Origin of the sequence: Burkholderia aenigmatica, assembly GCF_902499175.1 — a bacterium.
In the GTDB taxonomy this organism is placed as follows: Bacteria; Pseudomonadota; Gammaproteobacteria; order Burkholderiales; family Burkholderiaceae; genus Burkholderia; species Burkholderia aenigmatica.
The window spans coordinates 1-44,973 of sequence record NZ_CABVQC010000073.1 but is presented as its reverse complement, the minus strand read 5'-3'; the positions used below and the strand labels follow the sequence as shown (position 1 = coordinate 44,973).

General features: G+C 67.5%; 44 protein-coding genes and 1 pseudogene. 23 read left to right on the top strand and 22 right to left on the bottom strand.

Going from position 1 to position 44,973, the window contains the following annotated elements; translation table 11 throughout:
• A pseudogene (locus BDO18943_RS42840) lies at positions 1-480 on the bottom strand (flagellar basal body P-ring formation chaperone FlgA); the annotation flags it as partial.
• 204 nt (positions 481-684) lie between these two features.
• On the opposite strand from BDO18943_RS42840, the gene BDO18943_RS35415 reads away from it, so the two are divergent.
• From BDO18943_RS35415 to BDO18943_RS35355, 13 genes are all read left to right on the top strand, one after another.
• Positions 685-1,173, top strand: coding sequence for a flagellar basal body rod protein FlgB (locus tag BDO18943_RS35415; protein WP_043184647.1), 489 nt, complete (start codon positions 685-687; stop codon positions 1,171-1,173).
• 40 nt (positions 1,174-1,213) lie between these two features.
• On the top strand, positions 1,214-1,639 hold the full coding sequence (gene flgC, locus BDO18943_RS35410) for a flagellar basal body rod protein FlgC (RefSeq protein WP_021164156.1): 426 nt from the start codon (positions 1,214-1,216) through the stop codon (positions 1,637-1,639).
• Positions 1,640-1,694: 55 nt separating this feature from the next.
• Positions 1,695-2,456, top strand: coding sequence for a flagellar hook assembly protein FlgD (locus BDO18943_RS35405; protein WP_175025886.1), 762 nt, complete (start codon positions 1,695-1,697; stop codon positions 2,454-2,456).
• A gap of 33 nt (positions 2,457-2,489) precedes the next feature.
• The gene (flgE, locus tag BDO18943_RS35400; protein WP_175025885.1) at positions 2,490-3,734 is read left to right on the top strand and encodes a flagellar hook protein FlgE; all 1,245 of its coding nucleotides are present in this window, start codon (positions 2,490-2,492) and stop codon (positions 3,732-3,734) included.
• A 19-nt stretch (positions 3,735-3,753) separates the two neighbouring features.
• Positions 3,754-4,512, top strand: coding sequence for a flagellar basal-body rod protein FlgF (flgF, locus tag BDO18943_RS35395; protein ID WP_089451402.1), 759 nt, complete (start codon positions 3,754-3,756; stop codon positions 4,510-4,512).
• Between the two features lie 34 nt (positions 4,513-4,546).
• A complete protein-coding gene (flgG, locus tag BDO18943_RS35390; protein ID WP_043184643.1) occupies positions 4,547-5,335 on the top strand; it encodes a flagellar basal-body rod protein FlgG in 789 nt (262 codons plus the stop codon).
• 20 nt (positions 5,336-5,355) lie between these two features.
• Positions 5,356-6,048: a flagellar basal body L-ring protein FlgH gene (gene flgH / locus BDO18943_RS35385; RefSeq protein ID WP_043184642.1), complete on the top strand. Its 693-nt coding sequence runs from the start codon at positions 5,356-5,358 to the stop codon at positions 6,046-6,048.
• A 5-nt stretch (positions 6,049-6,053) separates the two neighbouring features.
• On the top strand, positions 6,054-7,238 hold the full coding sequence (locus tag BDO18943_RS35380) for a flagellar basal body P-ring protein FlgI (RefSeq protein ID WP_175025884.1): 1,185 nt from the start codon (positions 6,054-6,056) through the stop codon (positions 7,236-7,238).
• Entirely contained in the window at positions 7,239-8,222 is a 984-nt protein-coding gene (gene flgJ / locus BDO18943_RS35375; RefSeq protein WP_043184641.1) for a flagellar assembly peptidoglycan hydrolase FlgJ, read from the top strand.
• 219 nt (positions 8,223-8,441) lie between these two features.
• Positions 8,442-9,197, top strand: coding sequence for a flagellar brake protein (locus BDO18943_RS35370; protein WP_043184640.1), 756 nt, complete (start codon positions 8,442-8,444; stop codon positions 9,195-9,197).
• A 195-nt stretch (positions 9,198-9,392) separates the two neighbouring features.
• On the top strand, positions 9,393-11,330 hold the full coding sequence (flgK, locus tag BDO18943_RS35365) for a flagellar hook-associated protein FlgK (protein ID WP_175025883.1): 1,938 nt from the start codon (positions 9,393-9,395) through the stop codon (positions 11,328-11,330).
• A 17-nt stretch (positions 11,331-11,347) separates the two neighbouring features.
• Positions 11,348-12,583, top strand: a complete 1,236-nt coding sequence (gene flgL, locus BDO18943_RS35360) for a flagellar hook-associated protein FlgL (protein ID WP_175025882.1) — start codon at positions 11,348-11,350, stop codon at positions 12,581-12,583.
• 267 nt (positions 12,584-12,850) lie between these two features.
• Entirely contained in the window at positions 12,851-14,158 is a 1,308-nt protein-coding gene (locus BDO18943_RS35355) for a solute carrier family 23 protein (RefSeq protein WP_043184635.1), read from the top strand.
• 54 nt (positions 14,159-14,212) lie between these two features.
• Here the strand turns inward: BDO18943_RS35355 and BDO18943_RS35350 are convergent, their stop codons facing one another.
• Positions 14,213-15,097: a transcriptional regulator GcvA gene (locus tag BDO18943_RS35350; RefSeq protein ID WP_175025881.1), complete on the bottom strand. Its 885-nt coding sequence runs from the start codon at positions 15,095-15,097 to the stop codon at positions 14,213-14,215.
• Positions 15,098-15,193: 96 nt separating this feature from the next.
• On the opposite strand from BDO18943_RS35350, the gene BDO18943_RS35345 reads away from it, so the two are divergent.
• A complete protein-coding gene (locus BDO18943_RS35345) occupies positions 15,194-15,850 on the top strand; it encodes a chromate transporter (RefSeq protein ID WP_175025880.1) in 657 nt (218 codons plus the stop codon).
• Positions 15,847-16,374, top strand: coding sequence for a chromate transporter (locus BDO18943_RS35340; RefSeq protein WP_175025879.1), 528 nt, complete (start codon positions 15,847-15,849; stop codon positions 16,372-16,374). Before BDO18943_RS35345 ends, BDO18943_RS35340 begins: the two co-directional genes overlap by 4 nt.
• 43 nt (positions 16,375-16,417) lie before the next feature.
• On the opposite strand, the gene BDO18943_RS35335 is transcribed toward BDO18943_RS35340, so the two are convergent.
• Positions 16,418-16,756 carry a hypothetical protein gene (locus BDO18943_RS35335; protein ID WP_175025878.1) on the bottom strand — a complete coding sequence of 113 codons (339 nt, stop codon included), beginning with the start codon at positions 16,754-16,756 and terminating at the stop codon, positions 16,418-16,420.
• A 282-nt stretch (positions 16,757-17,038) separates the two neighbouring features.
• Here BDO18943_RS35335 and BDO18943_RS35330 point away from each other — a divergent pair, with 282 nt between their 5' ends.
• From BDO18943_RS35330 to gor, 4 genes are all read left to right on the top strand, one after another.
• Positions 17,039-17,740 carry a YoaK family protein gene (locus BDO18943_RS35330; protein WP_175025877.1) on the top strand — a complete coding sequence of 234 codons (702 nt, stop codon included), beginning with the start codon at positions 17,039-17,041 and terminating at the stop codon, positions 17,738-17,740.
• A 322-nt stretch (positions 17,741-18,062) separates the two neighbouring features.
• Positions 18,063-19,184, top strand: a complete 1,122-nt coding sequence (locus BDO18943_RS35325) for a porin (RefSeq protein WP_175025876.1) — start codon at positions 18,063-18,065, stop codon at positions 19,182-19,184.
• Positions 19,185-19,559: 375 nt separating this feature from the next.
• Positions 19,560-19,784, top strand: a complete 225-nt coding sequence (locus BDO18943_RS35320) for a hypothetical protein (RefSeq protein ID WP_043185162.1) — start codon at positions 19,560-19,562, stop codon at positions 19,782-19,784.
• Between the two features lie 244 nt (positions 19,785-20,028).
• Positions 20,029-21,387 carry a glutathione-disulfide reductase gene (gor, locus tag BDO18943_RS35315; protein WP_175025875.1) on the top strand — a complete coding sequence of 453 codons (1,359 nt, stop codon included), beginning with the start codon at positions 20,029-20,031 and terminating at the stop codon, positions 21,385-21,387.
• Positions 21,388-21,492: 105 nt separating this feature from the next.
• On the opposite strand, the gene BDO18943_RS35310 is transcribed toward gor, so the two are convergent.
• The 11 genes from BDO18943_RS35310 to BDO18943_RS42835 form a co-directional block, all read right to left on the bottom strand.
• Positions 21,493-22,794, bottom strand: a complete 1,302-nt coding sequence (locus BDO18943_RS35310) for an NAD(P)/FAD-dependent oxidoreductase (RefSeq protein WP_175025874.1) — start codon at positions 22,792-22,794, stop codon at positions 21,493-21,495.
• A 25-nt stretch (positions 22,795-22,819) separates the two neighbouring features.
• Positions 22,820-24,124, bottom strand: a complete 1,305-nt coding sequence (locus BDO18943_RS35305; RefSeq protein ID WP_175025873.1) for an NAD(P)/FAD-dependent oxidoreductase — start codon at positions 24,122-24,124, stop codon at positions 22,820-22,822.
• 110 nt (positions 24,125-24,234) lie between these two features.
• Positions 24,235-25,812 (bottom strand): DUF3138 family protein, encoded by a 1,578-nt coding sequence (locus BDO18943_RS35300; RefSeq protein WP_043184618.1) that lies wholly within the window; start codon positions 25,810-25,812, stop codon positions 24,235-24,237.
• 116 nt (positions 25,813-25,928) lie between these two features.
• The gene (locus tag BDO18943_RS35295) at positions 25,929-26,768 is read right to left on the bottom strand and encodes an ABC transporter permease subunit (protein WP_175025872.1); all 840 of its coding nucleotides are present in this window, start codon (positions 26,766-26,768) and stop codon (positions 25,929-25,931) included.
• Positions 26,765-27,751, bottom strand: coding sequence for an ABC transporter permease subunit (locus BDO18943_RS35290; RefSeq protein WP_175025871.1), 987 nt, complete (start codon positions 27,749-27,751; stop codon positions 26,765-26,767). Before BDO18943_RS35290 ends, BDO18943_RS35295 begins: the two co-directional genes overlap by 4 nt.
• Before the next feature lie 10 nt (positions 27,752-27,761).
• On the bottom strand, positions 27,762-28,916 hold the full coding sequence (locus BDO18943_RS35285; RefSeq protein WP_175025870.1) for an ABC transporter ATP-binding protein: 1,155 nt from the start codon (positions 28,914-28,916) through the stop codon (positions 27,762-27,764).
• 188 nt (positions 28,917-29,104) lie between these two features.
• Positions 29,105-30,223 carry a polyamine ABC transporter substrate-binding protein gene (locus BDO18943_RS35280; protein ID WP_175025869.1) on the bottom strand — a complete coding sequence of 373 codons (1,119 nt, stop codon included), beginning with the start codon at positions 30,221-30,223 and terminating at the stop codon, positions 29,105-29,107.
• A 61-nt stretch (positions 30,224-30,284) separates the two neighbouring features.
• Positions 30,285-31,727 carry an aspartate aminotransferase family protein gene (locus tag BDO18943_RS35275; protein WP_175025868.1) on the bottom strand — a complete coding sequence of 481 codons (1,443 nt, stop codon included), beginning with the start codon at positions 31,725-31,727 and terminating at the stop codon, positions 30,285-30,287.
• Between the two features lie 37 nt (positions 31,728-31,764).
• Positions 31,765-33,102 carry a glutamine synthetase family protein gene (locus tag BDO18943_RS35270; RefSeq protein WP_043184609.1) on the bottom strand — a complete coding sequence of 446 codons (1,338 nt, stop codon included), beginning with the start codon at positions 33,100-33,102 and terminating at the stop codon, positions 31,765-31,767.
• 30 nt (positions 33,103-33,132) lie between these two features.
• On the bottom strand, positions 33,133-33,921 hold the full coding sequence (locus tag BDO18943_RS35265) for a gamma-glutamyl-gamma-aminobutyrate hydrolase family protein (protein WP_175025867.1): 789 nt from the start codon (positions 33,919-33,921) through the stop codon (positions 33,133-33,135).
• 283 nt (positions 33,922-34,204) lie between these two features.
• Positions 34,205-34,390, bottom strand: a complete 186-nt coding sequence (locus BDO18943_RS42835) for a hypothetical protein (protein WP_043184603.1) — start codon at positions 34,388-34,390, stop codon at positions 34,205-34,207.
• A gap of 454 nt (positions 34,391-34,844) precedes the next feature.
• Between BDO18943_RS42835 and BDO18943_RS35260 the strand changes: the two genes are divergently transcribed.
• The gene (locus BDO18943_RS35260; RefSeq protein WP_043185160.1) at positions 34,845-35,396 is read left to right on the top strand and encodes a cupin domain-containing protein; all 552 of its coding nucleotides are present in this window, start codon (positions 34,845-34,847) and stop codon (positions 35,394-35,396) included.
• Between the two features lie 97 nt (positions 35,397-35,493).
• Positions 35,494-36,984: an aldehyde dehydrogenase gene (locus tag BDO18943_RS35255; protein WP_175025866.1), complete on the top strand. Its 1,491-nt coding sequence runs from the start codon at positions 35,494-35,496 to the stop codon at positions 36,982-36,984.
• Between the two features lie 64 nt (positions 36,985-37,048).
• Here the strand turns inward: BDO18943_RS35255 and BDO18943_RS35250 are convergent, their stop codons facing one another.
• On the bottom strand, positions 37,049-37,249 hold the full coding sequence (locus BDO18943_RS35250; RefSeq protein WP_011353438.1) for a heavy-metal-associated domain-containing protein: 201 nt from the start codon (positions 37,247-37,249) through the stop codon (positions 37,049-37,051).
• Positions 37,250-37,597: 348 nt separating this feature from the next.
• Between BDO18943_RS35250 and BDO18943_RS35245 the strand changes: the two genes are divergently transcribed.
• Positions 37,598-37,930 carry a cupredoxin domain-containing protein gene (locus tag BDO18943_RS35245; protein WP_011353437.1) on the top strand — a complete coding sequence of 111 codons (333 nt, stop codon included), beginning with the start codon at positions 37,598-37,600 and terminating at the stop codon, positions 37,928-37,930.
• 12 nt (positions 37,931-37,942) lie between these two features.
• Positions 37,943-38,779, top strand: coding sequence for an FTR1 family iron permease (locus BDO18943_RS35240; protein ID WP_043184596.1), 837 nt, complete (start codon positions 37,943-37,945; stop codon positions 38,777-38,779).
• Positions 38,780-38,897: 118 nt separating this feature from the next.
• On the opposite strand, the gene BDO18943_RS35235 is transcribed toward BDO18943_RS35240, so the two are convergent.
• The 7 genes from BDO18943_RS35235 to BDO18943_RS35205 form a co-directional block, all read right to left on the bottom strand.
• A complete protein-coding gene (locus BDO18943_RS35235) occupies positions 38,898-39,116 on the bottom strand; it encodes a hypothetical protein (RefSeq protein ID WP_122946430.1) in 219 nt (72 codons plus the stop codon).
• Entirely contained in the window at positions 39,116-39,577 is a 462-nt protein-coding gene (locus tag BDO18943_RS35230) for a hypothetical protein (RefSeq protein WP_175025865.1), read from the bottom strand. The genes BDO18943_RS35235 and BDO18943_RS35230 overlap by 1 nt, the downstream gene beginning before the upstream one ends.
• Before the next feature lie 37 nt (positions 39,578-39,614).
• On the bottom strand, positions 39,615-41,432 hold the full coding sequence (gene glmS, locus BDO18943_RS35225; protein ID WP_175025864.1) for a glutamine--fructose-6-phosphate transaminase (isomerizing): 1,818 nt from the start codon (positions 41,430-41,432) through the stop codon (positions 39,615-39,617).
• Positions 41,433-41,482: 50 nt separating this feature from the next.
• Positions 41,483-42,844: a bifunctional UDP-N-acetylglucosamine diphosphorylase/glucosamine-1-phosphate N-acetyltransferase GlmU gene (gene glmU, locus BDO18943_RS35220; RefSeq protein WP_175025863.1), complete on the bottom strand. Its 1,362-nt coding sequence runs from the start codon at positions 42,842-42,844 to the stop codon at positions 41,483-41,485.
• Between the two features lie 135 nt (positions 42,845-42,979).
• The gene (ttcA, locus tag BDO18943_RS35215; RefSeq protein WP_175025862.1) at positions 42,980-43,975 is read right to left on the bottom strand and encodes a tRNA 2-thiocytidine(32) synthetase TtcA; all 996 of its coding nucleotides are present in this window, start codon (positions 43,973-43,975) and stop codon (positions 42,980-42,982) included.
• Positions 43,972-44,376, bottom strand: coding sequence for a dihydroneopterin aldolase (locus tag BDO18943_RS35210; protein WP_043186999.1), 405 nt, complete (start codon positions 44,374-44,376; stop codon positions 43,972-43,974). The genes ttcA and BDO18943_RS35210 overlap by 4 nt, the downstream gene beginning before the upstream one ends.
• 78 nt (positions 44,377-44,454) lie before the next feature.
• Positions 44,455-44,973 (bottom strand): Rossmann fold domain-containing protein (locus BDO18943_RS35205; RefSeq protein ID WP_407649962.1); only part of this gene is annotated, 519 nt, incomplete at its 5' end.

Sequence of the window (44,973 nt, the reverse complement as noted above, 5' to 3'; positions counted from 1 at the left end):
CTGCGAGGCCGGCCGTACGGGATTCGACGCGGGCTCGGCCGTGCCGGCGACGACCGTCGCGATCGCGTTCGGATCGGCCGCGCGCGGCGCGCCGTATCCGGCGTTCGCGCGGGCAGCTGCGTAGACGGGGCGGGGCGCAGGGGCCGGCGCGAGAGCCGGCGGCGGGACGGTCGTCACGACCATCGTGCCGGCCGGTTGCGGCGCGTAGCCGGTGCCGGCCGCGGCGGCGCTTGTGCCGCTCGCCGTGCGGCCCGCGTCCGGCGCCAGGCCCGAACCCGGCGCGATCGCCGCATTCCCGCCGCTCGCCGCATTGGCGTGCGCGAGCGCGGTTTCCGCCGTCTCGCCGCGTCCCGGAATCACGATCATCCCGTCGTCCGCATGTGCGGCCGGGGCGGCGATCCACAGCGCCGCGGCGAGCGCAAACGCACGCCGGACGTGCGTGAGCCGCCCGTTCCTTCCGCGAAATGCGCTGCCAGTCATCGCCGTATCCCCGATTCGTTGCTCCGCTTCGCATTCTAGGGAGCGGGGCCGTCGCGCAAACGATGAATAGAGGGGGCCTTTGCCGCGTTATTCGCCCGATTGCCGGTTGCGTCCGACGCCTACCATCGCTGTCATGGAAAAAAGCCTCTTGGGTCGCCATCCGGCGCGAGGGGCGTGCAGCGCTTCATACGGAGAGACGCACACATGCTGGACAAACTCGATGCGGAATTCGCGTTCGGCCGACAGGCGCTGGACGTGCGCGCCTACCGGCAGGAACTGCTGTCGTCGAACATCGCGAACTCCGACACGCCCGGCTACCAGGCCCGTGACGTCGATTTCGCGTCGACGCTCGCGCGCTCGCTGAAGCAGGCGGGCGGCGGCCTTGCGCCGAGCAACGCCGCGCAACTGCCGATGACGCAGCCGGCCGGCGTGACGAGCGGCATGTCGATGGTGTCGACGGCGGCGGGCCACATGGCCGGCACCGCGAAGCTGATCCCGACGGGCGGCCCGTCGGACGACTACGGCCGCGCGCAGTACCGGATGCCGCTGCAGCCGTCGCTCGACGGCAACACGGTCGATCTCGACGTCGAGCGCGTGCAGTTCGCGAACAACGCGCTGCACTACCAGACCGGGATGACCGTGATGACCCAGCAGATCAAGGCGATGATCGCCGCGATCACGACGAACCAGTGACGGCGCGCACCGCCTCCGAATCCGAGCAAAAGGAGCTTCCATGCCCTCGTTGATGAACATCTTCGGCGTCGCCGGCTCGGCGCTGTCCGCGCAGTCGCAGCGCCTGAACGTCACCGCGTCGAACCTCGCGAACGCCGACAGCGCGACCGGCCCCGACGGCAAGCCGTACAAGGCCAAGCAGGTCGTGTTCGCGACCGACCCGATCGGCGGCGCGCGCACCGCGTCCGGCCAGGGCGTGGGCGGCGTGCGCGTGACGAAGGTGATGGACGACCCGTCGCCGATGAAGTCGACCTACGACCCGTCGAACCCGGCCGCCGACGCGAACGGCTACGTGCAGATGCCGAACGTCGATCCGGTGCAGGAGATGGTGAACATGATCTCGGCGTCGCGCTCGTACCAGGCCAACGTCGAGACGCTGAACACCGCGAAGACACTGATGCTCAAGACGCTGACGATCGGCTCGTGAGCCGCGCGCCGACCGACCTTACAGATCCGACAGTTCCGACAGAAGGCCACCCAGGATGACTTCCTCCAGCACGACGATCGGCAGCAACGGCACGAACGTGTCGAACCTGCCGACCGACACGATGAACACCAACAACGTGTCGTCGACCAACGGCACGTCGGCGAGCGACCTGCAGGCGACGTTCCTGAAGCTGCTCGTCACGCAGCTGCAGAACCAGGATCCGACCAGCCCGGTCGACAGCTCGCAGATGACGTCGCAGCTCGCGCAGATCAACACGGTGAGCGGCATTGCGCAGCTGAACACGTCGCTCACGTCGCTGTCGTCGCAGCTCACGGCCGGCCAGCAGACGCAGGCCGCGCTGCTGATCGGCACCAACGTGCTCGCGCCGGGCAACGCGGTCGCGGTGAAGAGCGGCGCGGCATCGCCGTTCGGCGTGTCGCTGTCGAGCTCGGTGTCGAACCTGACGATCACCGTGAAGAACGCGGCGGGCACCGTGGTGAACACGATCAACGCGGGCGCGCAGTCGGCCGGCACCGTGCCGTTCAACTGGACCCCGACCGACTCGGCAGGCAATGCGCTGCCGGACGGCAAGTACACGGTCAGCGCGTCGTACACCGACGCCAACGGCACGCCGCAGCCGGCCACGACGCTCGCGGCATCGACGGTGCAGAGCGTGATCAAGCAGGCGGACGGCACGGCGGGGCTCGTGCTGTCGAACGGCACGACGGTGGGGCTGACCCAGGTCGCGTCGATCTTCCCGAACACCACGTCGTCCGCGTCGGCTTCGTCCTCGTCCGGCGGCACCACCTCCAACTGATACTGATCGAGCAATCTCGAAACGGAGACCGAAATGGGTTATCAACAGGGTCTGAGCGGCCTCTCGGGTGCATCGAACGCGCTCGACGTGATCGGCAACAACATCGCGAACGCGAACACGGTCGGCTTCAAGTCGAGCACCGCGCAGTTCTCCGACATGTACGCGAACTCGGTCGCGACGTCGGTCAACTCGCAGATCGGCATCGGCACGTCGCTGAACTCGGTGGAGCAGCAGTTCGGCCAGGGCACGATCAACACGACGAACTCGTCGCTCGACGTCGCGATCAACGGCAACGGCTTCTTCCAGATGTCGAACAACGGCGTGAAGACGTACTCGCGCGACGGCACGTTCCAGCGCGACAAGAACGGCTACATCATCAACGCGCAGGGCATGAACCTGATGGGTTACATGGCCGACAAGAACGGCGTGATCAACACCGCGCAGACCGTGCCGCTGCAGGCGCCGACGACCAACATCGCGCCGACCGCGACGACCAAGATTACCGCCCAGTTCAACCTGAACTCGCAGGACGCGGTGCCGGCCAAGACGCCGTTCGACGCGACCGACAACACGACGTACAACTACTCGACGTCGATCCAGGTGTACGACTCGCTCGGCGGCTCGCAGCCGGTCAACATGTACTTCGTGAAGTCGGCGACGGCGCCGGGCGTCTGGGAAGCGTACGCGGGCGTCCAGGGTGCCACGAAGGATCTCGGCACGGTCACGTTCGACCAGTCGGGCGCGATCAAGAGCACGACGACGGGCACGCCGGCCACGCCGACCACGTCGCTTGGCCAGTTCCAGTTCTCGGTACTGAACACCGACGGCTCGGGGTCGCCGCAAAACCTCACGCTCGACCTGACCGGCACGACGCAGTACGGCGGCAAGGACGGCGTGAACAACCTCGCGCAGGACGGCTACGCGAGCGGCACGTTGACGACCTACACGATCGGCACCGACGGCAAGCTGACCGGCAACTATTCGAACGGCCAGACCGCCGTGCTCGGCCAGATCGCGCTCGCGAACTTCAACAACCCGAACGGGCTGGTGAACCTCGGCGGCAACCAGTATGCGGAAACCGCCGCATCGGGCGTGCCGCAGATCTCGGCGCCGGGCAGCACGAACCACGGCACGCTGCAGGGCAGCGCGCTCGAGAACTCGAACGTCGACCTCACGTCGCAGCTCGTCAACCTGATCACCGCGCAGCGCAACTACCAGGCGAACGCGCAGACGATCAAGACGCAGCAGACCGTCGACCAGACGCTCATCAACCTGTAAGCGCGGATAACGGGCAGCCATGGACCGACTGATCTACACGGCGATGACGGGTGCGTCGCAGTCGCTCGACCAGCAGGCGATCGTCGCGAACAACCTCGCGAACGCGTCGACGACGGGCTTTCGCGCGCAGCTCGCGACGTATCGCGCGGTGCCGATGAATTTCGGCGACGGCAGCACGGTCGACCCGACGACGACGCGCACCTACGTGCTCGCGTCGACGCCCGGCGCCGATTACGCGCCGGGTCCGATCACGCGCACCGGCAACCCGCTCGACGTCGCCGTGCAGGGCGCGGGCTGGCTGGCGGTGCAGGCGGCCGACGGCAGCGAGGCGTACACGCGCGCCGGCAACCTGCACGTCGACGAGAACGGCCAGCTCGTCAACGCGAGCAACCTGCCGGTGGTCGGCAACGGCGGCCCGATCTCGGTGCCGCCGAACGCGGAAGTGACGATCGGCAAGGACGGCACGATTTCCGCGCTGATGCCGGGCGACCCGCCGACGGCGGTCGCGATCGTCGACCAGATGAAGCTGGTGAATCCCGATCCGGCCACGCTCACGCGCGGCAACGACGGGCTGTTCCGCACCGCCGACGGCAATCCGGCCGACGCCGACCCGAACGTGGTCGTCACGCCGAATTCGCTCGAAGGCAGCAACGTCAACCCGGTGACCGCGATGGTCGCGATGATCGACAACGCGCGCGCGTTCCAGCTTCAGTCGAAGCTGATCCAGACGGCCGACCAGAACGAGCAGTCGGCGAACCAGCTGCTCAATTTCAGCTGAGCGCCCGCGCCAGCCCACGCAGGAGAATCGACAAGTGAACCGTTCGCTCTACATCGCCGCCACCGGCATGAATGCGCAGCAGGCGCAGATGGACGTGATTTCGAACAACCTCGCGAACACCAGCACGAACGGCTTCAAGGCGTCGCGCGCGGTGTTCGAGGATCTGCTGTACCAGACCATCCGCCAGCCCGGCGCGAACTCGACGCAGCAGACGGAACTGCCGTCGGGCCTGCAGCTCGGCACCGGCGTGCAGCAGGTCGCGACCGAGCGCCTGTACACGCAGGGCGGCCTCACGCAGACCGGCAACTCGAAGGATGTCGCGATCAACGGCGCGGGCTTCTTCCAGGTGCTGATGCCGGACGGCACGAACGCGTACACGCGCGACGGCTCGTTCCAGACCAACGCGCAGGGCCAGCTCGTTACGTCGAGCGGCTACCAGATCCTGCCGGCGATCACGATCCCGCAGAACGCGAACTCGCTGACGATCGGCAAGGACGGCGTCGTGACGATCACGCAGGCGGGTTCGACCAATTCGGTGCAGATCGGCTCGCTGCAGATCGCGACCTTCATCAACCCGGCCGGCCTCGAGGCGCGTGGCGAGAACCTGTTCTCCGAGACCACCTCGTCGGGTGCGCCGAACGTGTCGCAGCCGGGCCTGAACGGCGCGGGCACGCTCAACCAGAACTATGTCGAAGCGTCGAACGTGAACGTCGTGCAGGAGCTCGTCAACATGATCCAGACGCAGCGTGCCTACGAGATCAACAGCAAGGCCGTGACGACGTCCGACCAGATGCTGCAGACCGTCACGCAGATGAAGAGCTAACCGGAACACCCGTCGTCGCCATGAAGCAGGTTCGCCTCCTCCCGTCAGCCACCGTCCGCGCCGCGTGCGCGGTCGCGGTGGCGGCGCTCGCCGCCGGTTGCGCGCAGATTCCGCGCGATCCGATCATCCAGCAGCCGATGACGGCGCAACCGCCGATGCCGATGTCGATGCAGGCGCCCGGCTCGATCTACAACCCCGGCTACGCGGGGCGGCCGCTGTTCGAGGATCAGCGGCCGCGCAATATCGGCGACATCCTGACGATCATGATTGCGGAGAACATCAACGCGACCAAGTCGTCGGGCGCGAACACGAACCGGCAGGGCAACACCGACTTCAACGTGCCGACGGCCGGCTTCCTCGGCGGGCTGTTCGCGAAGGCGAACCTGTCGGCGACCGGTAACAACAAGTTCGCGGCGACCGGCGGCGCCAGCGCGGCGAACACGTTCAACGGCACGATCACGGTGACCGTCACCGGCGTGCTGCCGAACGGCAACCTCGTGGTCAGCGGCGAAAAGCAGATGCTGATCAACCAGGGCAACGAATTCGTGCGCTTCTCGGGGGTCGTGAACCCGAACACGATCTCGGGCGCGAACTCCGTCTACTCGACGCAGGTCGCCGACGCGAAGATCGAATACTCGTCGAAGGGCTACATCAACGAAGCCGAGACGATGGGCTGGCTGCAGCGCTTCTTCCTCAACATCGCGCCGTGGTGATGACGATGCAGAAGACCCTGTTCAACCGCCTGTCGGCCCGCGCGCATGCCGCCGCGCGGCTCGCCGTCGCGTTCGCGGCCGTGGCCGCGGCCTGCGTGTTCGGCGCGGCGCCCGCGCATGCGGAACGCCTGAAGGACCTCGCGCAGATCCAGGGCGTGCGCGACAACCCGCTGATCGGCTATGGCCTCGTCGTCGGTCTCGACGGCACGGGCGACCAGACGATGCAGACGCCGTTCACGACGCAGACGCTCGCGAACATGCTCGCAAACCTCGGCATCTCGATCAACAACGGTTCGGCGAACGGCGGCCCGTCGTCGCTGAGCAACATGCAGCTGAAGAACGTCGCGGCCGTGATGGTGACCGCCACGCTGCCGCCGTTCGCGCGGCCGGGCGAGGCGCTCGACGTCACCGTGTCGTCGCTCGGCAACGCAAAAAGCCTGCGCGGCGGCACGCTGCTGCTGACGCCGCTGAAAGGCGCCGATGGCCAGGTCTACGCGCTCGCGCAGGGCAACATGGCGGTCGGCGGCGCCGGCGCCAGCGCGAACGGCAGCCGTGTGCAGGTGAACCAGCTCGCGGCCGGCCGGATCGTTGGCGGCGCGATCGTCGAACGCGCGGTGCCGAATGCGATCGCGCAGATGAACGGTGTGCTGCAGCTGCAACTGAACGACATGGACTACGGCACCGCGCAGCGGATCGTGTCCGCGGTCAATTCGAGCTTCGGCCCGGGTACCGCGACGGCGCTCGACGGCCGCACGATCCAGCTGGCCGCGCCGGCCGATTCGGCGCAGCAGGTCGCGTTCATGGCGCGGCTGCAGAACCTCGACGTCAGCCCGGACAAGGCCGCCGCGAAGGTGATCCTGAACGCGCGCACCGGCTCGATCGTGATGAACCAGATGGTCACGCTGCAGAGCTGCGCGGTCGCGCACGGCAACCTGTCGGTCGTCGTCAACACGCAGCCGGTCGTGTCGCAGCCGGGGCCGTTCTCGAACGGGCAGACGGTGGTGGCGCAGCAGTCGCAGATCCAGCTGAAGCAGGACAACGGCGCGCTGAAGATGGTGACGGCCGGCGCGAATCTCGCCGACGTCGTGAAGGCGCTGAACACGCTCGGCGCGACGCCCGCGGACCTGATGTCGATCCTGCAGGCGATGAAGGCCGCCGGCGCGCTGCGCGCCGACCTGGAGATCATCTAAATGGCAGCCTCTCTCCCGAACGCGAACGACCTCACGCAGCGCTTTGCGCTCGACGTACAGGGTTTCGACGCGCTGCGCGCGCAGGCCAAGCAGTCGCCGCAGGCCGGTGCGAAAGCGGTCGCCGGCCAGTTCGACGCGATGTTCACGCAGATGATGCTCAAGAGCATGCGCGACGCGTCGCCCGACGGCGGGCTGTTCGATTCGCACACGTCGAAGCTGTACACGTCGATGCTCGACCAGCAGCTCGCGCAGCAGATGTCGACGCGCGGGATCGGCGTCGCCGACGCGCTGATGAAGCAGCTGATGCGCAACGCGGGGCAGGGCGCGGGCAGCGACACGGCGGCCGACGTCGGCGCGGGCGCGATGGGCGCGGCCGGCCTCGGCGCGGGCGGCAACGAAGGCAGTCTCGCCGCGATGAACGCGATGGCGAAGGCCTACGCGAACGCGGCGAACAACGGCGGGCTTGCCGGCGCGCGCGGCTATTCGGCCGGCAGCGCGCTGACGCCGCCGCTGAAGGGCGCGAGCGGCGTGCAGGACGCCGACGCGTTCGTCGACCGGCTCGCGGGCCCCGCGCAGGCGGCCAGCGCGTCGACCGGCATCCCGGCGCGCTTCATCGTCGGCCAGGCGGCGCTCGAATCGGGCTGGGGCAAGCGCGAGATCCGTGCGACCGACGGCTCGACGAGCTACAACGTGTTCGGCATCAAGGCGACCAAGGGCTGGACCGGCCGCACGGTGTCGGCGCTGACGACGGAATACGTGAACGGCACGCCGCGCCGCGTGGTCGCGAAATTCCGCGCGTACGATTCGTACGAGCATGCGATGACCGATTACGCGAACCTGCTGAAGAACAACCCGCGCTACTCGGGCGTGCTGAGCGCGAGCCGCAGCGTCGAAGGCTTCGCGCACGGGATGCAGAAGGCCGGTTACGCGACCGACCCGAACTACGCGAAGAAGCTGATTTCGATCATGCAGCAGATCGGCTGACGCACCCGTCGGCGATCGCCGGTTGTACCCTCTGGACCGCGCCCGGCAGCCCGCCGCGCGCGGTTTCAACGTTTGCGCGAAAAAAATCCGCAATTCGATCTAAACTTTCGGTCAGCACTGCCGCTAAGTGTGAGAGACCTGCGACCGGGCCCCCGTTCTGGCCCGGTTTTATTGCGCACCGGTTGCCCGGGCGCCCATGACAAGAAAGACCGGCTAGCCATGAATATCGAAACGTCGACGGACCCCAGCCTGGATGCAGGCCACTCCGGGCCCGACTATGCCCGCCGCAATCCGCTGGAAATCGGCGTGCAGCTGCGCAACCTCGTCAACCGCGGCGATTTCCTGACCGTCCAGTATCCGGGCGGCCAGCTTGTCACGCGCCTGCTCGAGGTGGATGTCGGTGAGCGGACGTTCACGTTCGACTGGGGTGCGCTGTCGGAGCAGAACGCCGGCATTCTCGGCGCGTCGCACTGCACGTTCGCGGCCGCGCCGGAGGGCGTGCGCGTCGAATTCTCCACGGGCACGCCGCGCGAGACGCGCTACGAGGGGCTGCCCGCGTTCGTCGCCGATTTCCCCGACGTGCTGATGTGCATCCAGCGCCGCGAATATTTCCGCGTCGACGCGCCGATCGTCGATCCGTTCCTGTGCCGCGGCAAGCTGCCGGACGGCGAGAGTTTCCTGTTCGAGGTGCATAACCTGTCGCTCGGCGGCGTGGGGCTGCGCACGGCCGACGAACGCGTCGAGGCGCTCGAGGTCGGCACGCAGCTGCCCGACGTCGAGCTCGAGCTGACCGGCCACGGCAAGCTGTCGCTCGACCTGCAGCTCGTGTCGCAGCGTTCGACGCAGATGCCGAATGGGTCGCGGCGCTACCAGCTCGGTTTTCGCTACCTGTCGCTGCCGGGCAGCGCGGAGAACACGCTGCAGCGGCTGATTACGCAACTCGAGATGAAGCGCCGCTCGCTCGCGCGGGCCTGACGCGCAAGCAGTGGCCGGCCCCGCCCGGGGCCGCCCGCGCAGCGTTGGCGGCACCGTTGGCCAGCCGCTGCGAGCGGCGACGCGCGCTTGCGCGTCGCGCGCGCATTTTTTCCTCAATTTTTTCGATCCGCGGCCGTTATACCGGGAGTCACGCAACCCGGCGGCCGCAGCGCGGCCGGCTCATCAGGATCGCGCATGTCCAACACACTCATGAACCTCGGCGTCAGCGGCCTGAATGCCGCGCTCTGGGGCCTCACGACGACCGGCCAGAACATCAGCAACGCGGCGACGCCGGGCTACTCGGTCGAACGCCCCGTCTATGCCGAGGCGAGCGGCCAGTACACGAGCAGCGGCTACCTGCCGCAGGGCGTGAACACCGCCACCGTGCAGCGGCAGTACAGCCAGTACCTGAGCGACCAGCTGAACGGCGCGCAGACGCAGGGCGGTGCGCTGTCGACGTGGTATTCGCTCGTCACGCAGCTGAACAACTACGTCGGCAGCCCGACGGCCGGCATCTCGACCGCGATCACGAACTACTTCACCGGGCTGCAGAACGTCGCGAACAGCGCATCCGACTCGTCGGTGCGGCAGACCGCGATGAGCAATGCGCAGACGCTCGCGAACCAGATCACGGCGGCCGGCCAGCAGTACGACGCGCTGCGCCAGAGCGTGAACACGCAGCTGACGAGCACCGTGACGCAGATCAACGCGTACACCGCGCAGATCGCGCAACTGAACCAGCAGATCTCGGCCGCGAGCAGCCAGGGCCAGCCGCCGAACCAGCTGATGGACCAGCGCGACCTCGCGGTGTCGAACTTGTCGAACCTCGCGGGCGTGCAGGTCGCGCGCAACGGCGACGGCTACAGCGTGTTTCTCGCTGGCGGCACGCCGCTCGTCGTCGCGGACAAGAGCTACCAGCTCGCGACCGTCACGTCGCCGTCCGATCCGAGCGAGCTGACCGTCGTGTCGCAGGGCATCGCCGGCGCGAACCCGCAGGGCCCGAACCAGTACCTGTCCGACGCGTCGCTGTCGGGCGGCACGCTCGGCGGCCTGCTCTCGTTCCGCAGCCAGACGCTCGATCCGGCCGAAGCCCAGCTTGGCGCGATCGCGACCAGCTTCGCCGCGCAGGTCAACGCGCAGAACGCGCTCGGCCGCGACCTGTCGGGCAACGTCGGCGGCAACTTGTTCACGACTGGCACGCCGATCACGTACGCGAACCAGGGCAATACCGGCAACGCGGCGCTGTCCGTGTCGTTCGCGAACGCGTCGCAGCCGACCACCGGCGACTACACGCTGTCGTACGACGGCAAGAACTACACGCTGACCGATCGCGCGAGCGGCACGGTGGTCGACCAGAAGCAGGGGCCGATGCCGGTTTCGCTCGGCGGGCTGAATTTCTCGACCACTGCCGGCACGCAGATGCAGCCGGGCGACAAGTTCACCGTGCAGCCGACACGCGGCGCGCTGAACGGCTTCGGCCTCGCGACGTCGAACGGCTCCGCGATCGCGGCGGCGGCGCCGTTCGTGCCGTCGGCCACCACGACGAACACGGGCACCGGCACGATCGGCGCGCTGTCGGTCACGAGCGCGACCGCCGCGGCCAACCCGCACAACTACACGATCACGATGGGCGGCACGACCGCCAGCCCGACCTACACGGTCACCGACAACTCCGTCACGCCGCCGAGCACCGGCACGCCGCAGGCGTACCAGGCCGGCTCGCCGATCACGCTGACGGCCGGCGTCACGGTGACGGTGTCGGGCACGCCCACGGCCGGCGACACGTTCACGGTCGCGCCGAACACGGGCGGCACCAACGACGGCAGCAACGCGCTCGCGCTGTCGAAGCTCGTCAACGCGAAATCGTTCGGCAACGGCTCGACCACGCTGACGGGCGCGTACGCGAACTACGTGAACGGCATCGGCAACACGACGAGCCAGCTGAAGTCGTCGAGCGCCGCGCAGACCGCGCTGGTCGGCCAGATCACGTCCGCGCAGCAGTCGGTGTCGGGCGTGAACCAGAACGAGGAAGCGGCCAACCTGATGCAGTACCAGCAGCTTTACCAGGCGAACGCGAAGGTGATCCAGACGGCGGCGACGCTGTTCCAGACCGTGCTCGGCCTGTTCAACTGATTTCGGGGATCGAAGCGATGCGGATTTCCACCACCCAGTTCTACCAGATGAACGTCGCTCAGATGAGCGACCAGCAGGCGCAGCTGTCGCAGCTGTACCAGCAGATCTCGAGCGGCGTGAGCCTGTCGACGCCGGCCGACAACCCGCTCGGCGCCGCGCAGGCGGTGCAGCTGTCGATGACGTCGGCGACGCTGTCGCAGTATTCGTCGAACCAGAACGTCGCGCTGTCGTCGCTGCAGAAGGAAGACCAGACGCTCTTCAGCGTCAACGACCTGCTGAACACCATTCACTCGGTCGTGATACACGCCGGCGACGGCTCGCTGGCCGACAGCGACCGGGCGGCGCTGTCGACCCAGCTGCAGGGCTATCGCGACCAGTTGCTGACGCTCGCGAACTCGACGGACGGCGCGGGCAACTACCTGTTCGCGGGCTTCCAGTCGACCACGGCGCCGTTCTCGAACGCACCGGGCGGCGGCGTGAACTACAGCGGCGACACGGGTTCGCGGCAGGTGCAGATCGCCGACACGCGCGCGATCTCGCAGGGCGACAGCGGCGCCAGCGTGTTCCTGTCGGTGCCGATGCTCGGCAGCCAGCCGGTGCCGCTCGCCGGCGCGAACAACACGGGCACGGGTACGATCGGCGCGGTGTCGATCACGAGCCCGTCGGCCGCGACCAACACGCACCAGTTCACGATCACGTTCGGCGGCACGGCCGCCGCGCCGACCTATACGGTCACCGACAACTCCGTCGTACCGCCGACCCCGGGCGCCGCGCAGCCGTATACGGCCGATTCGGCCATCACGCTCGGCAACGGCCTGTCGGTGCCCGTGTCGGGCACGCCTGCGCCGGGCGACACGTTCACGGTCACGCCCGCGCCGAAAGCCGGCACCGACGTGTTCGCGGCGCTCGATTCGATGATCACCGCGCTGAAGACGCCGATCAGCAACAACACGGCTGCCGCGACCGCGCTCGCGAACACGATGACCACCGGCACGACGAAGCTGAACAACATGATGACGAACGTCCTCACCGTGCAGGCGTCGGTCGGCGGCCGCGAGCAGGAAATCAAGGCGATGCAGGCCGTGAACCAGACCAACACGCTGCAGATCACCAGCAACCTGTCCGACCTGACGAGCACCAACATGGTGTCGACGATCAGCCAGTTCCTGCAGATGCAGAACGCGCTGACGGGCTCGCAGAAGGCGTACGCGCAGCTGCAGAACCTGTCGCTGTTCCAGTACATCAATCCCTGATGCACGACGCGCCGGCCACGATGTGAGCGCCCGCTTACATCGTGGCCGGTGTGGACTGCCGCCCGTGCGTCTTCGCGCGCGGATGGGCGCTTCACCGGGCCGCACGTTCGTGCCCCGTTTCGCGCGCACGGCCAGCCGTGCTTGGCGCTCGCCGGCCCGCGCATCTGTCCGCTTGCCAGCCCCATTTCCGCTCCGTAAACTCGCGCCAGATTCCAGACCGGCGCATCTTCTGCAGCCGGCGACCGACCGACAGGAGCCCTTTTCCCCATGTCCGATTCCTACTTCCCGCGCTGGCGGGTGCAATCGACCGGCGCGGCATCGCGCGTGGTCGGCCCCGACGAGCGCCTAGCGTGGCCGCAGATGGTCGCGATGGGCGTGCAGCACGTCGTCGCGATGTTCGGCTCGACGGTGCTCGCGCCGCTGCTGATGGGCTTCGACCCGAACCTGTGCATCTTCATGTCGGGCATCGGCACGCTGCTGTTCTTCGTGCTGGTCGGCGGCCGCGTGCCGAGCTACCTCGGCTCGAGCTTCGCGTTCATCGGCCTCGTGATCGCGGTGACCGGCTACGGCGGCAGCGGCCCGAACCCGAATATCCCGGTCGCGCTCGGCGGGATCATCGCGTGCGGCGTCGTGTACGTCGCGCTTGGCCTGCTGGTGCAGGCGATCGGCACGCGCTGGATCGAGACGCTGATGCCGCCCGTCGTGACCGGCGCGGTGGTCGCGGTGATCGGGCTGAACCTCGCGCCGATCGCGGTCAAGGGCGTGTCCGCGTCGACCTTCGAATCGGTGATGGCGCTCGTCACGGTGCTGTGCGTCGGCGGCGTCGCGGTGTTCTCGCGCGGCATGGTGCAGCGCCTGCTGATCCTCGTCGGGCTGGTGATCGCCTACGCGATCTACGCGGTCGCGACCAACGGGATGGGGCTCGGCAAGCCGATCGATTTCTCGATCGTCGGGCACGCGGCCTGGTTCGGGGTGCCGAGCTTCCGCGCGCCGGTGTTCGATCCGCACGCGATGCTGATGCTGGCGCCGATCGCGGTGATCCTGGTCGCGGAAAACCTCGGCCACATCAAGGCCGTCAGCGCGATGACGGGCACCAGCCTCGACCGCTACGTGGGCCGCGCGTTCATCGGCGACGGGCTCGCGACGATCGTGTCGGGCAGCGTCGGCGGCACGGGCGTGACGACCTACGCGGAGAACATCGGCGTGATGGCCGTCACGCGGATCTACTCGACGCTGGTGTTCGCGGTGGCCGCGGTGATCGCGATCGTGCTCGGCTTCTCGCCGAAGTTCGGCGCGGTGATCCAGACGATCCCGGGCCCGGTGCTCGGCGGCGTGTCGATCGTCGTGTTCGGGCTGATCGCGGTGACGGGCGCGCGGATCTGGGTCGTCAACAAGGTCGACTTCTCCGACAACCGCAACCTGATCGTCGCGGCCGTCACGCTGGTGCTCGGCGCCGGTGATTTCTCGCTGAAGATCGGCGGCTTCGGGCTCGGCGGGATCGGCACCGCGACGTTCGGCGCGATCATCCTGTACGCGATCCTGCGCAAGGAAAAGGAACCGGGCCCGGTGGTCTGAGCGTTCGGCGGGCGGCGTCCTGCCGCCCGCGTCATCTTCTCTTTCGTCGCGCGACTACGCGCCGACGTTCGACTGCGTCTGCAGCCACGCGCAGAACTGCGCGACCAGCGGATCGTCCGCCGGCGCGCGCGGCGCGATCCACCAGTAGCTGCGCGTTGCAATGCGCGGCCCCGCCAGCGGCATCACGAGCCGGCCGCTTGCCAGTTCGTCGTCGATCAGCGGCAGCGGGCCGAGCGCGACGCCGAGCCCGTCGACAGCCGCCTGCAGCGCCAGGTAGAAGTGGTCGAACGACTGCCGCTTGCGCCCCTTCATCGCCACGCCGGCCGCCGCGAACCAGTCGCGCCAGCCTTCCGGCCGCGTATCCGAATGCAGCAGCACGTGCCGCGCGAGATCGTCCGCGCGCGCGATCGGCACGCGCTTGAGCAGCGCGGGGCTGCAGACCGGAATCACGCTTTCGTCGAGGAAGTGGCCGCTCGTGCAGTTCGGCCAGTGGCCGGGACCGCGGCGGATCGCGACGTCGAAACCGTCGAGCGTGTCGAGCGGCGCGTTCGACGTCGACAGCTTCAGCTCCACGTTCGGCACGTCGCGCTGGAACCGCGACAGGCGCGGCAGCAGCCATTTCATCGCGAAGGTCGGCAGCGCGTTGATGCGCAGCACGCGCGCGGCGCCCGTGTTACGCAGCTGCTCGGTCGCGAGCGCGATGCTGTCGAACGCGGCGCGCACTGTGTCGAGGTAGCGGCGGCCTTCGTCGGTGAGCTTCACGCGCTTGCCGTAGCGGTGGAACACCGGCTTGCCGAGCCACGCCTCGAACCCGGCGATCTGCCGGCTGATGGCACCATGAGTCACATGCAGCTCGTCGCCGGCGGCGCTGAAGCTTTCGTGTCGTGCCGCGGCTTCAAAGGCCCGAAGCGCGGAAAAGGGCGGGAGATCGCGTGCCATGCTTGTGATTCTAGATCACAAGGACGCGCCGATAAAATCGTTTTGCCGGCATCTGGAACGGCGGTAACCTCGGTTCACCGTTTCATGAGGAGCCCCATGCAATCCGCTTTTCCGCCTGCCGCCCCGCCGCCAGCCGCGTCGCCCCGCCGTGTCGGCCTCGCCGAGCTGTTCACCGGTTTCCTGTCGCTTGGCCTCATGTCGTTCGGCGGCGCGCTGCCGTTCGCGCGGCGCACCATCGTCGAAGAGCGCAAATGGCTCTCCGCCGACGAATTCACCGATCTGCTCGGGCTGTGCCAGTTCCTGCCGGGCGGCAACGTGATCAACCTGTCGGTGGCCGTCGGCATGCGCTTTCGCGGCGTCGCCGGCGCGTTCGCCGGCATTCTCGGGCTGATTGCGGGCCCGACGCTCGTCGTCGTCGCGCTCGGCGTGCTGTACGCGAAGACGCAGAACGACCCGCGCGTGCAGCACCTGTTCGCGGGGCTCGCCGCGGCGGCGGCCGGGCTGCTCGTCGCGATGGCCGTGAAGGTCGCGAAGCCGCTGCGGCATGCCCGCGCCGCAGCCGGCATCGCGGCGCTCGCGTTCGTCGCGATCGCGGTGCTGCGCATCCCGCTGCTGACCGCGATGCTCGTGCTGACGCCCGTCAGCATCTGGCTCGCGTCGCGGCGCCGCGATGCGGATGCGGATGCGGATGCGGATGCGCCGCGGCCGGCGCCGGCCGTGGCGCGCGACACGCAGCGAGGAGACCGGCCATGAACGACACGCTGATCGCCATCGCGTCGATCTTCAGCCAGTTGTCGCTGCTCGCGTTCGGCGGCGGCAACACGATCCTGCCGGAGATGCAGCGGCAGGTCGTCGACGTCCATCACTGGATGAGCGCGCACGCGTTCACCGCCCTGTTCGCGCTGGCCCAGGCGGCGCCCGGGCCGAACATGATGATCGTGTCGCTGGTCGGCTGGCACGTGGCCGGCTGGAGCGGGTTGCTGGTCGCGTCGCTCGCGAAATTCGGACCGTCGTCGATCGTCACCGTGCTCGCGCTGCATGCGTGGGAGCGCTTTCGCGACCGGCCGTGGCGCCGCTATGTGCAGCAGGGGATGATGCCCGTCACGGCCGGGCTGGTCGCGGCGAGCGCGGTGCTGATCTCGGAAGCGTCGAACCGCACGGCGATCCAGTGGGGCATCACGGCCGCGTGCGCGGTGCTCGCGTGGCGTACGCGCATCCATCCGCTGTGGCTGCTCGCGGGCGGCGCGCTGATCGGGCTTACGGGCATCGGACAGTGAGCGATCCTTCACGCAGCCGGCCGTTGCCGGCTGCGGTCGCCCGCTACTGCGACGCCGGCAGGTCGCTGTTCACGATCCCGAGCAGCCGGCCGCGCTCGCTGCCGACGTCGTCGGTCGTCGCGGGCCAGTCGACCACGTAACCGGCCTCAAGCGCATCGCGCATGATCGTGCCGTAGTCGGCCTTGGCAACCTTGCCGCCGCGCAACGCGTCGGCCACCTCGTGCTTCAGCTTCGACGTGAACGACGGATAGGCGGCCACCAGCGCCGCGTACTGGCGCGCATCGATCTCGCCCGATTCGCGGTTGAACGCCCAGACGGCCACCAGCATGATCGCGGCGAACGGGATCACGGTGTAGCGCAGGAAGAACTTCGCGAGTGTCATTCGAAGGCTCGGTGAGGCGGCGCGGGGGCGATCGGGGCGCAACCGGGCTCAGGCCGCCCGGTATACTCGGCCGGCGCCGCGGCGGCGAAACCTGCGCGATGGACACGTTCCGGCCGGCGACGCGCGGCGGGAATCCGCACCCCGACGGCGAGCATTATATTGGCGCGCGGCACGCGGCGATGCCCGGCCGCGCAGCGCCGGCGGCGTTCGCGCCGGCCGGCAGAACTGAATTTCGCACCGCCCGCCGCGCGCGGCCGGGCGGCGCGCACCACGGGAGGCTCGATGGATCTCGACGGCGCCAGCCGCAATCTCACTGTCGCCGCGTTGCTGACGCTGTCCGGCGGCTACCTCGACGCGTACACGTATGTCGGCCACGGCCACGTGTTCGCGAACACGATGACCGGCAACGTCGCGCTGCTCGGCATCAACCTGTCGGCCGGCGAATGGGCCGCCGCGCTGCATCACGTGCCGCCGCTCGGCGGCTTCGTGGCCGCGGTGTTCGTCGCGCACCTGCTCGGCCTCGCCGCGCAGCGCGGCTGGATGCGGCACACGGCGTTCACGAGCCTGCTCGTCGAAATCGCCTTTCTCGGCGTCGCCGCGAGCGGCCTCGTCGGCGCGTCGAGCGCCTGGCTGATTCCGGGGATTTCGTTCGTCGCGACGCTGCAGACGCTGTCGTTCACCCATCTCGAGGAACTGTCGTACACGTCGGTGATGACGACCGGCAACCTGCGGCGCGCCGCGCAGAAGCTGTTCGTCGGGCTGATCCCGCGCTACGACGCGGGCGCGCTGCACGACTCGGCGCTGCTCGCGACGATCAGCTTCTGCTTCCTGGCCGGCGCGGTGGTCGGCGGTCTCGTGACGCGGCTCGTGCCGGACGTCGCGCTGTGGGGCGCCGTGCTGCTGCTCGTCGGCGCGTTCGCGGAAATCGTGCGGCGTGCGTGGCGTCGCCGCGCGACGCCCGGCGAGCCGCCGGCCGCGGCGTAACGGTAGCGGGGCGTCCCGCTGGCGCTTCCGGCCGCCTGCCTGTTTCCCCGCGCCCGCGGGGTGAGTCTTACAGACCCGACGGTCCGTCAGCCGCGTGGCCGAATGCTGCTGCGCGGCGCCCGACGCCCGCCGGGCAAGCCTCGCACGGGCAGCGTTGTGCGCGGGCGACAGTTCCGCCGTTACCGCGCATTTCAATTTCTTTCAGCGATCGCACTCGTCATATGATTCAGCCCACATCGCGCGCGCCAAGAACGTGAGCGATCGCCACCCGGCTGCGCACGCGGCCGGCCATGAATGGAGACACCTACAAAAAGGAAAGCTCATGAAGCAGACCACCCGACTCGCAGCCATCGCAGGGGGCGCCGCGCTCGCATTTGCCAGCCAGTACGCGGCCGCACAAAGCTCGGTCACGCTGTGGGGCGTCGCCGACGCCAGCATCCGCTACCTGACCAACGCCAACGCCAAGAACGACGGCCTGCTGTCGATGACCAACGGCGCGATCACCAACAGCCGCTTCGGCATCTACGGCACGGAAGACCTCGGCGGCGGCCTGAAGGCCGTGTTCAACCTCGAAAGCGGCGTGAACCTGCAGAACGGCGCATTCGCCGACAGCGGCCGCCTGTTCAACCGCGCAGCGTACGTCGGCCTGCAGAGCCCGTACGGCACGGTGACCCTCGGCCGCCAGAAGACGCCGCTGTTCGACCTGCTGTCGGACACCTACGATCCGCTGACGGTCGGTAACTACCTCGAAAACGCGTGGCTGCCGGTCGCACTCGGCGGCGGCCTGTATGCGGACAACCAGATCAAGTACACGGGCAAGTTCGAAGGGCTGACCGCGAAGGCGATGTACTCGACCGGCACGAACTACGAATCGACCGGCGCCGGCGGCTTCTCGGGCCAGATCCCGGGTTCGCTCGGCAAGGGCAATGCGTGGGGCGTGTCGCTGTCTTACGTGATGGGCCCGCTCAGCATCGCAGCCGGCGCGCAGCAGAACAGCGACAACTCGGCGCGCAAGCAGACGATCTACCACGCGAACGTCGTGTATGCGTTCAGCAAGGCGAAGATCTACGCGGGCTACCTGCGCTCGAAGGATGACACGGGCTTCGTCGACAGCCTGCTCGCGCAGCAGTCGATTCCGGTCGCGAAGGGCACCGGCCGGATCGACGACGGTCCGTTCGCCGGCGTGAGCTGGCAGGTCAGCGCGCCGCTGACGCTGACGGGCGCGTTCTACTACGACCACATGCGCAATGCGATGACCACCAACGGTACGCTCGCGAGCGGCAACCGCTACGCGGTCGTCGGCATCGCCGAGTACGCGCTCAGCAAGCGCACGGAAGTTTACGGCACCGTCGACTTCAACAAGACGACCGGCGCGGCGAACGTCGAGCTGCCGGGTCGCAGCAACCAGACCGGCATCGCGATCGGCCTGCGCAATATCTTCTGACGAACGTCGGAACCCACGTGCCGGCAGTCGTCCGGCACGCATCGAAGGGGCGCCGCGAGGCGCCTCTTTTTTTTCGTCACGCGACCTTCATACGCGCGCACGACTATTCGGCGAATGCTTCATCACGAGCCCCCCGCGCCGTAAGGGATCCGTCGGCAATCCAGAACATACTTTTACAGTACGCGCGCAGGCTTTCCGCTACGCTGCGTGCATCGCCCGTTGCGTGCCGTGAGGCGCGCGCGTGCGTCGTTCCGGTCGCGCTCGGCGAGTGCGGCCGGCTTGGTGCGTAACTTGTGTATCCGGTGATGACAATCGCGGTCCGCCGGTTTTTTTCGTGGGACGATGCGCTCACGATTTTCTTGAAAGGGGATGACGATGGGTATCCTGAACACCGTGGGTGAAATCGCTGGCGCAGTCGCAGCTGTCGAAGGCGCGGAAAAGCTGGATCCGGATGCGGGCCTGCTGACCAAGGCGGCGGCAGCCGTCGCCGGCTTCAAGGGTGCGGAAGCGATCGAAGGCATGCTCGAGAAGAAGGAAGAGCAGCCGCAGCAGGCAGACGACACGCAGGCGACGGACGGCAGCGACACGTCGCAGGCCTGAGCATGGCGGCTGGTCCGGCCGCGGGCGCGCCCTTCGCGTGTCCGGGCGGACCGGTGCCGCGCAGCCGGCCGTCGGGCATGCGGTCGATCGGTGACGCATGGCACACCCGGCAGCTGGGTTGATCGGCGAGAGGCAACGTCTCTCGCCGTTTTTTATTGGGCGCCGCCCCCGGCTGCACCGTGCGCCGCACGAATGCCGGAATCTTGCTATCGTGCCTTCATCCGAACTGCGATGAGGGAATGCGATGGATTTCGACTATGACCTGTTCGTCATCGGCGCCGGCTCGGGCGGCGTGCGGCTCGCGCGCATGTCCGCGTCATACGGCGCGCGTGTCGGCATAGCGGAAGAGGAGCAGATCGGCGGCACCTGCGTGCTGCGCGGCTGCATTCCGAAGAAGCTGCTCGTCTACGCATCGCACTACCCGCACGAAGTCGAGGACGCGAAGGGCTTCGGCTGGACCTTCGGCGCCGGCACGCTCGACTGGCCCGCGCTGATTGCCGCGAAGGATCGCGAGATCAACCGGCTCAGCGACATCTACATCAACCTGCTGCGGCAATCGGGCGTCGAGATGCACGCCGGGCGCGCGACGCTCGTCGACGCGCACACGGTCGCGGTCGGCGAACGCACGATCCGCGCGCGCCACATCGCGATCGCGACCGGCTCGCGCCCGTCGATGCCGGCGCGGCCCGGCATCGAGCACGCGATCACGTCGCGCGAGGCGCTGTCGCTCGCCGCGCTGCCCAAGCGCATCGCGGTGGTCGGCGGCGGCTATATCGCGGTCGAGTTCGCGGGCATCTTCAACGGCCTCGGCAGCCACGTCGACCTGTTCTATCGGGGCGAGAAGATCCTGCGCGGCTTCGACGACGACGTGCGCCAGTTCCTGACCGACGAGATGACGAAGCAGGGCGTCGCGATCCACGCGCGCTCGATGGTCGAGTCGATCGAGCGCGCGGACGACGGCACGCTGAGCGTGCGCGCGGGCGATGCGCGGCACGGGCCGTACGACGCAGTGCTCTATGCGACCGGCCGCGTGCCGAACGTCGACGGGCTCGGGCTCGAACAGGCGGGCGTGGCGCTCGACGCGCGCGGCGCGATTGCCGTCGATGCGTATTCGGCGACGTCGGTGCCGTCGATCCATGCGATCGGCGACGTCACGTCGCGGCCGCAGCTCACGCCGGTGGCGACGCGCGACGGCGGGCTGCTCGCCCGCACGCTGTTCGGCGGGTCGCGCGTCGCGGCCGATCACGAATGGGTGCCGTCGGCGGTGTTCAGCCAGCCCGAAGTCGCGACGGTCGGCCTCACCGAAGCGACCGCGCGCGACCTGTACGACGGCGACGTCGATATCTACCGCACGTCGTTCAAGGCGCTGCGTCATACGCTGTCGGGCCGCGACGAGCGCACGCTGATGAAGCTCGTCGTCGCGCGCGACAGCCAGCGCGTGGTCGGCGCGCACATGGTCGGCCGCGATGCGGGCGAGATCATCCAGGGCATCGCGATCGCGATTCGCGCGGGCGCGACGAAGGCGCAGTTCGACGACACGATCGGCATCCATCCGACCGCGGCCGAGGAGTTCGTGACGATGCGGCAGAAGGTGGCCGACTAGGGCCTGTTCACGCTAATAACGGGCCCTGGCGGGAGCGCGTCGGCGCTCGGCGGCAAGGAACGGCTGCGTTTCGGCGCAGCCGTTTTTCGTTGAGGTGGCTGTCGCTCAATGCACGCCGAACGCGTCGAGCAGCCGGTACCAGCTCATCGCGAGCACCAGCGCCGGCGTGCGCAATGCCTCGCCGCCCGGGAAGTCGCGATGGCGGATCTTGTCGAACAGGTCGAAGCGGCTCGCCTGTCCGTCGATCGCCTCGGCGATCAGCTTGCCCGCGAGCGCGGTGGTGTTCACGCCGTGCCCCGAGAACCCCTGCGCGAAATACATCGTCGGCGCGATGCGGCCGAAGTGCGGCGCACGGTTCATCGTGATGTCGACGAAGCCGCCCCATGCGTACTCGACCTTCACGTCCGCGAGCTGCGGGAACGTCTTCAGCATGTCCGCGCGCATCGCCGCCGCGAGATCGCGCGGCTCCCGCGTCGAATAGCTGACCTTGCCGCCCCATACGAGCCGCGTGTCGGGCGCCGGCCGGAAATAGTCGAGCACGAAGCGGCTGTCGCAGATCGCCGCGCGTGCGGGCATCAGCGCGGCGGCGCGCGCGTCGCCGAGCGGCTCGGTCGCGATCACGTAGGTGCCGACCGGCATGATCTTCTTCGACAGCGCGGGTGCGAGCGTGCCGACGAAGGTATTGCACGCGAGCACGACGAAGCGCGCGCGCACGTTGCCGCCGCTCGTCTCGACGACATGGCCGCCCGCGACGTCGCGCACGCGCGTCACGCAGCTGTCCTCGTGGATGCGCACGCCCGCATCGGTCGCCGCGCGGGCGAGGCCGAGCGTGTAGTTGAGCGGATGGAGGTGGCCGCTGTCGGGGTCGTACAGCCCGCCGCAATAGCGGGCCGACTGCACGTAGTCGCCGAGTTCGTCGGCTTCGACGAAGTGGAAGCGGTCGTAGCCGAAGCGCTTCGCGGCCTCGTCGCGCCAGCGCTTCAGCGAATCGGCGTCGCGCTCGGTGTTCGCGGCGGTCAGGTAGCCGGGCACCAACGCGCAGTCGATGTCATGCTTGGCGATGCGCGACTTCACGAGCGCCAGCGTTTCGAGCCCCATGTCCCAGATGCGCTTCACGTCGCCTTCCGGCATGAATTGCCCGAACGTGTCGATGTCGCATGCAAACCCGCCGATCAGCTGGCCGCCGTTGCGGCCGCTCGCCGCCCATCCGACCCGCGACGCTTCGAGCACGGTCACCGAATGGCCGCGCTCGGCAAGGTTGAGCGCGGCGGACAGGCCCGTGAGGCCCGCGCCGATCACGCACACGTCGGCGTCGATCGTGCCGGCGAGCGGCGCGTGGCGGGTCGTATCGTTGGCGGTCGCCGCGTAGTAGGACGCGACGTGCGGCTGGTTGGCGAATGTCTGCATGATCAGGAGAGCGGAGAAAGTGGGCTCAGAACAGCTCGCGCACGCGGTGGTACAGCATCCCGAGTTCGAGCGCGGGTTGCCGCCAGGCGTCGCCGCCGGGGAAGCGCCGGTGACGGATGCGCGTGAACAGGTCGAACGCGCGCGTGTCGCCCGCGATCGCGCCGGCGACCGCGCGCCCGGCGATGCCGGTGAGCGCGACGCCGTGCCCGCTGAAGCCCTGGACATAGAAGAAGTTCGGATCGAGCGCGCCGAAATCCGGCGCGCGGTTGCGCGTGACGTCGACGAAGCCGCCCCACGCATGGTCGACGCGCACGTCGCCGAGTTGCGGGAACACGCCGACCATGCGGCGCCGGATCGTTTCGGCGAGCGTGGCAGGCGACGCGCCGGCCGAATTCGCGCGACCGCCGAACAGCATCCGGTGGTCGGCCGACAGCCGGAAATAGTCGAGGAAGAAATTGTTGTCGCACACGGCTTCGCGTTGCGCGATCAGCGCGTCGGCGCGTGCCTGGCCGAGCGGCTCGGTCGCGATGATGTACGACGCGATCGGCGCGATGCGCGCGGCCGTCGCGGCCGGCAGCACCCCGCCGGGGCCCGCGTTGCAGCACGACACGACGAAGCGGCAGCGCACGTCGCCCGACGGCGTGCGCACGACGGGCCGCGCACCGCGCACGACGTCGAGCGCGGGCGTATGCGCGTACAGCGCGACGCCCTCGCGCCGCGCGGCATCGGCGAGACCGAGGCAGTACTTGAGCGGATGCAGGTGGCCCGACAGCGGATCGTGCACGCCGGCCAGATAGCGTGTCGACGCGATGCGCGTGCGGATTTCGGCGGGTTCGAGCCACGCGAGCGACGGATGGCCCCAGCGTGACGTCGCGGCGTCCATCCACGCGTGCAGGTCGTCGATGCGGCGCGGTTTCGTCGCGACCGTCAGGTAGCCGCGCGTGAAATCGCAGTCGATCCCGTAGCGCGCGATCCGCTCGGCGATCAGCGCGACGCCGTCGAGCGACAGCGACCACGCGGCCCGCGCGCCGTCGGCGCCGAGCTGCCGTTCGATCTCCTCGTCCTTCGCGAAGCCGGTGATCGCCTGGCCGCCGTTGCGGCCCGACGCGCCCCAGCCGGGCCGGTGCGCGTCGATCACCGCGACGGAGAGCCCGCGTGCGCGGCAGTCGAGCGCCGTCGACAGGCCGGCGAAGCCGGCGCCGATCACGCAGACGTCGACGTCGATCGTCCCGTCGAGCGACGGGTCGTCCACGGCGGGGCGTTCGGCCGTCGCTTCGTAGTACGAGTCGCGCGCGAGCGCATCGGCGCGGCGGGTGAAAGACTGCGTCATGAATCCGACTCCCTCGTTGCAGCCGGCGCCGGTGCATCGCGCACCGTCATCCGGCCGGTAAAACGGCGCGGGACGCCGTGCGCACGGCACGGCGTCCCGCGCGCCCCGCGTCAGAACGAATAGATGAACTGCGTCGCGAGCAGGTCGTTGGACTTGCCGTACGACCCGTCGTTGCGCAGGAACACCTTGTTGTTCGCCCAGTCGTGGCGGTATTCAACCTTCACGGTGATCTGCTGGGTCGGATAGAACAGCAGGTCGAGCGCGACATCCTGGCGTACCGCCCCCTTGCACTCGAAGCCCAGGCCGCCGCCGGCCTTCGACTGCGCGAGGCAGTCCGCGTCGACGCCGAAGCCGTTGCTCGGATCCATCCCGTTGCCGTTCAGCGCGATGCCGCCACCGCCGCCGCCGTTCTTCGAGTTGGCGAGCAGGTCATAGCGCAGCGTCACGCCCATGCGGCCGACCACCGGTGCGTTGAACTTGCGGTGCGCGAGCAGCGACAGGCCGTACCACTGCGCGAGCCCGCCGTTGAACGCCGCATGCTGCTGACGGCCGTAGTCGACTTCCGCGTTGTACTGAATGTCGGCGAGCGTGTAGGTCGCGTCGAGTTCGCCGAAGAAGAACGAACCGTACGCACTCGGTGCCGCGCCGCCCGGGCCGTAGTGGACGACGCCGTTCGCATCGATCGCGCTCGAGAGCGTCTGGCGGCCGATGTTGAACGAACCGCCGAGATCGAGCGCACTCGACCACGTGTAGTCCGCGCGCGCGGTGAAGGTCGGCACCTTGTTGCTGGTGGTGATCGGATCGCCGAGCGCGTTGGTGCCCGTCGTCGTGACCGAACCGTACGTGCGGTACTGCTCGTTGCCGAGGAAGAACTTCCACGCCCAGTTGCCCTTCGTGTAGTTCGCGCCGATACCGACGTAGCTGCCCGGATCCGAGAAATCGTACAGCAGGTTGTGCGTGAGCGTGAGCATCTGGTTCGACTGCTGCACCTCGTAGCCGCCGAAGCTCGGGATCAGGCCGGCGACCAGCGTCGTCTCGGCGGTGATCGGCACGTTGACGACCGCCGTGTTCAGCAGGTTGTCGGTGATCGAGCCGCGCGAGTTCTGCAGCAGCGTGATGCCGTTGCCGCGGTTCGGCATCAGCGTGATTTCCGCCGACGGCGCCATCGGGCCGACGCCGAAGGTCTTCTTGATGTCGAGGTAGAGATCGCCGAACGTGCTGTTGAAGTAGTTGTACGCGTTCTCGTGGTTCGCGAACAGGAACGACGACGTGCCGGGCGCGCGGTTGTAGATGTAGGTCGGATCGATGTAGCCCGTGACCGACAGGCCGGCGAGCGGGCCCGTGTTGGCCGCATCGGTCAGCGAGTCGACCTTCAGCTGCTGGTTCGCGATCTGCTGCTTCATTTCGCCGACCTCGTCGTTGGTCAGCGTGGCCTGTGCCTTGCCATAGTCCGGCGAGCTCGGATCGACGGCCACCGCGACCGGTGCGGCGCCAGCCCCTGCCTTCGTGCCGGCCTGGGCGGTGGCGGTGCCGCCCTTTGCCGACAGTTGTGCCTGCATCGCCTTCATCTGCTTTTGCAGCGCCGTGACCTGCGCCTGCAGCGCCTTGATCTCGGCGGATGTCGAGTCGGCCAGCGCGATGCCCGGCAACGCGCCGGCCACCAGCAGGCAGATCAGTTTCTTCTTCATTGCGGATTCTCCTTGTCGTGCGCCTGTCAAATCGGGATCGAATCGCGCGCCCCCCCTGGGGCAGCGCGTCTTGCTTGTCTGCAGTCCTTGTTATGTTTGAGGCGGGTAGCGGGGCGTCACGCCACCGCAAACGCCGCCTTCATGTCCGCCATGCGGCGCCGTTCACGCGCGATCATCATCCGGTTCACGACGATCACGCCGACCGTCACGGCCGTGATGAACAGCGTCGCCAGTGCGTTCATCTCCGGGTTCAGCCCCAGCCGCACGCGCGAGAACACCACCAGCGGCAGCGTCGTCGAGCCCGGCCCGGACAGGAACGCCGACAGCACCAGATCGTCGATCGACAGCGTGAACGACAACAGCCACCCCGACAGCAGCGCCTGCGAGATCAGCGGCAGCGTCACCACGAAGAACACCTTCAGCGGCGTTGCGCCGAGATCCAGCGCCGCCTCTTCGAGCGACTTGTTCATCTCCTTCACGCGCGACTGCACGATGATCGCCACGTACGACACGCACAGCATCACGTGGCCGATCCAGATCGTCACCATCCCGCGGCCCTTCGGCCAGCCGAACATCTGCTCCAGCGCCACGAACAGCAGCAGCAGCGAGATGCCCTGGATCACTTCCGGAATCACCAGCGGCGCGTTGATCATCCCCGTGTACAGCGTGAAGCCCTTGAAGCGGCCGAAGCGCGCGAGCACGAAGCCCGCCCACGTGCCGATCACGACCGACGCGGTGGCCGTCAGCAGGCCGATCTTCAGTGACAGCCATGCGGCAGTCAGCAGCTCGTCGTCGTCCAGCAGTGCCGAGTACCACTTCAGCGAGAAGCCCGACCACACCGTCACCAGCTTCGACTCGTTGAACGAGTACACGACCAGGCTGATGATCGGGATGTACAGGAACAGGAAGCCGAAGGCGAGAACGCCCGTCGACAGCGGTTTGCTCGGCTTGATCATTTCGCGTCCTCCAGTTCCTTGACCTGGTAGTACTGGAACAGCGCCATCGGCACCAGCAGCAGCAACACCATCGCGACCGTCACCGCGGACGCCATCGGCCAGTCCATGTTGTTGAAGAATTCATCCCACATCACGCGACCGATCATCAGCGTGTCGGCGCCGCCGAGCAGTTCCGGAATCACGTACTCGCCCACCGCCGGGATGAACACCAGCAGGCTGCCGGCGATGATCCCGTTCTTCGACAGCGGCAGCGTGATCCGCGTGAACGCGACCCACGGCTTCGCGCCGAGGTCGTACGCGGCTTCGAGCAGCGTGAGGTCCATCTTCACGAGGTGCGCGTACAGCGGCATCACCATGAACGGCAGGTACGAATAGACCATCCCGATGTAGACGCCCGCGTCGCTGTGGTAGAGGCGCAGCGGCGTGTGGATGATGCCGAGCGCGATCAGCGTGTGGTTCAGCAGGCCGTCGTCCTTCAGGATGCCGATCCATGCGTACACGCGGATCAGGAACGACGTCCAGAACGGCAGCATCACGGCCATCATCAGCACGTTGCGGCGGTTCGGTTCCGAGCGCGCGATGTAGTACGCCATCGGATAGCCGATCAGCAGACACAGCGCCGTCGACACGGCGGCCATCTTCAGCGAGCTGAGGTAGGTCGCGATGTACAGGTCGTCCTGCAGCAGGAACGCGTAGTGCGACAGCTGCAGCGCGAAGTGCACGACGCCGTCCTTGATCTCGACGAGCGACGTGTACGGCGGAATGCCCATCACCTGGTCGGCAAAGCTGATCTTCAGCACCAGCACGAACGGCAGCGCGAAGAACACGGCCAGCCACAGGAACGGCACGCCGATCGCGACGCTGCGGCCCGACGGCAGGAAGCGCGACAGCGCGGCAAAGCGGCCCGGGCGGGCGCGGCCGGTGCCGGCGCTCGCGGCACCGGTCGGCACCGGCGCGGACGGATTGGAGGCGGAGGTTCTCATCGTGGCGTCCTCACTGCGTCAGCACGACGCCACTCGCCGGCGACCACGACACGAACACGTCGTCGTTCCACGCCGGTGCGGTGTCGTTCATCAGGTGCGAGCTCGACAGGTTCGACACCACCGTCTTGCCGCTCGGCAAGCGCACGTGGTACAGCGAGTAGCTGCCCATGTACGCGATGTCGGTCACGACGCCGCGCGCCCAGTTGTGTTTCGAGCCCGGCTTCTCGCGCGACACGTGAATGCGTTCCGGGCGCACCGAGATGCCGACCGGCATCCCGAGCGGGCCCGTCACGCCGTGGCTCACGTACATGCGTGCTTCGAGATCGTCGCTTTCGACGAAGATGTGGTCGGGCTCGTCTTCAACCACGCGCCCTTCGAACAGGTTGGTCGAACCGATGAATTCGGCCGAGAAGCGGCTGTTCGGAAACTCGTACACCTCGCCCGGCGCGCCGATCTGCACGATCTTGCCTTCGCTCATCACCGCGAGGCGGCTGGCCATCGTCATCGCCTCTTCCTGGTCGTGCGTGACCATCACGCAGGTCACGTCGACCTTCTCGATGATGTTCACGAGTTCGAGCTGGGTCTTCTGGCGGATCTTCTTGTCGAGCGCGGACATCGGCTCGTCGAGCAGCAGGAGCTTCGGGCGCTTGACCAGCGAGCGGGCCAACGCGACGCGCTGCTGCTGGCCGCCTGAAAGTTGATGCGGCTTGCGCTGCGCGTACTTGCTCATCTGCACCAGCGCGAGCGCATCGGCCACGCGCTCCTTGATCTCGTGCTTCGGCGTGCCTTCCTGCTTCAGGCCGAATGCGACGTTCGATTCGACCGTCATGTGCGGGAACAGCGCGTACGACTGGAACATCATGTTCACCGGACGGCGGTACGGCGGCAGCGACGCAAGATCTTCACCGTCGACGAAGATCTTGCCGGAGGTGGCCGTCTCGAGCCCGGCGAGCATGCGCAGCAACGTCGACTTGCCGCAGCCCGAGCTGCCGAGCAGCGCGAACAGCTCGTTCTTCGCGATGGTCAGGTTCACGTTGTCGACGGCCGTGCTGTCGCCGAATTTCTTCACGACGTTTTCGATGCGCACGAATGCGTCGTTTTGCGTACGGGCCGCGGCGGCCGGTTGGGTCTGTCGTGCAGCAGCGGAAGAGGGTATCGATTGCATGGGAGTCACCATTCGTTCTTCACGGATTGCAGGCGTGAGCGTCCCCGCACGAGGCGCGCAACGCGACTCGCGGACGACGGCTCGTGCCGGATGGAACAGTGCGCGCGGCGCGCGCGGGCGGACGGAGGTCCGCGGATCTCAGGCGGGCAGGCGTGAAGCGATGCCTGCGCCGCCGGAATGCAGGGCGATCAGTGGCCGGTCTTCAATTGGGCCCACAGGCGGTTCTGGAGGCGCAGGATGTCGGCCGGCATCGGCTTCATCAGCACCATCTTCTTCAGCACGTCTTCGGGCGGATAGACCGTCGGGTCCTGCGCGACGCTCGGCGTGACGAACTGATGCGCAGCCTTGTTGGCAGTCGGGTAGAACACCGTGTTGGTGATCGCCGCGTTGACCTTCGGATCGGACACGTAGTTGATCCACTTCAGTGCGGCCTCGGGGTGCGGTGCATCCTTCGGGATCACCATCACGTCGAACCACAGCAGGCCGCCTTCCTTCGGGTTCGAGAACTTGATGTCGTACGAACGCTTCGCTTCGGCCGAGCGGCGATGCGCGATGCCGACGTCGCCCGACCAGCCGAGCGCGACGCACACGTCGTTGTTCGCGAGGTCGTTGATGTAGCCGGACGAGTTGAACTGGGTGATGTACGGGCGGACTTTCTTCAGGACTTCGAAGGCTGCCTGGTAATCGCCGGGGTTCGTGCTGTTCGGGTTCTTGCCCATGTATTGCAGCGTGGCGGCAAACACGTCGACGGCCTGGTCGAGGAACGACACGCCGCAGCCCTTCAGCTTTTCCATGTTGGCCGGGTCGAACACCAGTGCCCAGCTGTCGACCGGCGCCTTGTCGCCGAGTGCCTTCTTCACCGCCTGCGCGTTGTAGCCGATGCCGTCCGTGCCGTAGGCCCAGGGCACGCCGTACTGGTTGCCCGGATCGGCATCCGCGATCATCTTCATCAGCAGCGGGTCGAGGTTCGCGAGGTTCGGCAGCTTCGACTTGTCGAGCTTCTGGTACACGCCGGCTTGAATCTGCTTGGCCATGTAGTTCGACGTCGGCACGACGATGTCGTAGCCCGAACTGCCGGCCAGCAGCTTCGCCTGAAGCGTGTCGTCGCTGTCGTAGTTGTCGTACTTGACGTGGATACCCGTCTGCTTCTGGAAGTTCGGGATCGTGTCGGGTGCGATGTAGTCGGACCAGTTGTAGACATTCAGCTCGTCGGCCGCGTGCGCCGTCGGGCTGGCGACCGACGTGAACGCGGCCGCGGCGGCAAGGGCGGCAACAGAACAGGCTTGGCGAAGAAAGCAGGCACGCATGGTGGAATTCCCCTGGTTATGGCGGCGTGCGGCGCCCGCCGCACGCCTGTAGGCAAAACCGTTACGAAATACCCAGTTGCTGGGCGGTTGCATCGACTGCTTTTTTCGCCTTCGATACGAGTTCATCGATTTCCGGACGCGAGATCACGAGCGGCGGCGACAGCAGCATCCGGTCGCCGGTCGCACGCATGATCAGGTTGCCGTTGAAGCAGAAGTCGCGGCAGATCGTGCCGACGTCGCCGCCGTTCGCGAAGCGGCGGCGTTCGGCCGGCGATTCGGCGAGCTGCAGGCTCGCGACGAGGCCGTGGCCGTGCACTTCGCCGACGATCGGGTGATGCGCGAAGGTCTCGCGCATCAGCGCCTGGAAGTAAGGGCCCGTGTCGCTCTTCACGCGTTCGACGATTCCTTCGTCGCGCAGCAGCTTCAGGTTCGCGACCGCGACGGCCGCCGCCACCGGGTGGCCCGAGTACGTGAGGCCGTGGTTGAATTCGCCGTTGTCGATGATCGGCCGCGCGACGCGCTCGTGAATGCCGACGGCACCCATCGGCACGTAGCCCGACGTGAGGCCCTTCGCCATCGTGATCAGGTCCGGCTCGAAGCCGAAGTGCTGGTGCGCGAACCATTCGCCGGTGCGGCCGAAGCCGCCGATCACTTCGTCGGCAACCAGCAGGATGTCGTACTTGCGGCAGATCCGCTGGATTTCCGGCCAGTACGTCGACGGCGGGAAGATCACGCCGCCCGCGCCCTGGAACGGCTCGCCGATGAACGCGGCGACGTTCTCCGCGCCGAGTTCGAGGATCTTCGCTTCGAGTTGCTGCGCGCGGGCCAGGCCGAACGCTTCCGGCGTTTCACCGGCCGCCGCTTCGCCGAAGAAATACGGCTGGTCGATGTGCACGATGTTCTCGACCTTCGACGGCATCTGCTCGTGCATGTAGCCCATCCCGCCGAGCGTGCCGCCCGCGATCGTCGAGCCGTGATAGCCGTTCTTGCGCGAGATCACGTACTTCTTCTGCGGCTGGCCCTGCACGCGCCAGTACTGGTGCACGAGGCGCAGCACCGTGTCGTTGCCTTCCGAGCCGCTGTTGCAATAGAAGAAGTGGTTGAAGCCCTTCGGCGTGACTTCCGCGAGCATCGCGGAGAGTTCGATCACCGGCGGGTGCGTGGTCTTGAAGAACGTGTTGTAGAACGGCAGCTCCTGGATCTGGCGATACGCGGCGTCGGCGAGCTCCTTGCGGCCGTAGCCGACGTTCACGCACCAGAGGCCGGCCATCCCGTCGATCACCTTGTTGCCGTCCGAGTCCCACAGGTAGACGCCGTCGGCCTTCACGATCACGCGGCTGCCCGCGCGGTTCAGCGCACCCATGTCCGAGAACGGATGGATGTGGTGCGCGGCGTCGAGCGCGCGGTATTCGGCGGTCGTGCGCGCCTGCGTCGCGCGCGGCGCGGCGGCCGTAGCGGTGGGGGCGGCGGGCTGGATCCAGGCAGATTCGTTGCGGTACGTCATGTTTCCTCCGTGATTCCGTATTCGGTTGGGTGCACGCTCAGACGTGCAGCAGCAGATGGCGGCGTTCCCACGAGCTGATCACGCGGAAGAACGCTTCGTATTCGGTTTCCTTCAGCGCGAAATACGCCTTCAGGAACTTGTGGCCGAGAATCTCGCCGAGCGGCTCGCAGGCGGCCATCAGCGTGAGCCCTTCCTCGAGGTTGCGCGGCAGCTGGTACGGCAGGTCGTAGCCGTCGCTGACGAGCGGCTCGGTCGGCTCCAGGCGCTGCGTCATGCCGAGATAGCCGGCCGCGAGCGTGGCGGCGAGTGCGAGGTACGGGTTGCAGTCGACGCCCGGGATGCGGTTCTCGATGCGGCGTGCCGACGGGCTCGAGTGCGGGATGCGGAAGCCGACCGTGCGGTTGTCGTAGCCCCACTGCACGTTGATCGGTGCAGCCATGAAGCGCGACAGGCGGCGGTACGAGTTGATGTACGGCGCGAAGATCGGCATCAGTGCCGGCGTGTACTTCTGCAGCCCCGCGAGGTAGTTGTAGAACATCGACGTCGCGCCGCCGGTTTCCTGCGACGTGAACAGGTTATGGCCCGTTTCCTCGTCGACGATGCTCTGGTGCACGTGCATCGCCGAACCCGGTTCGTCTTCCATCGGCTTGGCCATGAACGTCGCGTACATGTTGTGACGCAGCGCGGCCTCGCGCACCGTGCGCTTGAACAGGAACACCTGGTCGGCCAGCGACAGCGCGTCGCCGTGCATGAAGTTGATCTCCATCTGCGCGGCGCCGACTTCGTGGATCAGCGTGTCGATGTCGAGGTTCTGCGCTTCGCAGTACTCGTAGATGTCCTCGAACAGCGGGTCGAACTCGTTGACGGCCTCGATCGAATACGACTGGCGGCCCGTTTCGGGGCGGCCCGTACGGCCGACCGGCGGACGCAGCGGCAGGTCGGGATCCTTGTTCATGTCGACCAGGTAGAACTCGAGCTCGGGCGCGACGACCGGCTTCCAGCCCTTCGCCTTGTACAGGTCGAGCACGCGGCGCAGCACGTAGCGCGGCGAGATCTCGACCGGCGAGCCGTCGAAGTGCACGCAATCGTGGATCACCTGCGCGGTCGGGTCGATCGCCCACGGGATCAGGCGGATCGTCGATGCATCGGGCACGCACACCATGTCGGGGTCGGTCACGCCGGTCAGCGAGCCGTCTTCCGGATATTCGCCGGTGACGGTCTGCACCATCACGGCTTGCGGCAGGCGCATCGATTCGCCGGACGTGAACTTGTTGCGCGGCGTGATCTTGCCGCGCGCGATGCCGGCCATGTCGGGAATGATCGCCTCGACTTCGGTGATCCGGTGCTGCTTCAGAAAATCTTCGATGTCTTGCATGTCTGTTCTCGTTGGTTTGGGTCGGCGCGCTCAGGCGAGCGCGGCGGCGGCCATGGCACGCGTGCGGGCGGCGCGGCGGGCGCGGCAGGCATCGCCGAAGGCGCGGAAGATCGCGCTCGACAGCGGGTCCTGCGCATGGCGCCATTCCGGATGCCACTGCACGGCCAGGGCGAAAGCCGGTGCGTCGACGACGCTCACGGCTTCGATCAGCCCGTCCGGCGCGACGGCCTCGACAGCCAGGCCGGAGCCCAGCTGAGCGATGCCCTGCTTGTGCAGCGAGTTCACGTGCACTTCGTCGCGGCCGCCGGCGAGCGCGTGCAGCTGGCCGCCGGGCGTCAGGCGCACGACGTGCGCGGGGCCGTACTGCGTGTCCATCGGCGCGTCGTCGTCTTCGCGGTGATCGGCGAAGCCCGGCACTTCATGCACGCGCTGGTGCAGCGTGCCGCCGCAGACGACGTTCAGTTCCTGGAAGCCGCGGCAGACGGCCAGCACGGGTACGCCCGCGGCGATCGCCGCGCGCAGCAGCGGCAGCGTGGTCGCGTCGCGGGCCGGGTCGTGCTTCGTGCCCGGTGCGCTCGGTTCGCCGCCGTACAGGTGCGGCTCGACGTTCGAGTAGCTGCCGGTAAACAGCAGGCCGTCGACCGTGTCGAGCACGTCGTCGACCGACTGGCGATCGCCGAGCGCGGGCAGCACCATCGCGAACGCTTGCGCGCCGTCGACGATCGCGGCGACGTACTTGTCGCCGACCGTATGCGACGCGTGGGCGCCGATTTGCGTGTGGTCGGCGGTGATGCCGACGAGAGGTTTCCTTCTTTCCATGACGTCAATCAGTTATCCGGAGGGTTGTCGCTTACGTCTTGCCGGATGTGGCGAAACGCCGGCGTGCAACAACCCCGCAGCCTTGCGCGAGACGCAGGGCCGCTGGTGAATGGGCGCAACGGGATGGTGTGGCGATCCGCGCTGCGCGCGACGATCTGGCCGTCGTTCATTTCATGGCGATACGCGACGCAGCAACGCATGCGCGAACGCGTTCCGTCACCGCACGGACGATGCGGTTGGCGAATCGGCAGATGAAACGAACGACGTAAAGAAAGGAGAGGCGCTACGGCAGCAGCGACGCCACTTCGTCGGTATCGACGGCAACGAAGGCGCGTGCGGAAACGGCGTTGTGACGCCGAACGGAACGACGGGACAGGATGGTGTAGATCGACAGATGAAGCAGGCGAGGACTATGCCAGCCGCAACTGCCGTCGTCGGAAGCGGACGCCGCGCTGCGCAAACTTCGCACATCGCCTCGATCCCACCTCACCAGAGGGCCACGGACTCTCACGATTACACTCGACTGGGTTGTTGAAAGTATTGAACACCTGACCGTTTCGACGCGCTGGGCGTTTAAAATAATCAAGGCGCCGGTTACGCGTTATTTACATTGATGGGCATCAATTTTTGCGTTGCAATAACGTTTTTGCTGCCCATGAAAGCTTGATGACGCTAACCTGAGAGCCAGCATATACGAGCCAAAAACGGCGTCAAATGTTTTTTAACGGTGTTGCATCAGGGCTTTCCCGAGCAGTGCGAACAAAAGATTCGTAAACGGAATAATCGACAGGGTGTTCATTATTTCGAACGCCTTTCAGGGTTTTCCCCGCTGATGCGCGGCATAAAGTGATTAGAATATTCAACGGCTGTCCAACGCGTCGTTTCACTTTGTCATCGCACTTATCGTGTCCGAAACCGAATCGATGTCTACCGAAGTCGCCGAGCGCCTGCGTTTCGTGCGCAACAAGCATGGCCTGTCGCAGCGCGAACTCGCGAAGCGGGCCGGCGTGACCAACGGCACGATCTCGCTGATCGAACAGGGCCGTGTGAGCCCGTCGGTCGGCTCGCTGAAGAAGCTGCTCGAATGCATCCCGATGAGTCTCGCGGAGTTCTTCACGTTCGAGCTCGTCGATTCGCGTTCGGTCGTGTCGCGTCGTGACGAGATGCCGAACCTCGGCAACGACACGCTCGCGTTCCATCTGGTCGGCGCGAGCATGAAGGACCGCAACATGTGCATCCTGCGCGAGATCTACCAGCCGCAGGCCGATACGGGGCCCGAGATGCTCGTACACGCGGGGCACGAGGGCGGCGTCGTCGTGTCGGGCCGGCTCGAGCTGACCGTCGACGGCGCGACGTGGCTGCTCGACCCCGGAGACGGCTACTACTTCGAAAGCCGTTTGCCGCACCGTTTCCGTAATCCCAGCGCGGACCTGATCTGCGAGGTCGTTTCGGCCAATTCGCCGGCGACCTTCTGACCTTTCCACCGCGCGTCACTGCATTCGCTGCCGGCCGGTTGCGCGTCACGCGCAGCGGCGTGCCGCATCGCGAATGCCAAAAAACTGAGGCATCCTGATGAAAAAGTTGACTTTGGCTGACTGGCAGGACAAGGCGGCGTCGCTCGAGATCGAAGGGCGCGCATTCATCGACGGTGCGTCGCGCGACGCGCATGGCGGCAAGACGTTCGACTGCGTGAGCCCGATCGACGGCCGCGTGCTCGCGAAGGTCGCCGATTGCGGCGAAGCCGACGTGAACGCGGCCGTTGCGGCCGCGCGCCGCGCGTTCGACGCGGGCGTATGGGCCGGGCTGAACCCGCGTGCGCGCAAGGCCGTGCTGCTGCGCTGGGCCGCGCTGATGCGCGAGCATCTCGACGAGCTGTCGCTGCTCGAAACGCTCGACGCCGGCAAGCCGATCGGCGACACGACGACGGTCGACGTGCCGGGCGCCGCGTACTGCGTCGAGTGGTTCGCGGAAGCGATCGACAAGGTGGGCGGCGAGGTCGCGCCGGCCGATCATCATCTCGTCGGCCTCGTCACGCGCGAGCCGGTCGGCGTGGTGGCCGCCGTCGTGCCGTGGAACTTCCCGATCCTGATGGCCGCGTGGAAATTCGGCCCGGCGCTCGCGGCTGGCAACAGCGTGGTGCTGAAGCCGTCGGAGAAATCGCCGCTGACCGCGATCCGTGTCGCGCAACTCGCGTACGAGGCCGGCATTCCCGCCGGCGTGTTCAACGTCGTGCCGGGCGCGGGCGAGCCCGGCAAGCTGCTCGCGCTGCATCGCGACGTCGATTGCATCGCGTTTACAGGCTCGACGGCGGTCGGCAAGCTGATCATGCAGTACGCCGCGCAGTCGAACCTGAAGCGGGCATGGCTCGAACTCGGCGGCAAGTCGCCGAACATCGTGCTGCGCGATTGCCCCGATCTCGACCGTGCGGCGCAGGCAGCCGCCGGCGCGATCTTCTACAACATGGGCGAGATGTGCACGGCAGGTTCCCGGCTGCTCGTGCATCGCGACATCAAGGACGCGTTCATCGAGAAGCTCGTCGCGGCCGCGCGTGCGTACGTGCCCGGCAATCCGCTCGATCCGTCGGTGTCGATGGGCGCGATCGTCGACGGCATCCAGCTCGAGCGTGTGCTCGGCTATATCGAGGCCGGGCGCAGCGAAGGCAGGCTCGTCACCGGCGGTGCGCGCGTGAAGGCGGAAACGGGCGGCTTCTACGTGGAGCCGACGGTGTTCGAGGTGAAACCGGATGCGAAGATCGCGCGCGAGGAGATCTTCGGGCCGGTGCTGTCGGTGATCGTGTTCGACGACGTCGACGAGGCCGTGCGGATCGCGAACGACAGCGAATACGGGCTGGCCGCGGCCGTGTGGACGTCGAACCTGACGACCGCGCACGACGTGTCGCGCCGGCTGCGCGCGGGCACCGTCTGGGTGAACTGCTACGACGAGGGGGGCGACATGAACTTCCCGTTCGGCGGCTACAAGCAGTCGGGCAACGGTCGCGACAAGTCGCTGCACGCGCTCGAGAAGTACACCGAGCTGAAGTCGACGCTGATCCGGCTGCGCTGACGCGCTGCCGGGTGCGGGCGCGGCCGTCGTACGACCGCGTGCCCGCACCCGCGGCGGGCGGGCGTTATGCCGCGCGCAGCGCGGGGTGGAAGCCGGCGGCTTCGATGATCGACTGCACACGCTCGGCGCCTTGCGCCGATTCGACCTTGACGATCTTCGCCGCGACGTCGATGTCGAGCTTCGCGGCGGGATCGGCGGCCGTCACCGCGCGGGTGATGGCATTGGCGCAGCCGCCGCAGGTCATGTCCTGGACTTCGAATTCCATCGTGTTCTCCTGAGTTGACGATTGACAAGCATCGACAGCATGAAGCTTGCCATAGTGGGAAGGTCAAGCGTGCGCGTGCCGCCGGGAATCGGTGTCGCGCCTGGATCGGGCGACAGCGCGTTGTAAAGATGAAGTCTGACGAATATCGATCGGGAAGTTGACGTCATTCGGCACTTGTCCTGATTGACGGAGACGCGTTCCGGGCGAAGCCGGGCGGATGCCTTGCGGGGCAACGCGTGACGTCGATCCATTAAGCGCGATCACCATGTTGCGAGTAAGGGTACGCGAGGTGAAAATGCGAATCGATCTTAGTATCAGCTCCCTTCGATATTTCATTTCGTTACCCCTATGAATCGTTTTGCTTTCGGCTTCGCGCTGGCGCTGCTGGGCGCATCGGCAACGTCCGCCTTCGCGGCCGACGATGTCGTCAACCTGACCCTGAAGGATCACAAGTTTTCGCCGGACGGCGTGACGATCCCGGCCGGCAAGAAGGTGAAGTTCGTCGTGAAGAACCTCGACGCGACGCCTGCTGAATTCGAGAGCGACGACTTCAAGGCGGAGAAGGTCGTGCCCGCCGGCAAGTCGGTGGAGATCCTGGTCGGGCCGCTGAAGGCCGGCACGTACGAATTCCACGACGAGTATCACGAAGCGCAGTCGAAGACGCACCTGACCGTCAAGTAAGCCGATATCGCCATGTTGTCTACCGCTCTGATCGTTTTTCGTGAAGTGCTCGAGGCCGCGCTGGTGGTGTCGATCGTGATGGCCGCGACGAAGGGCGTGCCGCGACGCGGCTGGTGGGTCGGCAGCGGGCTGGTGGGCGGCGTGATCGGCGCCGGCCTGATCGCCGCGTTCGCCGACGTGATTTCGCAGTGGGCGTCCGGCATGGGGCAGGAGGTCTTCAACGCGGGCGTGATGTTCGTCGCAACGCTGATGCTCGCGTGGCACAGCATCTGGATGAGCCGGCACGGTCGCGAGATGGCGATGCAGATGACCGAGGTCGGGCGTGCCGTCGCGGCCGGCAGCAAGCCGCTGACGGGGCTGGCGATCGTGGTCGGCGTCGCGGTGCTGCGCGAAGGTTCCGAGGCCGTGCTGTTCCTGTACGGCATCGCGGCCGGCGATCCGGGGCAGACGCCGCAGATGATCGTCGGCGGGCTGCTCGGCGTGCTGGGCGGCGCCGGGCTCGGCTACGGGATGTATGCGGGCCTGCTGCAGATTCCGCTGAAGCGCCTGTTCTCCGTCACCAACTGGCTGATCGTGCTGCTCGCGGCGGGGATGGCAAGCCAGTGCGTCGGCTTCCTGCTCTCGGCTGGCCTCGTGCCGTCGTGGGGCGATGTGATCTGGGATACGTCGTGGCTGCTCAAGGATTCGAGCATCGTCGGCAAGGCGCTGCATACGCTGGTCGGCTATACCGCGCGCCCGGCGGGCATCCAGATCGTCGCGTATCTCGCGACGCTGGCCGCGATTGTCGGGCTGGCACGGCTCGTCGGCCGGCCGCAGGCGGCGGTGCGGCCGCCACGGCCGGTGGCCTGAGTTGTTCAGGTTCGAATAAAAAAGGGGCGTCATGGACGCCCCTTTTGTCATGTGCGGTTCGCGGCCGGCCCGTGCGCGGCCTGGGCAGCCGCACGCGGGTGGCGCACGCCGCGCCCGGTCAGCGGTGGCTGTCGATCCATGCGCGGGCCCATTCGAGCCCCACATCGCGTGCGTCGTCCTCGGTGTCGAACACGCCGAGCACGCCGGATGCCTCGACCAGCTTGTTGTTCTGCGTGATCGTGCCGCTCGCCGCAAAGCGCTCGGGCTGCAGGATCTCGTCCTGCTGCAGGATCGCGTGGCCCCAGATCTGGTAGCCGTGGTAGGTTTGCGCTTCCATTATCGAGTCACCTCCGCGGAGCGGCCGTGCGTGCCGACCTGCAGCACGTTGCCGTCCGGCGTGTATTGACGCGGGATGTTGGAGAAGTTTAGCGCGTGCTGCGCATCGGGCGCAGCCGGCTGCATCACCGTCAGGCGGCCCGGTGCGGGCTGCGCGACGGGGCGCGGGGCGGCGGGTGCCTCGGCCGCGGCGGCGGGCGGACGATGCGAACCGGCTTTCACGGCCTGCGCGGTTTGCGCGACGCGACGCTTGTGCGGTGGCTTCGCGACGGCCTTCGGCGGCACGGCGGCGTGTTTCGTCGTCGTGGCGGCGGGGGCGTCGGCACCTTTGCGTGCCGCCGGCGCGTGCGCGGCCGGCGACCGCGCCTCGGGCGGGTTCCAGACCTCGACATAGTGCTCGGCCGCCCAGCCCGTCGACGCGAACGTCAGTGCCAGCATTCCGCATCCCAACAGTCTTACCATGGTCTCTCCGTCTGTCTCGTCGGCGTGCCTGCTCGTTTTACTCCACCGTCACCGACTTCGCGAGGTTCCGCGGCTTGTCGACGTCGGTGCCGCGTGCGCACGCGGTGTGATACGCGAGCAATTGCAGCGGCACGACGTGCAGGATCGGCGACAGTTGCCCGTAGTGCTCCGGCATCCGGATCACGTGCAGGCCGTCGCCGTTGACGATCTGCGTGTCGGCATCGGCGAACACGTACAACTCGCCGCCGCGCGCACGCACTTCCTGCATGTTCGACTTCAGCTTCTCGAGCAGCGTATCGTTCGGCGCGACCGTGACGACCGGCATCGCTTCCGTGACGAGCGCGAGCGGCCCGTGCTTCAGTTCGCCGGCCGGATAGGCCTCGGCGTGGATGTACGAGATTTCCTTCAGCTTCAGCGCGCCTTCGAGCGCGATCGGGTAGTGCAGCCCGCGGCCGAGGAACAGCGCGTTTTCCTTGCGCGCGAATTCCTCCGACCACGCGATGATCTGCGGCTCCAGCGCGAGCACGCTGTTCAGCGCGGCCGGCAGGTGGCGCAGCTGCTTCAGGAATTCCGCTTCCTGCGCGGCGTCGACGTGCCCGCGCAGCTTGCCGAGCGTCGCGGCCAGCACGAACAGCGCGACGAGCTGGGTCGTGAACGCCTTGGTCGACGCGACGCCGATCTCGGTGCCCGCGTGCGTCAGGAACTGCATCTCGGTGAGGCGCACCATCGCACTCGTCGCGACGTTGCAGACGGCCAGCGTATGCGTGTGGCCGAGCGACTGCGCGTGCTTGAGCGCCGCGAGCGTATCGGCCGTCTCGCCCGACTGCGAGATCACCAGCACGAGCTGGCGCGGGTTCGGTACCGATTCGCGATAGCGGTATTCGCTCGCGATCTCGACCTGCGTCGGGATCTTCGCGATCGATTCGAGCCAGTATTTCGCGGTCAGGCCCGAGTAGTAGCTCGTGCCGCACGCGAGGATCAGCAGGCTGTCGATGTTCGCGAACGCGGCGGGCGCGGCGTCGCCGAACAGCGTCGCGTCGAATGCGTCCGTTTGCGGCACGGTATCGCTGATCGCGCGCGGCTGCTCGAAGATTTCCTTCTGCATGAAGTGACGATACGGGCCGAGTTCGACCGCGCCGCCGTAGGTGCTGACCACGCGGATCTCGCGCTGCGCGAGCGCGCCGTTCCGGTCGACGATCTTCACGCCGTCGAGCGACAGCTCGCACACGTCGCCTTCCTCGAGGAACGTGAAGCGGTCGGTGCTGCCCACGAGCGCGAGCGCGTCGGACGCGAGGAAGTTCTCGCCGTCGCCGTGGCCGACCACGAGCGGCGAACCCTGGCGCGCGCCGACGACGGTGTGCGGCTGGTCCTTGTGGATCACGGCGATCGCGTACGCGCCGTGCAGCTGGCCGACCGCCTCGCGCACCGCGTCGAACAGGTTGCCGCGATACAGGCTGTGCACGAGGTGGGCGATCACTTCGGTGTCGGTCTGCGACACGAATTCGTAGCCCTTCGCGCGCAGCGCTTCGCGCAGCGATTCGAAGTTCTCGATGATCCCGTTGTGGACGAGCGCGAGCGCGTTCGACGAGAAGATCGGGTGCGCGTTGTGCGTGACGGGCGCGCCGTGCGTCGCCCAGCGCGTGTGTGCGACGCCCGTCGTGCCTTCGACGTGCGATTCGCGCACCTGTGCGTCGAGATCGGCGACGCGCGCAACGCTGCGCGCGCGCTTCGGCGCGTCCGGCTCGAGCACGGCAACGCCGCACGAGTCGTAGCCACGGTACTCGAGGCGCCGCAATCCTTCGATCAGCACCGGAACGATATTACGCTGCGCAACTGCGCCGACAATGCCGCACATGAAATCTACCTTCTATAGGGAAGCGGGCGCCGTAGGGCACCCGCGTGATGTTAACTTTTCTTCTTGACCGGGCGGACGTAGCCGCTTTTTGCGGTCTGCGTCTTCTCGTTCAATGCGAGCAGGCCGTCGGCCACGTCCTTCCAGACCGTCGTGCCGGCGGCGATCGTCACGCCGCGGCCGACGCGCACCGGCGCGACCAGCTGCGTGTCGGAGCCGACGAACACGTCGTCCTCGATCACGGTGCGGAACTTGTTCGCGCCGTCGTAGTTGCAGGTAATCGTGCCCGCGCCGATGTTCACGCGCGCGCCGATGTCGGCGTCGCCAATGTACGTGAGGTGGTTCGCCTTCGAGCCGTGGCCGATCACCGCGTTCTTCACCTCGACGAAGTTGCCGACGTGCGCTTCGTCCGCGAGCTGCGCGCCGGGGCGCAGCCGCGCGTACGGGCCGATCACCGTGTGCGCGCCGAGCTCGGCGCCGTCGATGTGCGTGAACGCGTCGATGCGCGTGCCCGTGCCGACCGACGCGTTGCGGATCACGCAGTTCGCGCCGATCGTCACGTTGTCGGCGAGCGTCACGTTGCCTTCGAACACGCAGTTCACGTCGATCGACACGTCGCGGCCGCAGCGCAGCGTGCCGCGCACGTCGAGGCGCGCCGGATCGGCGAGCGTGACGCCGTCGACGAGCAGCGCGTCGGCGATCGTGCGCTGGTGGATGCGTTCGAGCTCGGCGAGCTGCGCCTTGCTGTTCACGCCGAGCGTTTCCCATTCCTCGTCGGGCTGCGCGGTGACGACCTCGAAACCGGCCTCGATCGCGAGCTCGACGACGTCGGTCAGGTAGTACTCGCCCTGCGCGTTCTCGTTCTTCAGCGCGCCGAGCCACATCGACAGCTGGGCTGTCGGCGTGACGATGATGCCGGTGTTGATCTCGGCGATCTTCAGCTGCTCGGGCGACGCGTCCTTCTGCTCGACGATGCGCGTGACGAAGCCGGCCGCGTCGCGCACGATGCGGCCGTAGCCGGTCGGATCGTCGAGCGTGACGGTCAGAATCCCGTAGCGGCCTTCGCGCGCGGCGTCGACGAGGCGCTGCAAGGTCGACTCGCGTGTGAGCGGCACGTCGCCGTACAGCACGAGCGTAGGTTGCGCGGGATCGAGGAGCGGCAGCGCCTGGCGCACCGCGTGGCCGGTGCCGAGCTGCTCGGCCTGCACGGCAAACTGCACATCCGGGGCGGCGACGGCGGCCTGGACCTGCTCGGCGCCGTGACCGACGACGACGACCAGCCGGGACGGCTGCAGCGCGCGCGCGGTGTCGATGACGTGGGAGAGAAGCGGCCTGCCGGCCAGGGGATGAAGCACTTTCGGCAGCGCGGAACGCATGCGCTTGCCGGTGCCTGCCGCCAAAATCACGATATTCATGGCGCCAGCTTGTCAGAAGAGTTCGAAGCCGTCCATTTTAGCATGCAGCCCCCGTCGATCCGGGCCCGCTGCGGCGCGGCTGCAACGCCGGAACGGGCGGCTGGCGCGCCGTTCCGGCAAGGGTTCCGGCCCCGCTTACAGGTCGTCGAACTGGACGATCGAGATCGGTTGGGCGCCGCCTGGCGCCGCGGTGTCGTCGCCCGACGCGCACGGCTCCTCGTCGAACGCGATGTCGCCCTGCGGATCGGCTTCGCCTGTCGCCCGCAGCGACTGGAACGGGTACAGCGTCGTGTCCATCAGGTGCGACGGCACGACCTTCGCGAGTGCGTTGAACATGTTCTCGACGCGGCCCGGGAAGCGCTTGTCCCATTCGCGGATCAGTGCCTTCATTTCCGCGCGCTTCAGGTTCGGCTGGCTGCCGCAAAGGTTGCACGGGATGATCGGGAATTCGCGCAGTTCCGCGTATTTCTCGAGATCGGTTTCCTTCACGTACGCGAGCGGGCGGATCACGATGTTCTTGCCGTCGTCCGACTGCAGCTTCGGCGGCATTCCCTTCAGCTTGCCGCCGTAGAACATGTTGAGCAGCAGCGTCTGCACGATGTCGTCGCGGTGGTGGCCGAGCGCGATCTTGGTCGCGCCGAGCTCACCGGCCACGCGGTACAGGATCCCGCGGCGCAGCCGCGAGCACAGCGAGCAGGTCGTCTTGCCTTCGGGCACGAGCCGCTTGACGATGCTGTAGGTATCCTGGTTCTCGATGTGGAACGGCACGCCGACCTGCTTCAGGTATTCCGGCAGCACGTGCTCGGGGAAGCCCGGCTGCTTCTGGTCGAGGTTCACCGCGACGATGTCGAAATCGATCGGCGCGCGCTCGCGCAGGCGCAGCAGCACGTCGAGCATCGCGTAGCTGTCCTTGCCGCCCGACAGGCACACCATCACCTTGTCGCCCTGCTCGATCATGTTGAAGTCGCCGATCGCCTGGCCGACCTGGCGCACGATCCGCTTGAACAGCTTGTTGTTCTCGTACGCGTCTTTCTGTTCGCGGCGCGTCAGCGCCGGGCGGCCTGCCGGCGCGGCGGTCGCGTCGAGGGGGGCGGCATCGGCCGCCGTGTCATTCATGTGGGGGGCGTTCATGCGCGCTCCTCGTCCTTGATGCGAAAGACTTCGACGCCGACGGCGTCGCAGTCCGGATAAGCGTCCGGTTTCTCGGTACAGACGCGTACCGCGCGCACGGCATCGTGCGCCAGCAGGCGCGCGGCGATCGCGTCGCACAGCGTTTCCTGCAGGTGGATGTGGCCCCGCGCCAGACATTGCGTGACGCTCTGCTTCATCAGATCGTAGTCGACGATTTCATGCAGCCGATCGTCGACGGGGGTGGACAGCGCGAGCGGCACGAACAGGTCGACATTGATGACGACGCGCTGCTCGCCGCGCTTCTCGTGTTCGAAGGCACCGATGTTGATGTGCACTTCGTAGTCGCGCAGGTAGAGCCTGCGGCAGTCCGCGAGGCGGGGGTGCAGGAGAGCGGAAAACATGGTCGTCCCAGTCAAATTGGCGTGCGCACACGCAAAGCGGCGCGGGCGGCGGCGGTCAGGCCGCGCGATCCGCGCAGTTCATTCATTCGGGCCGGCGGCGGGCGGCACGAGGTGCTCGCCGCCGTCGACGGTCAGCGTCGCGCCCGTGACGCCGGGCGCGCTCGCGAGATAGCAGGCGGCCGCCGCGATGTCGTCCGCGTGCGGCGCGTGGCCGCGCACGAGCGCCGCGACCCGGACCTTCGGCGCGAGTGCCAGCGCCAGCGCCGACGTCGCGCGGTTCAGCGCGGCCTGCATCAGCGCGTGCGACATCTGCGCCGGCGCAGGGTGAAACAGGGCCTGATCCAGTACGTGGATCGCGCACGCGCGCAGTGCTTCCTGTTCGCATGCGGCCTCGGGCGTCGCATCGGCGAGCGCGCGGGCCAGCGCGAGCGGCGCCGTCACGTTGCGCGCGAGGGCGCCGGCGAGCGACGCGCCGTCCACCGTGTGGGCGTCGTCGGCGCCCGCGCTGGCGCTCACGAACACCGCGCACGCGGGCCGGCCGAGTGCCGCGCTGCACGCGGCGACGAGTGCGGCGGCGTCGGCTTCCAGGGCCAGATC

Coding starts and splice junctions, on each gene's coding strand:
- BDO18943_RS35305 (WP_175025873.1), bottom strand. CDS start 24,124: ATGACGCAGTCTTTCACCCGCCGCGCCGATGCGCTCGCGCGCGACTCG.
- BDO18943_RS35340 (WP_175025879.1), top strand. CDS start 15,847: ATGAACGACACGCTGATCGCCATCGCGTCGATCTTCAGCCAGTTGTCG.
- BDO18943_RS35230 (WP_175025865.1), bottom strand. CDS start 39,577: ATGGTAAGACTGTTGGGATGCGGAATGCTGGCACTGACGTTCGCGTCG.
- BDO18943_RS35335 (WP_175025878.1), bottom strand. CDS start 16,756: ATGACACTCGCGAAGTTCTTCCTGCGCTACACCGTGATCCCGTTCGCC.
- BDO18943_RS35270 (WP_043184609.1), bottom strand. CDS start 33,102: ATGCAAGACATCGAAGATTTTCTGAAGCAGCACCGGATCACCGAAGTC.
- BDO18943_RS35260 (WP_043185160.1), top strand. CDS start 34,845: ATGTCTACCGAAGTCGCCGAGCGCCTGCGTTTCGTGCGCAACAAGCAT.
- BDO18943_RS35290 (WP_175025871.1), bottom strand. CDS start 27,751: ATGAGAACCTCCGCCTCCAATCCGTCCGCGCCGGTGCCGACCGGTGCC.
- BDO18943_RS35210 (WP_043186999.1), bottom strand. CDS start 44,376: ATGTTTTCCGCTCTCCTGCACCCCCGCCTCGCGGACTGCCGCAGGCTC.
- BDO18943_RS35325 (WP_175025876.1), top strand. CDS start 18,063: ATGAAGCAGACCACCCGACTCGCAGCCATCGCAGGGGGCGCCGCGCTC.
- BDO18943_RS35300 (WP_043184618.1), bottom strand. CDS start 25,812: ATGAAGAAGAAACTGATCTGCCTGCTGGTGGCCGGCGCGTTGCCGGGC.
- flgF (WP_089451402.1), top strand. CDS start 3,754: ATGGACCGACTGATCTACACGGCGATGACGGGTGCGTCGCAGTCGCTC.
- BDO18943_RS35415 (WP_043184647.1), top strand. CDS start 685: ATGCTGGACAAACTCGATGCGGAATTCGCGTTCGGCCGACAGGCGCTG.
- BDO18943_RS35275 (WP_175025868.1), bottom strand. CDS start 31,727: ATGACGTACCGCAACGAATCTGCCTGGATCCAGCCCGCCGCCCCCACC.
- BDO18943_RS35405 (WP_175025886.1), top strand. CDS start 1,695: ATGACTTCCTCCAGCACGACGATCGGCAGCAACGGCACGAACGTGTCG.
- BDO18943_RS35245 (WP_011353437.1), top strand. CDS start 37,598: ATGAATCGTTTTGCTTTCGGCTTCGCGCTGGCGCTGCTGGGCGCATCG.
- BDO18943_RS35350 (WP_175025881.1), bottom strand. CDS start 15,097: ATGGCACGCGATCTCCCGCCCTTTTCCGCGCTTCGGGCCTTTGAAGCC.
- BDO18943_RS35240 (WP_043184596.1), top strand. CDS start 37,943: ATGTTGTCTACCGCTCTGATCGTTTTTCGTGAAGTGCTCGAGGCCGCG.
- BDO18943_RS35250 (WP_011353438.1), bottom strand. CDS start 37,249: ATGGAATTCGAAGTCCAGGACATGACCTGCGGCGGCTGCGCCAATGCC.
- flgL (WP_175025882.1), top strand. CDS start 11,348: ATGCGGATTTCCACCACCCAGTTCTACCAGATGAACGTCGCTCAGATG.
- BDO18943_RS35345 (WP_175025880.1), top strand. CDS start 15,194: ATGCAATCCGCTTTTCCGCCTGCCGCCCCGCCGCCAGCCGCGTCGCCC.
- BDO18943_RS35310 (WP_175025874.1), bottom strand. CDS start 22,794: ATGCAGACATTCGCCAACCAGCCGCACGTCGCGTCCTACTACGCGGCG.
- BDO18943_RS35330 (WP_175025877.1), top strand. CDS start 17,039: ATGGATCTCGACGGCGCCAGCCGCAATCTCACTGTCGCCGCGTTGCTG.
- BDO18943_RS35380 (WP_175025884.1), top strand. CDS start 6,054: ATGCAGAAGACCCTGTTCAACCGCCTGTCGGCCCGCGCGCATGCCGCC.
- flgC (WP_021164156.1), top strand. CDS start 1,214: ATGCCCTCGTTGATGAACATCTTCGGCGTCGCCGGCTCGGCGCTGTCC.
- BDO18943_RS35295 (WP_175025872.1), bottom strand. CDS start 26,768: ATGATCAAGCCGAGCAAACCGCTGTCGACGGGCGTTCTCGCCTTCGGC.
- glmS (WP_175025864.1), bottom strand. CDS start 41,432: ATGTGCGGCATTGTCGGCGCAGTTGCGCAGCGTAATATCGTTCCGGTG.
- glmU (WP_175025863.1), bottom strand. CDS start 42,844: ATGAATATCGTGATTTTGGCGGCAGGCACCGGCAAGCGCATGCGTTCC.
- BDO18943_RS35355 (WP_043184635.1), top strand. CDS start 12,851: ATGTCCGATTCCTACTTCCCGCGCTGGCGGGTGCAATCGACCGGCGCG.
- ttcA (WP_175025862.1), bottom strand. CDS start 43,975: ATGAACGCCCCCCACATGAATGACACGGCGGCCGATGCCGCCCCCCTC.
- flgK (WP_175025883.1), top strand. CDS start 9,393: ATGTCCAACACACTCATGAACCTCGGCGTCAGCGGCCTGAATGCCGCG.
- flgJ (WP_043184641.1), top strand. CDS start 7,239: ATGGCAGCCTCTCTCCCGAACGCGAACGACCTCACGCAGCGCTTTGCG.
- BDO18943_RS35265 (WP_175025867.1), bottom strand. CDS start 33,921: ATGGAAAGAAGGAAACCTCTCGTCGGCATCACCGCCGACCACACGCAA.
- BDO18943_RS35235 (WP_122946430.1), bottom strand. CDS start 39,116: ATGGAAGCGCAAACCTACCACGGCTACCAGATCTGGGGCCACGCGATC.
- flgE (WP_175025885.1), top strand. CDS start 2,490: ATGGGTTATCAACAGGGTCTGAGCGGCCTCTCGGGTGCATCGAACGCG.
- BDO18943_RS35255 (WP_175025866.1), top strand. CDS start 35,494: ATGAAAAAGTTGACTTTGGCTGACTGGCAGGACAAGGCGGCGTCGCTC.
- BDO18943_RS35320 (WP_043185162.1), top strand. CDS start 19,560: ATGGGTATCCTGAACACCGTGGGTGAAATCGCTGGCGCAGTCGCAGCT.
- gor (WP_175025875.1), top strand. CDS start 20,029: ATGGATTTCGACTATGACCTGTTCGTCATCGGCGCCGGCTCGGGCGGC.
- BDO18943_RS35280 (WP_175025869.1), bottom strand. CDS start 30,223: ATGCGTGCCTGCTTTCTTCGCCAAGCCTGTTCTGTTGCCGCCCTTGCC.
- BDO18943_RS35285 (WP_175025870.1), bottom strand. CDS start 28,916: ATGCAATCGATACCCTCTTCCGCTGCTGCACGACAGACCCAACCGGCC.
- BDO18943_RS35370 (WP_043184640.1), top strand. CDS start 8,442: ATGAATATCGAAACGTCGACGGACCCCAGCCTGGATGCAGGCCACTCC.
- flgH (WP_043184642.1), top strand. CDS start 5,356: ATGAAGCAGGTTCGCCTCCTCCCGTCAGCCACCGTCCGCGCCGCGTGC.